Annotated in this window: 52 protein-coding genes and 4 pseudogenes (1 of these 56 running past the window's edge); 1 reads left to right on the top strand and 55 read right to left on the bottom strand. The window is 41.4% G+C overall.

What is annotated here, in order from left to right:
- The 53 genes and pseudogenes from ACFX4X_RS09570 to ACFX4X_RS09310 form a co-directional block, all read right to left on the bottom strand.
- Nucleotides 1-158 (bottom strand): annotated as a pseudogene (locus tag ACFX4X_RS09570) (flagellar motor switch phosphatase FliY); the annotation flags it as partial.
- Nucleotides 148-1146, bottom strand: coding sequence for a flagellar motor switch protein FliM (fliM, locus tag ACFX4X_RS09565; protein ID WP_377383082.1), 999 nt, complete (start codon nt 1144-1146; stop codon nt 148-150). The gene fliM and the pseudogene ACFX4X_RS09570, both read right to left, overlap by 11 nt.
- Before the next feature lie 52 nt (nt 1147-1198).
- A complete protein-coding gene (gene fliL / locus ACFX4X_RS09560; protein ID WP_377383080.1) occupies nt 1199-1627 on the bottom strand; it encodes a flagellar basal body-associated protein FliL in 429 nt (142 codons plus the stop codon).
- A complete protein-coding gene (locus ACFX4X_RS09555) occupies nt 1624-1839 on the bottom strand; it encodes a flagellar FlbD family protein (RefSeq protein WP_284472096.1) in 216 nt (71 codons plus the stop codon). The genes fliL and ACFX4X_RS09555 overlap by 4 nt, the downstream gene beginning before the upstream one ends.
- A gap of 48 nt (nt 1840-1887) precedes the next feature.
- Nucleotides 1888-3153: a flagellar hook protein FlgE gene (locus tag ACFX4X_RS09550; RefSeq protein WP_377383079.1), complete on the bottom strand. Its 1266-nt coding sequence runs from the start codon at nt 3151-3153 to the stop codon at nt 1888-1890.
- Between the two features lie 75 nt (nt 3154-3228).
- Nucleotides 3229-3429 carry a hypothetical protein gene (locus tag ACFX4X_RS09545; protein WP_377383084.1) on the bottom strand — a complete coding sequence of 67 codons (201 nt, stop codon included), beginning with the start codon at nt 3427-3429 and terminating at the stop codon, nt 3229-3231.
- A 194-nt stretch (nt 3430-3623) separates the two neighbouring features.
- Nucleotides 3624-4259, bottom strand: coding sequence for a flagellar hook assembly protein FlgD (gene flgD / locus ACFX4X_RS09540; RefSeq protein WP_284471279.1), 636 nt, complete (start codon nt 4257-4259; stop codon nt 3624-3626).
- An 8-nt stretch (nt 4260-4267) separates the two neighbouring features.
- On the bottom strand, nt 4268-5581 hold the full coding sequence (locus ACFX4X_RS09535) for a flagellar hook-length control protein FliK (RefSeq protein WP_377383078.1): 1314 nt from the start codon (nt 5579-5581) through the stop codon (nt 4268-4270).
- Between the two features lie 28 nt (nt 5582-5609).
- Nucleotides 5610-6227, bottom strand: a complete 618-nt coding sequence (locus tag ACFX4X_RS09530; protein WP_377383076.1) for a MotE family protein — start codon at nt 6225-6227, stop codon at nt 5610-5612.
- A gap of 4 nt (nt 6228-6231) precedes the next feature.
- Entirely contained in the window at nt 6232-6678 is a 447-nt protein-coding gene (gene fliJ / locus ACFX4X_RS09525) for a flagellar export protein FliJ (protein ID WP_377383075.1), read from the bottom strand.
- A gap of 2 nt (nt 6679-6680) precedes the next feature.
- Nucleotides 6681-8000, bottom strand: a pseudogene (gene fliI, locus ACFX4X_RS09520) (flagellar protein export ATPase FliI).
- Complete coding sequence (gene fliH / locus ACFX4X_RS09515) at nt 7990-8769, bottom strand: flagellar assembly protein FliH (protein WP_176431881.1); 780 nt, start codon at nt 8767-8769, stop codon at nt 7990-7992. Before fliH ends, fliI begins: the two are co-directional and overlap by 11 nt.
- Entirely contained in the window at nt 8762-9781 is a 1020-nt protein-coding gene (gene fliG, locus ACFX4X_RS09510) for a flagellar motor switch protein FliG (protein WP_377383073.1), read from the bottom strand. The genes fliH and fliG overlap by 8 nt, the downstream gene beginning before the upstream one ends.
- A gap of 13 nt (nt 9782-9794) precedes the next feature.
- Nucleotides 9795-11390: a flagellar basal-body MS-ring/collar protein FliF gene (gene fliF, locus ACFX4X_RS09505; protein WP_377383071.1), complete on the bottom strand. Its 1596-nt coding sequence runs from the start codon at nt 11388-11390 to the stop codon at nt 9795-9797.
- A 95-nt stretch (nt 11391-11485) separates the two neighbouring features.
- Entirely contained in the window at nt 11486-11794 is a 309-nt protein-coding gene (fliE, locus tag ACFX4X_RS09500) for a flagellar hook-basal body complex protein FliE (protein WP_061462403.1), read from the bottom strand.
- Nucleotides 11795-11817: 23 nt separating this feature from the next.
- The gene (flgC, locus tag ACFX4X_RS09495; protein WP_284471287.1) at nt 11818-12276 is read right to left on the bottom strand and encodes a flagellar basal body rod protein FlgC; all 459 of its coding nucleotides are present in this window, start codon (nt 12274-12276) and stop codon (nt 11818-11820) included.
- Nucleotides 12276-12671 carry a flagellar basal body rod protein FlgB gene (flgB, locus tag ACFX4X_RS09490; protein WP_284471288.1) on the bottom strand — a complete coding sequence of 132 codons (396 nt, stop codon included), beginning with the start codon at nt 12669-12671 and terminating at the stop codon, nt 12276-12278. The genes flgC and flgB overlap by 1 nt, the downstream gene beginning before the upstream one ends.
- A gap of 701 nt (nt 12672-13372) precedes the next feature.
- Nucleotides 13373-14152, bottom strand: a complete 780-nt coding sequence (gene codY / locus ACFX4X_RS09485; RefSeq protein WP_053345318.1) for a GTP-sensing pleiotropic transcriptional regulator CodY — start codon at nt 14150-14152, stop codon at nt 13373-13375.
- A gap of 103 nt (nt 14153-14255) precedes the next feature.
- Complete coding sequence (hslU, locus tag ACFX4X_RS09480; RefSeq protein WP_061462401.1) at nt 14256-15665, bottom strand: ATP-dependent protease ATPase subunit HslU; 1410 nt, start codon at nt 15663-15665, stop codon at nt 14256-14258.
- A 12-nt stretch (nt 15666-15677) separates the two neighbouring features.
- On the bottom strand, nt 15678-16205 hold the full coding sequence (gene hslV, locus ACFX4X_RS09475) for an HslVU peptidase proteolytic subunit (protein WP_054396900.1): 528 nt from the start codon (nt 16203-16205) through the stop codon (nt 15678-15680).
- A 20-nt stretch (nt 16206-16225) separates the two neighbouring features.
- Nucleotides 16226-17128, bottom strand: a complete 903-nt coding sequence (gene xerC / locus ACFX4X_RS09470) for a tyrosine recombinase XerC (protein WP_284471289.1) — start codon at nt 17126-17128, stop codon at nt 16226-16228.
- Between the two features lie 59 nt (nt 17129-17187).
- Nucleotides 17188-18495, bottom strand: a complete 1308-nt coding sequence (gene trmFO / locus ACFX4X_RS09465; protein ID WP_061462399.1) for an FADH(2)-oxidizing methylenetetrahydrofolate--tRNA-(uracil(54)-C(5))-methyltransferase TrmFO — start codon at nt 18493-18495, stop codon at nt 17188-17190.
- A 413-nt stretch (nt 18496-18908) separates the two neighbouring features.
- The gene (gene topA / locus ACFX4X_RS09460; RefSeq protein WP_061462398.1) at nt 18909-20984 is read right to left on the bottom strand and encodes a type I DNA topoisomerase; all 2076 of its coding nucleotides are present in this window, start codon (nt 20982-20984) and stop codon (nt 18909-18911) included.
- A gap of 266 nt (nt 20985-21250) precedes the next feature.
- Complete coding sequence (gene dprA / locus ACFX4X_RS09455; RefSeq protein ID WP_377383067.1) at nt 21251-22117, bottom strand: DNA-processing protein DprA; 867 nt, start codon at nt 22115-22117, stop codon at nt 21251-21253.
- 130 nt (nt 22118-22247) lie between these two features.
- Complete coding sequence (gene sucD, locus ACFX4X_RS09450; RefSeq protein WP_061462396.1) at nt 22248-23150, bottom strand: succinate--CoA ligase subunit alpha; 903 nt, start codon at nt 23148-23150, stop codon at nt 22248-22250.
- An 18-nt stretch (nt 23151-23168) separates the two neighbouring features.
- Nucleotides 23169-24329 carry an ADP-forming succinate--CoA ligase subunit beta gene (sucC, locus tag ACFX4X_RS09445; protein ID WP_061462395.1) on the bottom strand — a complete coding sequence of 387 codons (1161 nt, stop codon included), beginning with the start codon at nt 24327-24329 and terminating at the stop codon, nt 23169-23171.
- A gap of 494 nt (nt 24330-24823) precedes the next feature.
- Complete coding sequence (locus tag ACFX4X_RS09440; RefSeq protein ID WP_318680848.1) at nt 24824-25096, bottom strand: EscU/YscU/HrcU family type III secretion system export apparatus switch protein; 273 nt, start codon at nt 25094-25096, stop codon at nt 24824-24826.
- Nucleotides 25093-27006 (bottom strand): hypothetical protein, encoded by a 1914-nt coding sequence (locus ACFX4X_RS09435; protein WP_377383065.1) that lies wholly within the window; start codon nt 27004-27006, stop codon nt 25093-25095. Before ACFX4X_RS09435 ends, ACFX4X_RS09440 begins: the two co-directional genes overlap by 4 nt.
- A gap of 12 nt (nt 27007-27018) precedes the next feature.
- Nucleotides 27019-27804 carry a ribonuclease HII gene (locus tag ACFX4X_RS09430; protein WP_377383063.1) on the bottom strand — a complete coding sequence of 262 codons (786 nt, stop codon included), beginning with the start codon at nt 27802-27804 and terminating at the stop codon, nt 27019-27021.
- A gap of 188 nt (nt 27805-27992) precedes the next feature.
- The gene (gene ylqF / locus ACFX4X_RS09425; RefSeq protein WP_061462388.1) at nt 27993-28865 is read right to left on the bottom strand and encodes a ribosome biogenesis GTPase YlqF; all 873 of its coding nucleotides are present in this window, start codon (nt 28863-28865) and stop codon (nt 27993-27995) included.
- 17 nt (nt 28866-28882) lie between these two features.
- Nucleotides 28883-29443: a signal peptidase I gene (gene lepB / locus ACFX4X_RS09420; protein ID WP_284471296.1), complete on the bottom strand. Its 561-nt coding sequence runs from the start codon at nt 29441-29443 to the stop codon at nt 28883-28885.
- Between the two features lie 215 nt (nt 29444-29658).
- A complete protein-coding gene (gene rplS / locus ACFX4X_RS09415; protein ID WP_034313702.1) occupies nt 29659-30006 on the bottom strand; it encodes a 50S ribosomal protein L19 in 348 nt (115 codons plus the stop codon).
- A gap of 130 nt (nt 30007-30136) precedes the next feature.
- On the bottom strand, nt 30137-30871 hold the full coding sequence (gene trmD, locus ACFX4X_RS09410; protein WP_061462386.1) for a tRNA (guanosine(37)-N1)-methyltransferase TrmD: 735 nt from the start codon (nt 30869-30871) through the stop codon (nt 30137-30139).
- Complete coding sequence (rimM, locus tag ACFX4X_RS09405; RefSeq protein WP_061462385.1) at nt 30871-31389, bottom strand: ribosome maturation factor RimM; 519 nt, start codon at nt 31387-31389, stop codon at nt 30871-30873. The genes trmD and rimM overlap by 1 nt, the downstream gene beginning before the upstream one ends.
- A 10-nt stretch (nt 31390-31399) precedes the next feature.
- A complete protein-coding gene (locus ACFX4X_RS09400; RefSeq protein WP_061462384.1) occupies nt 31400-31786 on the bottom strand; it encodes a YlqD family protein in 387 nt (128 codons plus the stop codon).
- Between the two features lie 222 nt (nt 31787-32008).
- Nucleotides 32009-32239, bottom strand: coding sequence for a KH domain-containing protein (locus tag ACFX4X_RS09395; protein WP_048684915.1), 231 nt, complete (start codon nt 32237-32239; stop codon nt 32009-32011).
- A gap of 13 nt (nt 32240-32252) precedes the next feature.
- Nucleotides 32253-32525, bottom strand: a complete 273-nt coding sequence (rpsP, locus tag ACFX4X_RS09390; protein ID WP_034313715.1) for a 30S ribosomal protein S16 — start codon at nt 32523-32525, stop codon at nt 32253-32255.
- Nucleotides 32526-32678: 153 nt separating this feature from the next.
- A complete protein-coding gene (gene ffh / locus ACFX4X_RS09385; protein WP_061462383.1) occupies nt 32679-34019 on the bottom strand; it encodes a signal recognition particle protein in 1341 nt (446 codons plus the stop codon).
- Nucleotides 34020-34030: 11 nt separating this feature from the next.
- A complete protein-coding gene (locus ACFX4X_RS09380; protein ID WP_061462382.1) occupies nt 34031-34363 on the bottom strand; it encodes a putative DNA-binding protein in 333 nt (110 codons plus the stop codon).
- A gap of 225 nt (nt 34364-34588) precedes the next feature.
- Nucleotides 34589-35605 carry a signal recognition particle-docking protein FtsY gene (gene ftsY, locus ACFX4X_RS09375; protein WP_089362441.1) on the bottom strand — a complete coding sequence of 339 codons (1017 nt, stop codon included), beginning with the start codon at nt 35603-35605 and terminating at the stop codon, nt 34589-34591.
- A gap of 25 nt (nt 35606-35630) precedes the next feature.
- Nucleotides 35631-39194, bottom strand: coding sequence for a chromosome segregation protein SMC (gene smc / locus ACFX4X_RS09370; protein ID WP_377383059.1), 3564 nt, complete (start codon nt 39192-39194; stop codon nt 35631-35633).
- A 24-nt stretch (nt 39195-39218) separates the two neighbouring features.
- Nucleotides 39219-39959 (bottom strand): ribonuclease III, encoded by a 741-nt coding sequence (rnc, locus tag ACFX4X_RS09365; protein ID WP_284472097.1) that lies wholly within the window; start codon nt 39957-39959, stop codon nt 39219-39221.
- Nucleotides 39960-40224: 265 nt separating this feature from the next.
- Nucleotides 40225-40458 (bottom strand): acyl carrier protein, encoded by a 234-nt coding sequence (locus tag ACFX4X_RS09360; protein WP_034313729.1) that lies wholly within the window; start codon nt 40456-40458, stop codon nt 40225-40227.
- A gap of 57 nt (nt 40459-40515) precedes the next feature.
- Nucleotides 40516-41259 carry a 3-oxoacyl-[acyl-carrier-protein] reductase gene (gene fabG, locus ACFX4X_RS09355; RefSeq protein ID WP_284471299.1) on the bottom strand — a complete coding sequence of 248 codons (744 nt, stop codon included), beginning with the start codon at nt 41257-41259 and terminating at the stop codon, nt 40516-40518.
- Entirely contained in the window at nt 41256-42203 is a 948-nt protein-coding gene (gene fabD, locus ACFX4X_RS09350; protein WP_089362438.1) for an ACP S-malonyltransferase, read from the bottom strand. The genes fabG and fabD overlap by 4 nt, the downstream gene beginning before the upstream one ends.
- 24 nt (nt 42204-42227) lie before the next feature.
- Nucleotides 42228-43217 carry a phosphate acyltransferase PlsX gene (gene plsX, locus ACFX4X_RS09345; RefSeq protein ID WP_061462377.1) on the bottom strand — a complete coding sequence of 330 codons (990 nt, stop codon included), beginning with the start codon at nt 43215-43217 and terminating at the stop codon, nt 42228-42230.
- Nucleotides 43218-43241: 24 nt separating this feature from the next.
- Nucleotides 43242-43799 carry a transcription factor FapR gene (gene fapR, locus ACFX4X_RS09340; protein ID WP_089362437.1) on the bottom strand — a complete coding sequence of 186 codons (558 nt, stop codon included), beginning with the start codon at nt 43797-43799 and terminating at the stop codon, nt 43242-43244.
- A 118-nt stretch (nt 43800-43917) separates the two neighbouring features.
- Nucleotides 43918-45969: an ATP-dependent DNA helicase RecG gene (gene recG, locus ACFX4X_RS09335; protein ID WP_377383056.1), complete on the bottom strand. Its 2052-nt coding sequence runs from the start codon at nt 45967-45969 to the stop codon at nt 43918-43920.
- Nucleotides 45966-46718: pseudogene (sdaAA, locus tag ACFX4X_RS09330) on the bottom strand (L-serine ammonia-lyase, iron-sulfur-dependent, subunit alpha); the annotation flags it as partial. The gene recG and the pseudogene sdaAA, both read right to left, overlap by 4 nt.
- A 1-nt stretch (nt 46719) precedes the next feature.
- Nucleotides 46720-47028: pseudogene (locus ACFX4X_RS09325) on the bottom strand (L-serine ammonia-lyase, iron-sulfur-dependent, subunit alpha); the annotation flags it as partial.
- 37 nt (nt 47029-47065) lie between these two features.
- Nucleotides 47066-47728 carry an L-serine ammonia-lyase, iron-sulfur-dependent subunit beta gene (sdaAB, locus tag ACFX4X_RS09320; protein ID WP_061462373.1) on the bottom strand — a complete coding sequence of 221 codons (663 nt, stop codon included), beginning with the start codon at nt 47726-47728 and terminating at the stop codon, nt 47066-47068.
- A 224-nt stretch (nt 47729-47952) separates the two neighbouring features.
- On the bottom strand, nt 47953-49623 hold the full coding sequence (locus ACFX4X_RS09315) for a DAK2 domain-containing protein (RefSeq protein WP_284471301.1): 1671 nt from the start codon (nt 49621-49623) through the stop codon (nt 47953-47955).
- A gap of 19 nt (nt 49624-49642) precedes the next feature.
- On the bottom strand, nt 49643-50005 hold the full coding sequence (locus ACFX4X_RS09310; RefSeq protein WP_061462371.1) for an Asp23/Gls24 family envelope stress response protein: 363 nt from the start codon (nt 50003-50005) through the stop codon (nt 49643-49645).
- 253 nt (nt 50006-50258) lie between these two features.
- Here ACFX4X_RS09310 and rpmB point away from each other — a divergent pair, with 253 nt between their 5' ends.
- Nucleotides 50259-50447, top strand: a complete 189-nt coding sequence (gene rpmB, locus ACFX4X_RS09305) for a 50S ribosomal protein L28 (protein WP_034313767.1) — start codon at nt 50259-50261, stop codon at nt 50445-50447.
- 205 nt (nt 50448-50652) lie between these two features.
- Here the strand turns inward: rpmB and spoVM are convergent, their stop codons facing one another.
- Together spoVM and ACFX4X_RS09295 are read right to left on the bottom strand one after the other, a co-directional pair.
- Nucleotides 50653-50733, bottom strand: a complete 81-nt coding sequence (gene spoVM, locus ACFX4X_RS09300) for a stage V sporulation protein SpoVM (protein WP_034313769.1) — start codon at nt 50731-50733, stop codon at nt 50653-50655.
- Nucleotides 50734-50856: 123 nt separating this feature from the next.
- Nucleotides 50857-51505: the 3' portion of a thiamine diphosphokinase gene (locus ACFX4X_RS09295; protein WP_089362432.1), read on the bottom strand. Its footprint extends 5 nt past the window's final position; only the last 649 of its 654 coding nucleotides appear in the window; its start codon lies beyond the right edge, outside the window; the stop codon is at nt 50857-50859.

Below are 51505 nucleotides of genomic sequence, written 5' to 3'. Positions count from 1 at the left end.
CTTCCGAAAGAGATATTACCAATTTCCCCGAGGGCGTCGAGTTCCATAATTGATAAATAATCGTCAATCATATGAGACTTCATCTCATCTTCTATATCACTTGTACCTTTTAAAAGGGCATCTATTTCGTCCTGTGAAAGCATTTGATCACTTACCATCTTCGTCTCCCCCTTTCAAAATATCAAGAATCTGGATGGCGTGTTTTTTTCCTACTTTTCCTGGCTGCCCATTGAATTTTGGGACCCCTCCAATTTTAATGGTCAAAGGTTCATCGATTGCCTTATTTAAATCGATGACATCACCAACATCTAGCAGTAAAAAATCCTGGATGGTGATATCCGTAGAACCAAGTTCGGAAATAACGGGAAGGTCTGCATTTCGAATACGCTTTTCCAAAATCATGATTTCCTCTGGAATTTTTTCCTTTTGGGAATTTTCCAACCAATAATGAGCAGATAACTTTGGTATGATTGGTTCTAATACGACGTGAGGAATACAAATATTAATCATTCCACTCGTTTCGCCGATTTGTGTATTCAAGGAAATGACAACAACCGTATCGTTGGGCGAAACCAATTGAAGAAATTGTGGATTCACCTCAAACTCTGTCATCACCGGTTCGATTTCAACAATCGTTCCCCAGGCCTCCTGTAAATTTTCAAAAGCCTTCTCGAATAAATTCGACATGATTTTCGTTTCTATTTCCGTTAAAGTATCTACCTTATTCACGCTTTTGCCCCGCCCGCCCAAAACTCGATCCATCATGGAATAAGCTATATTCGGGTTGACCTCAAGAATGATACGGCCATCCAACGGCGGCACCTCAAACACATTCAGGATGGTAATTTTCGGGATCGATCTAATAAACTCTTCGTATGGTATTTGATCTGCCGAAGCAACGGATATTTGAACATATGTCCTAAGCTGAGCCGAAAAGTATGTGGTCAGCAACCTTGCAAAGTTCTCATGTATCCTGGTCAAACTTCGGATTTGATCCTTTGAAAACCGAAGTGCCCTTTTAAAGTCGTACACTTTCACTCTTTTTTCTATTTCTTCTTTCTTTAAATCATCTGCATCCATTTCACCTGTGGAAATGGCCGATAATAAAGCATCGATTTCATTTTGCGATAATATTTCCCCGGACATTAACACTCACCTCCAAAGCTTCCCCTTCTTATTTAATGAAGCAAGGAAGTTCTTATTGAAGAATCAAGGAGGTTATATAAACCTTTTCAACTTTTCCTTCTTCCATTAATTCATTCATTCTAGTCTTTAGCTCTTCTTGAAGCTTTTCCTTGCCTTTTTTACCGGTTAACACTTCCGCTTTCATTTCGGATAGTTCGGTAATAATGATATTTTTCACTTGAAAACTTCTTTTTTCCAATTCTTCTTTTGCTTTTTTATTTTCTGTTTGGACCATAAATGAGATTTTGATATAATCATTGCCAGCAAGATTCGTTGTAATTTCGGGAATTTCAACTGATGATTTGACAATTTCGTCAATGCTAGGTTTTTCTTCTGCAGATGTGGGGTCAGATAACTTTGTCACAACCACGAATGCTATGACACCAACAAGCGTTATGGCCACGAATATAATCAACATAATTGATAATAGACTTTTTTTCATGATTTTTCCTCCACATCATTACGAAAACCGAGAATATTCACGGTACGATAAAAATGTATAATAGCTTCAACCATTTCCTCTTCTTTCTCAAGCACAACGATTTTCTTACCATTTGTAAAAGTAATGGTCGTATCTGGCAATGACTCGACTGTATCTATGTACAATGCATTGATATGAAAGCATTTTCCATTGAGCCTTGTGACTTTGATAATGATATTTAGGAGCCAGAGCAATAAGCACCTGGCTCCTCCCCCCTTAACCTATCGTTTTAAGTTAACTAATTCTTGTAAAATTTCATCCGATGTCGTTATAATCCGGGAATTCGACTGGAAACCACGTTGCGCAACGATCATTTCAGTAAACTCTTCCGATAAATCCACATTGGACATTTCCAAGGAACCTGATGCAATCCCCCCCCGGCCCTCACCTGCGATATTGATGTTTGCAGTACCTGAGTTGATTGATTCCTGAAAAGTATTACCACCTGTTTTCGTCAAGCCTGATGGATTGGAAAACTTGGCAACGGCCAGTTGGCCTAATGTTGTGATCATACCGTTGGAATAAACGCCATTTATTTCCCCTGATGCACCAATGTTAAAGCTTTCCAGTTTCCCTTCTTTATTACCATTTGGATTGACAAGAGCAGTCGTAGCACCTTTAGATTGAGTAAGTTTCGAGAAATCAAAATCCAATTTGATTTTTTGAACGCTTTCATCAGCTTCCGTATCCGGGTCATTCGCTTTGCCACTTGAAATGTTAATGTTTAGGCCTTCCTGAGTTTTATCAGCTTCCACTATCTGACCATTAGCATCGAAATTCAGAGAAGTGAACGGTTTTGGTTTAGTAGCCGAAGTATCCCCCAAAGCAGCAGGTTCCCCATCAAAAATCTCCCATTTGTTATCAGCTGTTTTTTGGAAAAAGATAGTTGCCGTTTGTTCTTTACCCTTTGCATCCACGATTTTTATTTGCTGACTAAATACGGTACCGTCAATTGCATCAGCAGCTAAATTTTCACCTACTCTTATTTTAGTTGTTGTTACAGCAGGTAAAATTGCATTAACGTTAACAGCCACATCACCGATTGTTTTTGATTGTTTTCCGTTTTCATCAATCTTGTAAGCCTGCACTTTCAAACCATTCGAGTTGACAAGTGTACCGTTATTATCAAGATAAAAGTTTCCAGCACGAGTGTATGATAGTGCATCGCCTTGCTTGACGATGAAACAACCATCACCAGAAATTCCCAAGTCAAGATCACGGCCGGTCGTTTGCAAGCTTGACTGTGTATGGATGGTATCGATTGTAGCAATCGTGGAACCCAACCCAATTTGTTTAGAATTAGTTCCACCTCTATTGGCTGTTGCTGCACTTGCCCCAGATACCGTTTGATTCATGGCATCGCTGAATGTTACACGGCTTTTTTTGAAACCATAAGTATTGACATTGGCTACGTTATTACCGATAACATCCAATTTTGTTTGTAAGTTTTTTAACCCGCTTATTCCCGAATACATTGAACGAAGCATGTAAAAGCTCCCCTTTCATATAGCGACTGCTTCAGTCATTCCACAGTCTAGACTTCCTATTCTAGGTCCAGCCTATTAATCCAAAATTATAGTTCCATTGATGTTCGTAAAAATTTGAGCTGATGCTTCATCCCTGTCCATGACTGTGATGACTTTATTTTTTTTCGTGCTTACTATGAGTGCCGCATTATTTGTAATGATAAGAGATTCGGTCACGCCCATCTTTTTAGCCTCATTAGCTTTATCGGTTATTTGTTTCCAGGTTTGTCGTGGTATTTCTATATTTCTTTAATTTATCCTCATTTGAGCATGTTTACTAATGATCAATTTTTCGTTAGTGGAAACAGCTGATTGAAAATGCTGTTGAAAACCTTGTTGGATCAACTGCCCTTGCCTTAACGGTAATTTTGTTTGAGCCATCATCTGAGCGGAATTTGCCTAAAAATCAAGTTTACTCATATTCCCGCCTATTAAGCTTCAGCGATTTTGATCAATTGCTCTGATGATAGCTTGGTGTTGCTTTCATCATCCACTTCAATTTGCAGCCTGCCATTATTCAAGGATACAGCGATAACGACAGCCGATGACTCTCCATTTTTTTCATCCATCCAGGAAACACGTTTGCCTATTAATTCACTTGCCGTCGTTAAGCTATTTACCGTGGAACTTGTTTGTTTCATTTGTGAAATATTGGCGGGTACAAGCTTTGTGCCATCTTCTAAAATGAAATAAACACCATCACCTTTATATTGGATCGACTTCACGATGCCTGTTCCTTCTTCTACCGCAAGATCACCATCGCCCCCATCCAATTTATGCCAAGTGACTTCCTTACCGACAAAGGAGTTAAAGTTCATGATACTATTTTGTTGACTGATCCCGATTATTTCTTCCATTTGGGCTCCCATATTCATCATCTGTTCTAGAGATGAAAAAGTGGCCATTTGGGCGATGAATTCCGTGTTGTCCATCGGATTTGACGGATCTTGGTTTTGAAGCTGTGTAAGCAACAATTTCAAGAAATCATCCTTTCCTAATGCATCCCCGTTTTTTCTGTTTTCAGTTTGAAATTTTGATAATAATAGTGACGTATCAATGGTCGTCATTTTAACACCTACACTTCCAGATTTAACAGCGCTTCGGCAAGGGATCCCATAAACTCACTATCCGTCTCGTCATTGCTTTCTTCCTTACTCTCTTGTTGTTTATTTTGTTCATCCGCATCTTTCTGGCTGAATTTCTCGGGGTTAAAAGCATTGAAGGCCTGTGATATTTCAATTTTTTCAATTTGAATATTTTGACCGCTAAAGGCTTGTTTTAAGCCATGAATCTGTTTCTCCAGCATATCTTTGGCCTGAGAAGTAGTAGCCATAATCTTGGCTGACAGCATACCATCCTTTTGAATCAACTCGATTCTAAGTGACCCTAGATGTTCAGGATTCAATCTGATCAACAGTTTATTTACACCGTTTTTTCCGCTAAAATTCGCCTTACTCAAAATATTTTCAAATTGTTTAACAAACTCTTCATGACTGACAATTTGCTTACCTATGGAAGCAGTCAAGACGAATTGCTCCAACTTAGTCATGAGAAAAGGCATACCTGAACCTTGATGGTCACCGCTATCCGCATTTTGCAAAGTCACACTGCTGGTTATTGTCCTGTCTTTACTTACCTTGTCACTCCCAGATAATTGCAAGTGTGGGTTTTTCAATGTTTCTATTGTTTTATTTTGCCCTTTTTCCGAAATGTTGGATTGACCATATTCTGATTTTGGTTCTGACTGATTGGACAACATTTTATCCAGTTTCCCCGTTATCCCTTCAAGCAGGTTTTTCATTTGTTTCTGGATGGCCGCTTCATCTTGTGTCATATCCTTACTCTCTGAAAGAAGATCTTGAATCTTAGCCAGTTTCAAAAGATTCACCACACCAGATAGTGGGAGCTCATGCCATTCTTCTTCATTCAATACAGTAACCTTTTTTAGAATTGTATACAGTTCCATGACATTGGCAGATAACAAACTTTGTGGATTCATGCTGAAGTCATCCAATTCTTGTTCTACATCCATTTCCTCTATGCTCGCAAAGAAATCCTTAAGGGCACCCTCATCTTTGCCGGCTACATTTTTTAGTACCTGTAATAGAAGGGTGCTGAATTCTTCATGGTTGTTTACAGAAATATCTTCAACAATACTCTCTTTCCCTTTATCACTTAACCTTTCAAGTTTCAGAAAACCAAGCAAATCCTTTATAAAAGACAATCGTCCTTCAGTGATGTCGCCTATATCCGCTGGAGCGGGAGGTTCTGCCACTAAGGAGGATTGAAGGACTGAACCAAACCCGGAATTGGTTTGCTGATTTTGTTTAATTGGTGCCTTTTGACTTAATGATGCCAAGGGGAGTAAAGAATTAATGGCTGAATTCATATATTATTCACCTCCTTAATCTCTTCTCTTAAGGACTTTGTTCCGTTAGTTTCTTAGTTAACCTTGCAGCATCAGCCGTTGTCATTTGCTCCAATACCTTAGCTAAAGTGGCTGCTTTCATACTTGAGAGAATCTCCACTGCGTCATCATCATTCATTTCAGTAATGATAGGTGCAGACTTCTTAGGAGCCATGGTTTCATAAGTGCGGATTATATTTTTGAACGCCTGTTTACTACCATTCTGACTATCCTTAAGTTGATTCATTTCAGTTTGAAGCTGCTGTTTTTCCGCTCCTGCCTTTAAAATGGCCTTGTCACGTTTATCAATGATGCCCTCAAGCTTGTCTATCTCTTTTTTCTTGTTTTCAATCTCAGTTTCTAATTTTTCGAGCTTCATCGAAACTTTCTCATTTTCCTTGGCTGGATTACCTTTCTCTTCATTCTTATAATCCGATTCAATGAAGGGTATTTTCTCAGACATTCCTTTGGCCTTTTCCACAACATTGACACCTGCAACTGTAAAAACGATCAACGCTACAGTTACCGCAAAGATTAAAGAAATGAAGATGACAAGGAACCATTGGAACTTACTTATCTTGCTTTTTTCCAATTCTTCCAATCCATTAGATTCACTTTTTTTACGCATTCTATCACCTAACGCCTTTGCTTAAGAATTGCCGGATAGAAATTTCATCCATTTGCTTATTCTCGACTTCCTTTAAGACATCAAGGAATTTAAGAAAATCATTTTCTTTCATTTTCTCGTACTTTTTAACCTCAATATTTCTATCCATTAATAAATCCCGTTGAACATTCATCTTGTATCGAGCTTCAATGACTTCCTGTTGACAATGGCTTAAGAGTTTTTCCAAGTTGTCCATAAATAACTGATGATGGCGAATTTCCTGAACGGATAATCCATTTCGCAGCTTTTCCTGTTGAAATTCAAGCAACTCTTCTTTTTTCTTTAAAAGCTTATATAACCTTTCTGCCACTTCTTCAAATTTTTTTAACGCAGTATGATATTTAGCTAGTGCATCTTTTTTTTCTTTTTCCTTGATGTTCAGGATCTTCTCGAATTTATATTGATAAATCATAACTAATCACCTTTCCCCATCAAATCGACAAGGGCGTTAATACTATTATCCTTTGGAGCTTTTTCATGGGTGCCTTGCTTTAAAAATGAAATGATCTCAGGATAGCGTGTAATAGAGTTATCAATTGGTTTGGAAGAGCCCTTCTTATACGCTCCTATATTAATCAAATCTTCTGACTCCATATAGGTTGATAAACTTGCCCGTAATTTTTCTGCGGAACTTTTATGTATGTCCCCAACAATATTGTTCATGACACGGCTTATACTCTTCTAGACATTGAGCGCTGGAAACTGTCCTTTATTGGCTAAGTTACGATCTAGTATGAAGTGACCATCCAATATTCCCCTGACAGCATCAGCAATCGGCTCATTCATATCATCACCGTCGACTAGAACCGTATAAAACGCTGTAATGGTACCCAGCTGATTTGTTCCCGTTCTTTCGAGTAATCTTGGAAGGATGGCAAAAACGGAGGGCGTATAACCTTTGGTCGTCGGCGGTTCCCCGATAGCAAGCCCAATTTCCCTCTGGGCCATTGCGACCCTCGTGACCGAATCCATCATCAGCATCACGTTCAATCCCTTATCACGAAAATATTCAGCGATGGCAGTTGCCGTTAAAGCACCTTTTATCCTCATCAACGCTGGCTGATCAGATGTCGCCACAACAACGATTGATCGTGCCAGCCCTTCTGGTCCAAGATCTTTCTCAATGAATTCACGAACTTCACGTCCACGTTCTCCAACAAGACCGATTACGTTCAAGTCAGCCGTCGTATTCCTTGCTACCATGCCAAGCAATGTACTTTTCCCAACACCGCTCCCAGCAAAGATACCAACACGTTGACCTTTTCCAACTGTTAATAAACTATCAATCGCACGCACTCCTACATCTATCGGCTCATTAATGGGAGGGCGTTTCATCGGATTTGGCGGATCTTGATCCACAGGAACGGTAGCTAGACCCTTTGGGAGCAATGAATCATCAATGGGATGTCCCAATGGATCGACTACCTTGCCAATGAGCCCTCCTCCCACCTTTATCTCAAGGCTCCGTCCGCTTCCTTCCACGATACATCCCGGTGCTATATCACTAACAGCTGTAAATGGCATTAAAATAACCATTTCATCACGGAAACCGACAACTTCGGCTAATATTCGGTTTTTCTTTTTTTGTATACCTGTATAGATATAACAAACGTCGCCAACAGAGCTTTCAGGGCCTTGAGATTCTATCATTAACCCTACGACACGTTTGACCCGTCCATAATGTTTGAATGAATCAACCTCATCAACTAAGGGCAATAGGTCTCTAGTTTTCATCGTTACTCCCCTCCCACAGCAGCTCAGTTAGTTTCACTTTTATTTCCTGCAGCTGACTGTTGACACTGGCATCTATCCTTCCATTTTCTGATTCGATAATACAGCTGTTTTCTTCAATTTCATCATCCGGAAAGATATACAACTCAGTATCTTTTGGAAAGATTGCAATCAACTCTTCCTTATGAGATAGAATCGATTGATATTGGACCGGATGGATATGCAATTGCACTTCACGGTAATCCCTCGCCTCTTTGATGGCTCTCTTGACAATGGATAAAAAAGACTCTTCATCTTTTTCAAGCTGGTGCCCGATAATTTTCTCCGCGACCTTCACGGCAAGATTCAAAATAACGGTTTCAGATGATTCGATATGTTGACGATAATCTTTTTTAGAGGACTCCACCACTTCTTTTGCAAAAGCTATATCCCCTGCAATCTCGTTATAACCCTTTTGGAAGCCATCTTCGACTCCTTGCTGATACCCTTCCTTTTGAGCTTGTTCAATAAACATCACTTTTTCTTGATTCTCCCAATGTTCTCGGTCTTGCTGGATTTCAGCAGCTATCGCTTGGGCTTTTTGTTTAGCATCCAGTAATAACCTTTCGGCTTCCTGTTTAGCATCCCTCTGAAATTGATCAGATTGAAAATGTTGAAGGTTTATCCCCTCATCTGCATTTTCATTTTGAAGAAAGTCAAACGTGCGAACTTTTATCGCTATCTTTTTGCTTTTCTCCTGATGAGCTTGCTGGGATTTTATAATCCTAGACAATGATATCATCCCCTCCGCCGCGGGCAATCACAATGTCCCCAGTTTCTTCCAAATGGCGAATAACAGCAACGATTCTCGATTGTGCTTCTTCTACATCACGCAAACGTACAGGCCCCATATATTCCATTTCTTCCTGGAACATTTCGACCATACGTTTTGACATGTTTCGGAAAACGATTTCCTTCACTTCATCACTTGCCACCTTAAGAGAAAGTTTAAGGTCTTCGTTATCAGATTCCCTGACTACGCGCTGAATCGCTCTGCCATCAAGTGTCACGATATCCTCAAAAACAAACATGCGTTTCTTGATTTCCTCGGCAAGCTCTGGATCTTGAATTTCGAGTTCTTCCAAAATCGTTCGTTCCGTCGAGCGATCCACACCATTCAACACATCTACAACCGCTTCTACTCCACCAGTCTGTGTATAATCTTGGGTCACGGTCGCAGAAAGTTTCCTTTCGAGTATTTGCTCCACTTCATTGATGATTTCTGGCGACGTGCCATCCATCAAAGCAATCCTTCTTGCAATATCGGCCTGCACCTCTTGCGGAAGTTCAGACAATATTTGTCCAGCCTGTGCAGGATCAAGATAGGATAAGATTAATGCAATAGTTTGCGGATGCTCGTTCTGGATGAAATTCAAGATTTGTCCAGGATCCGCTTTTCGTGCAAAATCGAATGGACGAACCTGTAAGGAAGATGTTAACCGGTTAATGATCGCAGTTGCCTGATCAGAGCCAAGTGCCTTTTCAAGTACCTGCTTTGCGTATCCTATCCCGCCCTGAGAGATGTAATCCTGTGCTAAAGCAATATTATGGAATTCTTCCAGAATTTCTTCTTTATCATGGGAGTCCACTTTTCTCACCCCAGAAATTTCAAGGGTCAATCTCTCAATTTCCTCTTCAGAAAGATGCTTATAAACGGATGCAGAAACATCCGGCCCTAAGGAAATAAGGAGGATGGCAGCTTTTTGTTTGCCAGTCAATCTGGCCTTTTTTTTTCTATCGGTCACTTTCTAAAGCCTCCTAGTCTTCTGCTATCCAGCTTCTTAATAATTTTGCAAATTCATCTGGCTTTTCTTTTGCAAGTTTCTCAAGTTGTTTTCTTTTTAAAGATGCTTCCGTTTCCTTCTCTTTGTTTAAATCAGGAAGATCGAATGCAACTTCCTCTTCTTCGACCACGTATTCCTCTTCCAATTCAACTTGCTTTCGGGAACGGAAGAATAAGATTAAGAGAATGATAATGGCAAGTATTAGCACTCCACCGACGATGTATGCCCATATTGGTAACAATGGACTCGTTTCCTCTATTGGCAACGTCATTTTTCCGTTAAACGGTTGAACGGAAATTGCAATTTTATTATTAAGCTCCTCGTCCGTAAGTTCTTCCCCTTCAGCTTTTTTCTCGATTGTCGTTCGTATTATCGTACCAAGGATTTGTGTGATATCATCCACACTCTGTTGAGTTAAAGAATTCGGATCGTCAGCGGTGGGCGGTTCGACCATGACCTGAATACCTAAATCCTTAACTTTATACGGGCTTTCGACTATTTCCTTCTTGATTCGGTTCACTTCACTATTTATCGTTTCATCCACTTTTTCATAATCACCGGAACCGTTTGTGCCTTCAGCATATTGGGTTCCCAATGAATCTGAGGAATCCTCACTTTGCGGAACGCCTCCTGCACCTGCAGCGTCCCCACTATACGATTCATTGATCCTTTGCGCAGAAATCTCGATTCCAGCCATATTTTCTTCATCGACCGGTTCGACTAAATTCTCTTCTCGGTTTTCTTGAGTGAAATCAATGTCTGTCGTGACAGAAACAACAACTTTGTCTCTACCCATTATCGTTCCAAGCATATTTTGTACCTGTCTTTGAATATCGCGTTCTATTTCTTTTTTTATTTGATTTTGAGTAGCAAATGCGGACGCGAAAGATGAATTTTCATTTTCAAGGTCAAAGTACTCAAATTCTTGATTCATAATGACGATATTATCTGTAGGAAGATTCGGTACACTTTTTGAGACCAGATGATAAAGGGAGTTGATTTGACTTTCTTCAAATTTATAACCGGATTTCGTTTTCAATACAATGGATGCGGACGCTTCCCCAGTCGTATCACTGACAAAAACTCCTTTATCAGGAAGAGTGATCATTACGCTGGCATCTTCTACTCCATCAATCTTTTTTATTAAACTGGCCAATTCCGTTTGCATCGAGTCCAGTTTTATGACGTTGAATTCATTTTCAGTCATTCCGATACCAGCACTTTGACTAAAAAAAGAATAGTCGATACTCCCCGAGTCCGGAACTCCTTCAGCTGCCAGTTCCACTTTAAGTGAATCCAGGCTTTCTTCAGGAACCTTTATGGTCGTACCATTTTCAGAAACTTCGTTTTTAATCCCTTTACTGTCCAAATTTTCTTTGATGCTCCCTGTCTCCGATGGAGTTAAATTTGAATATAGGGGCACCAGCGTCGTACGCGTGGTTAAAAGTGAAACAGCCGTAATGATGATGATAATCAATGCTGCTGATCCAATCATCATGATTTTTTGTTTTTTACTGCGGCTCATCCAGTAAGCAGCCACTTTATTTTTAAACTCTATTACTTCATTCATTTAAATCCCCCGGTCAGTCTATGAATTTATGAGTGGGAGATTCGTTTTCCCCCTGATCATTTTTTCTCTATATTAATGAGGTTTAAAAATGAATGCTATATGCTCATTCTCATCATTTCCTGGTAGGCTTCTACAACCTTATTCCGAACCTCTAATGTAGCCTGCATGGTAATGCTGGCTTTTTGTGAAGCTATCATCACCGAATGCAGCTCAACATCATCTCCATTAACCAGTTTGGTCGTAAGGTCATCTGATGCCATTTGTGTTTCGTTAACTTTATTTATTGATTCTTTTAATACGGACGCAAAATTTCGCTGTGATTCGTATGGTGTATTAGTCTTGTTCTGATCTTTTTTCAGCACATTACCTGCATTATTCACTGCCGAAAGAGAAATCCCCTCCATATCAACACTCTCCTTTCAAACTGTTATTTTCCGATTTCCAACGCTTTCATCATCATTCCCTTTGATGCATTTAAAACTGTTACATTTGCTTCATATGAACGTGTTACACTCATTAAATCGACCATTTCCCTAAGTGGGTCGACATTCGGCATTTCAACATAACCATCTTCATTGGAATCAGGGTGTTCCGGATTGTAATCCAGTTCAAAGGGTGTTCTGTCCTTTACTATTCCAGTCACCTTTACTCCATTCCCTATCCCGCTAGTTTTTCCGGATGCTGCGTTTAAGAAGCTTGAAAAACCTTCTTCCTTACTTTGCAGCACTACCGCTTTTCTTGTGTATGGCTTCCATGTTTTCAACTCCGCGTCATATTCCGCCCTGGTCGTATCGGCATTTGCCATATTCGCAGAGATTACATCCATCCTTAACCTTTGACTGGTCAAGCTAGATCCAGCCATGTTCATACTTTGGAAGATTCCCATCACTTACCTCCTCTAATTACATTCTCCAATGATTGAAACTTTCCTGAAAGCCTATCAGAGACTGCATTATAATAAATCTGATTTGCAGCAAGATCCGTCATTTCCTTATCAACGTCCACACTATTTCCGTTATTGTTATATTGGACATTTTTCTGAAATACGTTGGGAGAAGCATGACCCCCTTCTGATTTGAAGGTATAATGTCTTTCATCGGTCCGATATGACTTTAGGGAAGATCCCAGCTCTGCTTTAAATGATTGTGTTTTGTCGACCTCTTTAGCTTTATAGTTAGGCGTATCCGAATTGGCTATGTTCTGTGAAATGACTTTTTGTTTTGTATTAGAATAATTAAGAGCATTTTCTAGTGATTGAAAAGTACTTGAAAATAGTTCCATATCGATCACCTCTTTCAATATTTAGTAAATAGTTGCTTTATCAATAAATTAACCCAATTCATTTATGGTTTAATTTTAAAGAAACATAATAACTAAGTCCATAAAAACACAAAGACTTTAGACCTATTACGGTCGAAAAATGTCACATTTTGCTCAAATCTGACGTTTTTCTTAGTATTATTCAAGGATTAACATTACCTTATATTACATTTTATTAGTGCATTCTACACTTTAACCAAATTTTACTTGTATTATCTTATTTAGCATATCGAAAAACGAACCAATATACCTGATACTTTAGAACTAATTTTAATGATTAATTTCAAGTAATTATTTCCACTCACCTGATTCCACCCTTTAAAATAAAGGATTATTAAAAAACAAATGGTACATGTCCTTTTTTGTTAAAAACACTTTTTTCAAAATGGCGGTCCATTCGACAAATTCCTCTTATCATAAAGAAAGGCCGTCCCGTTCTATTATTACTGTTTGCATATTTCAAAAGTTATAATTATATATTTACCTTTTCATAAAAAACCACGCATATATTCACATTTCCATTTAAGATCTTTATTCCGAATTACCTCTTTTTTCTTCCTTCCTTTCGCTCTCCACCATAGCTTTTCAGTCCTAGACAACTTACCCCAATATACGCACACAAAAAAAGGCAGCCCTATTTAAAGGACTGCCTTTTTTGTTTGTTAATTATTTTTAAGCTTTTCTAATTCAAGTAGGAATTTATCGTTCAATACTTTTATATAAGTACCTTTCATTCCAAGAGAGCGTGATTCAATTACTCCTGCACTCTCTAGCTTTCTAAGCGCATTAACGATTACGGATCGAGTGATGCCTACACGGTCTGCGATTTTTGAAGCTACAAGCAGACCTTCATTACCTTTAAGCTCTTCAAAAATGTGCTCAATAGCTTCCAATTCGCTGTACGATAACGAGGAAATTGCCATTTGAACAACAGCTTTACTACGAGCTTCTTCTTCAATCTCTTCTGACTTTTCACGAAGGATTTCCATACCTACCACTGTCGCGCCATACTCAGCCAAAATTAAATCATCATCATGAAATTTTTCTTGTAATCGAGCAAGAACCAATGTTCCTAAACGTTCTCCCCCACCCATAATCGGTACGATAGTTGTTAATCCCGTTGCGAAAAGCTCTTTGTTTTCAACTGGGAAAGCAGTGTATTCGCTTTCGATATCAAGATTGGAAGATGTTTCGGGAATATTAAATAGGTTTTTTGTGTACACTTCAGGGAATTGTTTATCTTCCAACATTTTGTACATGCGTTCATTTTCGATTTGCTGACTTACCGCTATGCCTAGTAATTTCCCACGGCGGCTGACGACGAATACATTTGCTTCGATAACTTCACTTAAACTTTCAGCCATTTCCTTAAAGTTAACTGCTTTACCTGCTGCTTTTTGGAGCATTGCATTGATTTTTCTTGTTTTTGCTAATAAGTTCATTTGATTTGTTCCTCCTAAAAATACCATGGTTCACAATAACTATGAAGTTGTATTTCCGTAATTTTATTTTCATGCTAGGCAAATTATTGCCATTGTTTCTTAATTAAAGGATAAACTGGCTTAAATCTTTGTTCCGGGCGATAGAACCAAGCTTTCCTTCGACATATTGGGGAGTAATTGTAATCTTCTCCATCGTAATTTCCGGTGCTTCAAAAGATAAGTCTTCAAGCAGCCGTTCTAAAATGGTATGAAGTCTTCTTGCACCAATATTGTCTGTGTTTTGATTCACTTCGAAGGCCACTTCAGCTATCTTACGAACAGCATCGTCAGAAAATTCAATTTCTATACCTTCTGTTTCTAACAAAGCAACATATTGTTTTAACAAGGCATTATCCGGTTCATGAAGAATCCTTACAAAGTCATCTACTGTCAGTTTGTTCAACTCTACACGGATCGGGAATCTACCTTGTAATTCAGGGATAAGGTCGGAGGGCTTAGCCATATGGAAGGCCCCTGCCGCAATGAATAAGACATGATCCGTTTTAACTGAACCGTATTTAGTCACGACTGTCGAGCCTTCGACGATTGGCAGGATATCCCTTTGGACACCTTCCCTTGAAACATCCGCTGATGAACTTCCGGACTGCTTACTGGCAATTTTGTCGATTTCATCAATGAAAATGATCCCATTTTGCTCAGCTCCGTATACTGCATCAGAAGTGACTTCATCCATATCGATCAATTTTGCCGCTTCTTCATTTGTTAAAACGATTCTCGCTTCACTTACTTTCAATTTGCGCTTCTTGCTTTTTTTCGGCATCAGGCTTCCTAAAGCGTCCTGCATGTTCATCCCCATTTGTTCCATTCCCGAACCTTGGAGCATATCAAACATCGAAGCAGCCTGTTCTTCCACTTCAACCGTAATCATTTCACTTTCCAGCTCACCATTAGCCAGCTTTTCGGCGACGATTTTCCTTTTTTCCTGCAAACTTAAATCTTCGGAATTATCTTCCGAATCCTGTTCGTCTTGATTGTTATTGCCTCCAAAAAAGACTTCAAGAGGATTCTTGAAATTACTCTGTTTTTTTGTTGATGGCACTAATAGCTCTATTAAACGGCGATTTGCATTTTCTTCTGCCCGTTCCTTTACGCTCGCCATCTTTTCTTCCTTCACGAGGCGAACGGAAGTCTCCACCAAATCACGAACCATGGACTCCACATCCCGGCCGACATATCCGACTTCCGTAAATTTCGTTGCTTCAACTTTTATAAAAGGAGCACCTACCAATTTAGCCATTCTCCGAGCTATTTCTGTTTTCCCAACGCCTGTCGGTCCAATCATTAATATGTTCTTCGGAACGACTTCATCACGAAGTTGGTCCGAGAGAAGGGAACGTCGGTAGCGATTCCGAAGAGCCACTGCCACTGCCCGTTTTGCTTCACCCTGCCCAACGATATACTGATCCAGTTTTTCAACGATTTGCCTCGGTGTTAAATTAGCTTTTTTTGACATTTGCGCTCCTCCTTACAACTCTTCCACGATTATATTCGTATTCGTAAATACACAAATTTCCGCTGCAATTTGTAAAGATGATTGAGCGATTTCCTTTGCCGATAAATGGTCACTTGAAAACCGCATTAATGCCCTGCCGGCAGCCAGTGCATAATTCCCTCCAGATCCTATGGCGAGAATCCCGTCATCCGGCTCAATTACTTCCCCGGTACCAGAAACGAGCAGTAAATGGTTCTTATCCATCACGACCAGCATGGCTTCCAGCTTTCTCAGTACATTGTCACTTCTCCATTGCTTTGCCATTTCGACGGCAGCACGCTGAAGATTGCCATTATACTCTTCAAGCTTAGCTTCGAACATCTCAAATAAAGTGAATGCATCTGCAACAGAACCTGCAAAACCTGCAAGAACATTACCTTTAAAGATTTTTCTTACTTTCCTTGCTGTATGCTTCATCACTACTGAATTTCCTAAAGTAACCTGCCCATCACCGGACATGGCACATTCACCTTTATGATGCACTGCAAATATCGTTGTCATAAAGTGTCCCCTTTCAACATTTAAGGCCGCGGATGTGTTGCATTATAGACTTTTTTTAATTGGTCTTTTGTAACATGCGTATACACTTGCGTTGATGAAATTTTAGAATGACCAAGCAATTCCTGAACCGTGCGAATGTCCGCCCCATTATTCAATAGGTGTGTAGCAAAGGAATGCCTTAGCATATGGGGATGAAGACTTCCATCTGCGGCTGACTTTTTAATCAATTCATTCAATATATAGCGAACTCCCCTAGGTGTCAGAGGGTCTCCACGAAAATTAACAAATAAATAAACATTCGCTTTGGCGTCAGACGAAGTCATTTCCATCCTGGCTGTACGTATGTATATATCTATCGCTTCTTGAGCATATCTACCAACCGGAACGTAGCGATCTTTTTTTCCTTTTCCATGAACCAGTACTGTACCTAAGGAAAGATCGATATCCTGCAATTTAATCTCACAACATTCACTTACGCGAATGCCTGTCGCATACAGTAATTCCAGTAATGCATTGTTCCTTATTCCTATCGGTGAATCTTTATTTAAAGAAGAAAACAACTGTTTCATTTCCTTCTCATATAGAAAACGTGGCAGTCTTTGATCCTTTTTAGGTAAAGAAACAAGAGAAAAAGGATTATCCTTCACATCACCTTCACGTAATAAAAATTTATAAAAGCTCCGCAAGCAAGAAGTTTTTCTTGCTACAGTGCGCTTAGAAAGTTTTTTCTCATATAAATTCGTTAAAAACAACCGGACATCAAAATATTCAACAGACGTGATATCGATGATACCCTGTTCATTTAGGAACAGGAAAAATTCGTGAATATCACGTTTGTAATTTTCAATGGTGTAATGTGAACTGTTTTTTTCAATTTGTAAATATTCGATGAAGGATGATAATGCCTTTTTTTGATTAATCATGGAAACACCTCGCAAAGGCTAATAAATAGTATCATACTTTAAAACAGCAGGCAAATATTTTACAAATTTTTCACAAAGTTCTGAATTGTGTCCAAAGCGCGTTTAGCATGTGTTTCGTTCCGTTCTTTTTTTGATTTGATTCTCACTTCAAGGTCTGGAAGCAATCCGAAGTTGGCGTTCATCGGCTGAAAGCTCTTTCCATTTGTCGATGTTATATACCTTGCCATGCTGCCCATTGTCGTCTCAGCAGGAAAAATGGCGGGCTCCAACCCTTGGACGATCCTTGCAGCATTGATACCTGCAACCAGTCCTGATGCTGCCGATTCTACATAACCTTCGACGCCAGTCATCTGACCTGCAAAGAATAAATCGTCCCGATTTTTGAATTGGTACGTAGGCTTTAGAACATTAGGTGAGTTTATGAAAGTGTTGCGATGCATAACTCCATAACGGACAATTTCCGCATTTTCCAATCCAGGTATGAGCTGCAATACTTCTTTTTGCGGCCCCCATTTCAAATGTGTCTGAAAACCAACAATGTTGTAGAGTGTTCCTGCCGCATCATCTTGGCGCAATTGAACTACTGCAAAAGGGCGCTTTCCTGTTTTCGGATCTTCTAATCCGACAGGCTTCAATGGACCAAATAACATCGTTTTCTTCCCACGTGATGCCATTACTTCAATCGGCATGCAACCTTCAAAAAAGATTTCTTTTTCAAATTCTTTAAGTGGGACTGTCTCGGCAGCAATCAATGCTTCATAAAAGCGGTCAAACTCCTCTTCCGTCATCGGACAGTTCAAATAAGCTGCTTCCCCTTTATCGTAGCGGGATTTTAAGTATACTTTATCCATGTTGATGCTGTCTTTTTCAAGAATTGGAGCGGCAGCATCATAGAAATACAAGTATTCTTCATCCATGATTTGCTTTAAGCTGTCAGATAGTGACTGACTTGTAAGTGGTCCTGTTGCAATGACGGTAGGGCCTTCCGGAATTTCCGTCACTTCTTCATTAATGACCGTTACATTGGGATGATTTTTGACCTTTTCCGTCACAAGACCGGCAAATTCATGGCGATCGACAGCTAAAGCACCGCCAGCCGGTACAGCACAAGCATCTGCTGCGGACATGATGACCGAATCCAATATACGCATTTCTTCTTTTAAGACACCAACCGCATTTGTTAACGTATTTGCCCGAAGTGAATTGGAACAAACAAGTTCAGCGAATTTATCGGTATGATGTGCTGGCGTTTGTTTTACCGGGCGCATTTCGTATAGATCGACTTTGATTCCTCTTTTAGCTAACTGCCACGCCGCTTCACTTCCAGCAAGCCCAGCACCGATTACACTTACTTTTGTTTCTTTCATTTTTCGAACCTCCATGTATAGATATGATAAGACAGGAGCATTTATCATTAAAATTGCTTTCATAAGTGTTTCATTTTTAACGATATCTATGTATTTATACCCAAAATACCCATTCCTGCTACGAAAATTTCAAGCATATGCCACAAATCCAGCATTTCATCTGTACTAAAAGGGATAATGGACACAAAGAGGAATTATATCTTTAAAAGAATGCACTTGTCCACTGAATTTTACATCACATCACCTAAATAAAAAAGTTTCAAGCTTTATCCATTTTCTTCAAAGAAGTAAATCCACACGTTACCATGATATCATACTTCGCTGAACATAAAGAAACTCGGCAAATGCCGAGTCAATTTAATTTAGAGTTTCTCAAATGTACAAAGGGAAAGTAAACGATTTCACAGACTTTTCTATGCTTGAGGAGTTTCTTTGAAGTCACAATCCATGCACTGGACCTGGACTCCTTTTTTGAGTTTTTTCTCAACAAGTGTACCTTCACATTTTGGACAACTCCGCGGTAGCGGTTTATCCCAAGAAATGAAGTCACATCCAGGGTAGGTATCACACCCGTAAAATAAACGGCGTTTTTTACTTTTCCTTTCAATGATGTTTCCTTCCTTACATTTCGGGCATTTCACACCTATTTCTTTTACGATTGGTTTTGTGTTACGGCAATCGGGGAAATTACTGCATGCCATGAACTTACCATAACGCCCCATCTTAAAGACCATCTCATGTCCGCATTCTACACAATCTTCACCTGCAGGCTCATCTTTGATTTCAATTTTCTCCATTTCGACTTCAGCTTTAGCCAAATGAACAGCAAATTCTTTATAAAATTCATCGATGACCTTAATCCATTCGATGCTTCCTTCTTCGACGCTATCGAATTCCTGTTCCATCTTGGCAGTGAACTCTGCATCAAGAATATCCGGGAAGAATTCACGTATCAATTCAAGAACGATCTCACCAAGCTCTGTGGGGATGAACCGTTTATTATCCAAAGTAACATAACCACGTTTTTGAATCGTATCCAAGGTAGGAGCATATGTGGAAGGACGGCCTATTCCCAGTTCTTCTAGGGTTTTGACAAGACGTGCTTCTGTATATCTGGGTGGAGGCTGTGTGAAATGCTGCTTAGGCTCTACATCTTTTGAAAAGAATTGATCTCCTTTTTTCACATCAGGGAGAGCATTTTCCTTTTCTTCCACTGAGTCATCGGATCCCTCAACATATACCTTCATGAAGCCCGGAAATTTAATTTTTGAACCATTGGCCCTGAAGATGACATCTTCGTTATGCAGGTCGATGCTCATCGTATCCATGACCGCCGAAGACATTTGACTTGAAACGAATCGCTCCCAAATCAACTTATATAGACGGAATTGATCTCTGGATAAGAACTCCTTGACTACACCCGGTTCACGTAATGTGCTCGTTGGTCTTACCGCTTCATGGGCATCTTGGGCATTAGTCTGTTTTTTCTCTTTCCGCTGCTCAACCTGAACATAATCTTTACCATAACTATTTTCAATGAAGGTATGGGCTTCCTGTTTCGCAACATCGGAAATCCGGGTCGAATCGGTTCTCATATACGTGATTAACCCGACTGTCCCTTCCTTTCCAAGCTCGATTCCTTCATAAAGCTGCTGAGCAAGCATCATTGTTTTCTTTGCACGGAAATTCAATTTTCGAGCCGCTTCTTGTTGCAGGGAAGAAGTCGTAAAAGGTGCAGCTGGATTACGCCTTCTTTCCTTTTTAGCCACTGCCCCTATCGTAAATTCGCCGCCATTTAAAGAACCGAGTACTTTTTTGACGTCCTCTTCTGTATTTAATTCTTTCCGCTCACCGCCCAGGCTGAAAAAGGAACCTTCAAACTGTTCTTTTCCTTTTACAAAATCTGCCTTGATTGTCCAATACTCTTCCGGGATAAAATCTTTGATTTCTTTTTCCCGGTCAATGATCATCCGTACAGCAACCGATTGGACCCGTCCCGCACTTAAGCCTTTTTTCACTTTTTTCCACAAAAGCGGGCTGATATTGTATCCGACCAAACGATCCAAGACCCTTCTTGCCTGTTGCGCATCAACCAATTTCATATTTATTGGCCTCGGTGATTTAAATGATTCTTTGATAGCCTCTTTCGTGATTTCGTTGAATACCACGCGGCAATCAGAATTAATGTCAACATCGAGACTGTGAGCCAAATGCCAGGCAATGGCTTCCCCTTCTCTGTCGGGGTCAGCCGCGAGATAGATTTTTTTCGCTTTTTTTGCAGCAGTTTTCAATTCTTTTAAAACCGGGCCTTTGCCGCGGATAGTTATATATTTAGGTTCATATTCATGTTCAACATCGACACCCATTTGGCTTTTAGGCAAATCGCGTACATGCCCCATGGAAGCCTTTACTTTATATTTTTTTCCCAAGTAACGTTCTATTGTTTTCGCCTTTGCGGGCGATTCCACAATCACTAAGTATTCTGACATCCAATAAATCCTCCTCAAAGAGGTAATATAAATCTTCACTATTATTAATCATTCAAAAAACATTTGTCAACACCTCTTTACTTTTCAAAGCATGTCATTTTATTTATTTATAAGTATTTTGACAAGAGGTGCCATTTGCAAAACTTATAACAGTTTTACAATATTTTCAACCTTTTTGTCTAAAATTTCAACAATTCCTTTAAAAAAAACACCTTTTTTTTCTATTTTTCCGTTTAATTCTCCGTCTATCTTCTATATTATATCGTTCAAAATTCTTCCTCAATCTGCTTAGAACTCAAAACAAGTTTGGCACCATCTTGAATCAATTGATTGGTCCCTAATGATTCTGGACTCGTTACATTGCCAGGAAGCGCAAATACCTCCCTGCCATGTTCCAAAGCAGATTGTGCCGTAATAAGGGAACCGCTTTTTTCTTTGGCCTCGACCACGAATATTCCCAGTGATAATCCACTGATGATTCGATTCCTAAGCGGAAACATCCAAGGTTCCGCTCTCTTTTCCGGTGGAGTCTCAGATAAAAGTAACCCTTTATTGATGATTTCCCCTGCAAGGGAAATATTGGATTTTGGGTATATTTGCAAATGACCTCCTCCTAAAACCCCAATCGTATCTCCGCCTTCCCCCAAAGTGATTTTATGTGCCTCTGCATCGATTCCAGCAGCCACCCCACTTATGATCACGAATTTTTTCTTTACAAGTGGTAATAGAATCGTTTTTAAGGCCTCCAGTCCATACGAGGTTGGCTTACGTGTTCCAACAACACCTAGCGTGCTCCTCCTCGTTAGAAGCTTCTTATCGCCTTTTAAATAAAGAACCCATGGGGGATCGAATATTTGCTTCAGCAAAAAAGGATAATCATCATCGAAGATCGTCAAGCAATGAATTTGGCAATCTTCGTATCGTTTAAGTTTATCGATGGTATTGAGTGAATGTAAATCTTTGAGAAAGAGGGTAAGCTTATTTGAAGGGATAGGGAGGATTTTTACCCATTCCTCCTGATTCATAGTGAAAAGGGAAGATAAGGACGGGTCATTTGACATGATAATTTGGATTGTTTTCCATCCTGCTCCGCGGCAATGATGGAGGTGGATTAATTTTTCTGTTTTATTCAATTGGAAGCACCCCTAATCGGATATTTTTAAAGGTAGGTTGATTGTGATGGTCAAAGTAATCGAAATGTGTTTCCCGAGGAATTTGGAGTGAAATAAAGGCCGACCCAAAAAACAGGTCGGCCAACTTAAATCAATGCGTTTTACAAGGTTCGTAGATTTCTTTTTCCTTCAGGACGGAGATCAATGTTTCACCCATTACGGATGGAGTCTCGGCAACTTTAATTCCACATTCGTTCATAACGCGGATTTTCTCGTCAGCTGTACCTTTTCCTCCTGAAATTATGGCACCAGCATGTCCCATACGTTTACCAGCTGGAGCTGTACGGCCACCAATGAAACCTACAACTGGCTTAGTCATATTTTCTTTCACCCAGATTGCCGCTTCTTCTTCTGCCGTGCCGCCGATTTCCCCGATCATGATCACCGCATGTGTTTCCGGATCTTCATTGAATGCTTTCAGTACATCAATGAAGTCCGTTCCGTTAACGGGATCCCCACCGATACCGACAGCCGTAGATTGTCCAATGCCTGCTTGTGATAATTGGTGAACGGCTTCGTACGTTAAAGTTCCAGAACGAGAAACTACACCTACATGGCCTTTTTTGTGGATATATCCTGGCATGATACCAATCTTACATTCTTCCGGGCTAATGACACCCGGGCAGTTCGGTCCGATCAAGCGAGTCTTTTTACCTTCCATGTAACGCTTCACCTTGACCATATCCAGGACAGGAATATGTTCCGTGATACAAATAACAAGATCTAGTTCTGCGTCAACGGCTTCAAGAATCGCATCTGCAGCAAATGGAGCCGGTACGTAGATAACCGATGCATTCGCTCCGGTTTCAGTGACAGCTTCGGAAACTGTATTGAATACAGGTACCCCTTCCGCTTCTGTTCCGCCTTTGCCCGGAGTGACTCCTCCAACGATTTTCGTGCCGTATTCCAACATTTGTTTTGTATGAAATAATGCTGTTGAACCAGTGATTCCCTGAACGATCACTTTCGTATCTTTATTAATATAAACGCTCATTATGTTCCCCCCTGCCTATTATCCTACAAGTGATACTATTTTTTGTGCTCCATCTGCCATTGATTCAGCAGCCGTAATATTTAAACCTGACTCTTTAAGTATCTTTTTACCAAGGTCCACATTCGTACCTTCAAGACGAACAACAAGAGGGACATCCAGGCCAAGCTCTTTAGCAGCAGCTACTACGCCTGTCGCGATGATGTCACATTTCATGATCCCCCCGAAGATATTAACGAAGATGCCTTTAACATTTTGATCGGATAGGATGATTTTGAAAGCCTCTTTTACTTTTTCCTCAGTAGCGCCGCCACCAACGTCAAGGAAGTTAGCCGGATCTCCCATATAATGTTTAATGATGTCCATCGTTGCCATAGCAAGTCCGGCACCATTAACCATACATCCGATATTTCCGTCAAGCGATATGTAACTAAGGCCATGTTTTGATGCTTCAATCTCTTTCGCATCCTCTTCATCCAAATCACGGTACTCCGCGATGTCTTTATGGCGGTAAATCGCATTATCATCGAAATTCAATTTAGCATCCAGTGCCATTACATTGCCATCGCCCGTTACCACTAATGGGTTGATTTCAGCGATTGAGCAATCTTTTTCAACGAAAGCTGTATATAAGTTAACCATCAGTTTGGAAGCTTTATTTATAAGTGAAGCCGGAATATTGATATTGAATGCAATCCTACGTGCCTGGAAGCCAGTCAGGCCGACAACCGGATCGATTACTTCTTTGAAAATTTTCTCTGGTGTCTTTTCAGCCACTTCCTCAATTTCCGTTCCGCCTTCTTCAGAAGCCATCAATACGACACTGTTCGTAGCACGGTCAAGGACCAGCCCGATATAATATTCCTTCGTAATGTCGCAGCCTTCTTCAATAAGTAAACGCTTAACTTCCTTGCCTGCCGGTCCTGTTTGATGGGTCACCAGCGTCTTACCAAGAATCTCTTCTGCATATGTACGTGCTTCATCAAGATTTTTCGCTACCTTAACTCCGCCGGCTTTCCCGCGGCCGCCCGCATGAATTTGAGCTTTGACGACAACAACTTCCGTACCTAATTCCTTCGCTGCTTCCACTGCTTCATCTACAGTAAAGGCAACCCGGCCATTTGGAACGGATACCCCGTATTGTCGCAATATCTCTTTTCCCTGATACTCATGGATATTCATTTCCCATCCTCCTTATCTACTAAAAACCAACTTTTAAATTTAATGCCTGTTTTCTCTACCATATTACAACAAAATTCTCCTTGGTGCATAATATTCTTTCACATAATTTTGTGAATATTATCATAATATACTTTTTTTACTCTTGTATTAAATGGAAAAAAACTGCTTGGCCGTTGTGTTTCTTTCAAGTGAAAATCCATTATTTTTTTTCTATTATTCTATTCTTTTAAAAAGCCTTTTCTCTTATAAGTCCAGTGAAAACACACCCTGCTACACCCTTTTCCACCATATTAATCCAGAAAACACCTCAGGGAAATTACGTTTATCCTTGTTTTGACTCAAAGGAAAAGCAAAAGGACAAAGCCATGGCTTTGTCCTTTTGCTGATAGTTTAGTATGTTTTTAATATAATGAAAATTTATTAACGATTTCCCTAATTTTCTACAAAAACCAACAAGAATCCATTTTGGTGAAATCACTTGCATAATCAGGCCCCTACCGATTCATGTCCTTGTCGACTTTATAAATGAATGCAAATACCTCCGCAACAGCTCCGTACAATTCTTCCGGTATCGTTTGATTTATATCCAATTGACTTAAAAGTGCAGCAAGCGACTCATCCTTTTGGACCGGTATATCCAGCTTCATAGCCCTTTCCAGGATATTTTCAGCCGTTTTACCTTTCCCCTTCGCCAATATGACGGGAGCTTTGGATGTCTTTTGATCATACTTTAAGGCAATCGCTTCTTTTCGCCTATCATTTTTCATATTCGAATATCCACTCCACTATATGAACCAGATTCTGAAAAAGGAACGGATTTCAACCCGTGGCCCCTCTCTTTTCCGCTTCCCATGTTTACAAATGAAACACCTGACAATCTGTAATCCATTTTTTCCAGATTCTCTCTCAGGAGTTCAAGATATTGATTTGCTGTCTCTTCAAGGACTGCTCCATGCCTATTAATGACCGTCACCTTTATGATTCGATTTTGTACCTGCATATCGATGATAATCTCTTTAAGGCGTTCTAACTCTAAATAAAATAGGACGCGGCAGTATTCCGGGTCTATCTTGCCATCTTTTGTTTTCCTTCCGCTCCATTGTAACGTTAGGTCCGTTTGTGTAGAGCCCAGATTGATTGGAAGTGTAAGGAGCAAATTCTGAATCGGCCCATTTTCTTGTGCAAGGATCTGTTGGGCAGTGACCCGATTTAGGATTTGTTCTGCGATCTCCTTAATGGCTGCCGGAGTTTGCTCATTCAGCAATTTAAGCAGCAGCGGTTTAAGTGTATCCAAATCCTTCGAGAACTCCATTTCATCTCTAGTAAGATTAACAAGTGCATGTTCCAGCTGAAGACCAAGGATCTTCGTCCACTCTTTTAGTTGGTGTGCAACAGATGGACCATTAGTAAAATCGATTGTTTGAAACTCAGCTTCAAATACCTGGGCAAGGACCAGCCGCTCATTATTCCTAACGAACTGGGCCTCAGACAGCTGTTTAAGTGACTGAAACAGTAGTTTGGCCGCCTTACCCTTCGACTCAACTACCTGCTCTCTATCCATATTCAAATAGCCTAAAAGGTCATTCACTTCTACATTTCCGCCTAATGCTTTTTTTCCAGCTGTTGCTTCTGCAAAAGCACTCTCAAGCAAATGAAAGGCAAGAGGGGAAAGTTTTTCTGCAGAATTTTTTTTCTGAAACGATTGGATATCAGTTGGCATTTTTGTCGCTTTATGATCAACGCCGTTCAATATCCGATTTATATTAATTTCGATTTCGTCAACTTTTCCAAATGCTCCGCTTTTTGCCTTGGAAAGTACATGCAATCCTTGGTGTAATTTTTCAATCGCTGAGTTCTTAGGAATTCCGGACCTCGCCTCAGCTCCATCAATTAACTTCGCCAGAAAGACAGATTCTGTAATTCCCTTTGGGACAAAACCTGTCTTTTTAAGCAGGGAAAATGCGCCGGATTTCATTTCAGGTGTTGAATCCGAATCCAGCCAAATGGTCACTAGTTTTTGCAAACCGAATTGTTGAAGCTGGCTCTGTTTAGCCACATGCAAGGAGTCCAATACCTCCATAAGCTTGAAAGCCGTCCTCGTTACAACTCCCCCATCCTGCAGTTGCTGCTTGAGGCCGCTGAGCAATTTGTGAAAAGGTTCGCCTTTGGCATGTGAAAATAATGCATCATATACATCTTTTACAAACGGCAATTGCTGAATGAACATTGTTTTTATCAGAGGCAGACCAACTTCTGCATCAGCAGTTTTCAGCCATTGCAAAGCGGACTGAAAAGTTTCCTTGGTTATCGGGAGACGGTTTTTCAGGAGATATTCGGCAAGCTTTGCCGCCGCAGGTTCGGGCGTTATGCCGAGATGAGCGATCAATTGTGCAGCTGTGCCATCTAAGCTGGAACAGTTCAAATTCGGGGAATCTAAAGCTTTTAACACGACCTTCCCCTCATTTGGTGGCTGAATTTGAAACCAATACCTTTCTCCTGCCCGAAGCGGGATATCGAGAGCGGCAATCATTTTTTGATGGCCAATCTGTACCTCGGCCGTTTGGTTAGGAAAAACCTTATTCACTTTCCCGAAAAGGATTTGACCGTTTTTCAAACTCGCAGTTCCTTGTATTTCAATTGGTGAAGATACGGGTTGACCGCTTGTTGTCGATTGCATCACTCATCCTCCCTAGTCCTTCGTACGTGCAGCGATTTCCTTAACTGGTGCAAAACTTCTTCTATGCCAAGGTGTAAGCCCGTGCTTATCGAGCGCTTCTAAATGTTGACTTGTCCCATATCCCATGTGCTTTCCGAAACCATATTCCGGATATTCTTCACCATATTCCTTCATCATCCTGTCACGAGTCACTTTCGCTATAATGGAGGCCGCAGAGATGGTAATGCTTCTTGCATCCCCCTTTATGAGTGAAAGCTGCGGAATCGGCACATCCAGTTCCATCGCATCAATCAACAAATGATCAGGAAGTTCTGACAGATCGTTCACTGCGGCCACCATTGCCTTTTTCGTAGCTTGATATATATTGATTTCATCAATTACTTCGCTATGTACAACACCCACACCTATGGAAAGTGCTTCCTTAAAAATCATCTCATAAAACAGTTCCCTTTTTGACTCTGGAATCTTTTTAGAATCATTCAGTCCTGGCAAATAAAAAGATTCCGGCAAGATGACAGCACTTGTCACAACTGGTCCTGCCAACGGTCCTCTTCCTACTTCATCGATACCTGCAAGAATGGAAAACCCTTGTTTGCGCAATTGCCGTTCAAACTCCGTCATTTCCGTGAAAGCATCCTTTACCTGTAGCTCTTTTTCATAGGCTCTTTGCCATTTGCTCACTAAGTCAGTTACTCCCTTTCGGCTGTCTTCCCGGCATTCTTGTAAAAATAAATCTTCTGGCTCTCTTATAGTCTTTAACTTTGAGGAGATTTCCTTAATGCTCATTGCAGTTTTCATCATTTATCACCCATCATATTAATTATCGGCAGTCTTGCTCCTTTTCTACAGTTCAAACAAAAATACGGAGCGGAAAAGAGACATCAAAAGTTAAAAACCTTTTCGACATCCAACTCCAGCTCCGTATCAACCCTTTTCACTGACCTTCTTCAAAAATCAGGTCAGTGTCTTGCAATCTCTACTTAATGTTATTCGGGGATATTATCCTCTTCATAATCCTTAGGGACCTCAAACGTAAGAGGGCCCATCTTTTCTGAACGGATTTCACGTACGACCAACTCTGCGGTTTTGTCATAATCAATGAAGCCACCAGAAGCTAAACAGCCCCTGAACTTTCCGACGGCATCGAATAGTTCAAGCGTTTCCTGAGGAATTGCACTCAGGTTATAACGGGATTTCAATCTATCCGGATATTCCTTTTCCAAAAAGCGCAGACCGTATAAAGAGACCTCGTGCAAGTTTAAGATCGTATCCTTGATCGCTCCCGTCAATGCAAGCTTCAAGCCCACTTCCTGATCCTCGAATTTAGGCCAGAGGATCCCCGGCGTGTCCAACAGTTCCAATTCCTTACCAACTTTTATCCATTGCTGCGCCTTCGTGACACCAGGTGTATTCCCTGTTTTGGCAATGTTCTTTTTGGCAAGTCGATTGATTAAAGTTGATTTCCCTACATTCGGAATCCCGACTATCATGGCGCGGATGGCTCTTGGCTTTATTCCTCTTGATTCCATCCTGTCATACTTATCTTTTAAAAGTTTTTTAGAAGCAGCTGTAATCTGGTTTAAACCGTTTCCTGCCTGCGAGTTAATGGCAATCGCCGTTTTCCCCTGTGATTTATAATATTCAAGCCACATATTCGTTTTCACCGGATCGGCCATATCAGCTTTATTCAAAAGGATAACCCTCGGTTTATGCTGTATGATTTCATCGATCATCGGATTTCGTGAAGATGCCGGAATCCGGGCATCCACAAGTTCAAAGATGATGTCGATCAGTTTTAATTTCTCTGTTACTTCCCGTCTTGCTTTGGCCATATGGCCAGGGAACCACTGTATTGTCAATGGAATCCACCTTCCTACTATTCCGCCAATCGAAAGTCTTCAATCGGCCAATAAACTAATTTAGTTTTTCCTAACACTTTATCGTAAGGAACGACGCCAACGCTAATATAGCGGCTATCCTTACTAACACGACGATTATCCCCTAAGACAAATAGATGGTCTTCAGGCACCGTTCCTTGTTCTATGACATCACTTAATGTAAAAGGTTCCGTCAAAGCCCCGCCATCTATCAATTGTTTTTTATATTCATCCAAGTATGGCTCATCATAAGCTTTTCCATTCACGTACAGAGTATCATCTTTATATTCCACTTTTTCCCCTGGCAATCCGATGACCCGCTTTATGTAATCTTTGCCTTCTGGAGCTTCAAAAACGATAATGTCGAATCTTTTCGGTTCACCAATCGAATAGGAGATTTTATTAACGAGCATGCGGTCCGTATTCTTTAATGTCGGCATCATGGAATTACCGTCCACAACAATTGGAGCCAGAAGGAAATAACGAATCAGTGTCGCAGCTATAACCGCGATTATGACCGCCTTTGTCCATTCCCACAATTCATTTTTCTTTTTCGCCATCCTTACCCACCCTTTTAGAAAGCATATCAACAATTATTTTAACATGTTGCGGACGCTATAGCGAGCGGGATTCTATATAGTTTTCACCGTATATGTGCATTAATGGTTTCTTGCAGTGCAAAAAGGGAGCCTGAAAAACAAGCTCCCTTTTTGATACTGTTTGGTTATTCACCTTATGTGGATCATGGTAAACCCGCATGAAGATATTCGAAGAATTAACGACGAATTTCTTTAATACGTGCTTTTTTACCACGAAGTTCGCGTAGGTAATAAAGTTTCGCACGACGTACTTTACCGTGACGGATAACTTCTAGTTTCGCAATTTTTGGTGTGTGAACAGGGAAAGCACGTTCTACTCCAACGCCGTAAGAGATCTTACGCACTGTGAAAGTTTCACTAACTCCGCCGCCACGACGTTTGATTACAACGCCTTCAAACAACTGGATACGTTCGCGAGTTCCTTCAATAACCTTTACGTGTACACGTACTGTGTCACCAGGTCTGAATGATGGAAGATCTGAGCGAAGTTGTTCTTTTGTGATTTCGTTAATAAGATTTTGCATCGATTTCAACTCCTCCTGGACGCTCTTGCAAATACTTATTGTTTGCAGCGGAACATCGTTATAAGACTGAGCATTTTGCCCAAGTCACAAGGTATATCCTATCATACTATAAACGTCGATGCAATAGGCATCAGTCTTCTTTTTTAATCTCGGACAATAATTTTTTTTCAAGTTCCGATAGTTCATAACTATCGAGCAAATCAGGACGCCGCATCCACGTTCTGCGCAGAGATTCCTTCATCCGCCATTCATCGATTTTTTTATGATTTCCGGATATTAGCGGATCGGGAACTTTCATCCCCCGAAAATCTGCAGGTCTAGTATAATGGGGATGCTCTAACAAACCAGAAGAATAGGAATCAAGAATCGGGGAGTCAACATTTCCTAGAACGCCGGGAAGCAAGCGAACTACGCTGTCAATAATGACCATTGCGCCCAATTCCCCGCCTGTAAGAACAAAGTCACCAATCGATATTTCATCCGTGACGACATGCTCCCGGATGCGCTCATCGTATCCTTCATAATGTCCGCATATGAAAATGAGATGTTCTTCATTTGCATACTCTTCAGCTTTTTTCTGCGTGTAACGCTCTCCCTGAGGACAAAGCAGGACTACCCTTGGGGTTAGCTCAGCTTGGCCTTTTAGAGCTTCTACAGCATCAAAAATCGGTTGTGCCTTCAATACCATTCCGGCACCTCCGCCATACGGATAATCGTCTACCGTCGAGTGCTTATTATCTGCATAGTCTCGAAAATTGGTCACCTTATAGCTGACAGCCTGCTTTTCCGCAGCCTTTTTTAAGATGGACGAGCCAAATACCCCTTCGAACATTTCTGGAAAAAGCGAAAGCACATCGATTTTCATCAGTCTAAAAGTCCTTCCATCGGTGTAATGATGACCTTTTTAGCGGAAATATCTACTTCTTTTACAATTTGTTCAATATACGGGATCAGAATATCCTTACTGCCAGCTTTCTTAATGACCCAAACATCATTGGCACCAGGCGTAAGAACCTCAATGATTTCCCCAACTTCCAAACCTTCATCCGTAAATACAGAACAGCCGATGATTTCATGGAAGTAGAACTCACCTTCGTCCAATTTACCAAGCTGTGCTTCCTTCACTTTTAGTACCCCGTTTCTAAAAGCCTCGACCTGTCCGACGTTATAATAGTTCTCGAACGTCAATAGGTTAAAGTTTTTATGGGTACGGTGTGACCTGATGATAAGCGGCAAAGGCTTTTTATCAGTGTCCCTAAACAAATGCAGTGTATTTCCCACTTTGAATCGTTTTTCCGGAAAGTCTGTTGAAGAAATGACACGCACTTCTCCTAAAAGACCATGTGTGTTGACAATTTTACCTACATTAAACCATTTTTCCATTCTTTCACCTCTAACGAATTTCCGAGACGATTCCATCTTTAATGACAATAGTCTTCGTTGCCATAATATCGTCCCAATCTGCCCCAATTTCCACATCAATGATACTTTGAACTTCCCGTTCCTTCAATTCGCTTCCGGTGGGAAGGATCTCCAACTGCTCCATTTGAAATTCAAGCAGTTTAATTTTTTCTTGCCTCTGGTTTATTTCTTTTTCGAAATGAGCACGGAGACTAGCAGGCTGGAGATTTCTTGTTTTTTCAAGCTTTTTCAGTTCAAAGCGAAGCTGTTCACTCTCTTTTTGAAGCTGAAGGCGTTTTGACTTGTACTTCTCGAGGAGCTGATTCTTGCTGGATTCCGTTAATACTTGGTTAACGATTACATTTTGGAGAATTTTCATTCCAGCACCTCCTATTATCTATGATTTCTTATTTCCTTCAAAAAATATGTATGATAGGGTAATCTTTTTGAAAAGGGGGTCATTCTCTTAAGTATAACGTAAATCGATAAAAGATGCGTCTTAAAAAGGCGTAAAGTTTAAACTCCGGTTCAGATCCAAATAGGATCAAAGTCGGAATTTCACTTTCTTGAAGTACAAAAAAAGGAGGGGTATTAGCCCTCCTTATTCGGAAATCTCCAAATAGATTTTCTTCTGCTGTGAAGATCCTGCTGCATATACCACAGTCCGAATCGCCTTAGCAACACGCCCTTGTTTACCGATGACCTTGCCCATGTCCTCTTTATGAACGGAGAGGATATAAACAATCCGGTCGGACTCTTCCTTGGAGGTCACGATGACCTCCTCCGGATAATCCACAAGTGCTGAAACAATCGTTTCAATTAGTGCTTTCATCAACTACCGTCGATTACTTGCTGTTTTTTGCAACATGGAATTTTTCCATGATGCCTTGTGTTGAGAATAAGTTACGAACTGTATCAGATGGTTTAGCTCCATCTTGTAACCATTTAAGAGCAAGCTCTTCGTTGATTTCAACTTTAGCTGGTTGAGTCACCGGGTTATAAGTTCCTACCACTTCAATGTAACGTCCGTCACGTGGTGAACGAGAATCTGCAACTACAATACGATAGAAAGGAGATTTTTTAGCTCCCATACGTTTTAAGCGAATTTTTACTGCCATTTTAAATAAGCACCTCCGAATAGTTTCACACAAGATAGTATAATATCAAATGTCTTGTATGTTTGTAAAGGTTTTTTTCTTAACAGGTGAAAAAAGTGTTGAAACACATGGCTTTAACCCGTATTTCTCCTTAGTTTCAACCTAAAATAAACCTTACATGAACGGGAATTTGAATCCCTTTTTCTTCCCTTTTTGCATGTTCGTAACCTGTTTCATCATCTTTTTCATTTCTTCGAATTGCTTCAATAGGCGGTTCACTTCTTGAATCGATCTGCCGCTTCCTTTGGCAATCCGTTTCTTACGGGATGCATTCATGGTTTCTGGATGTTCCTTTTCCTGCGTCGTCATTGAACGGATGATAGCTTCGACATGACCGATCTGTTTCTCATCGATCTGAAGGTTATCCATCCCTTTCATTTTGTTCGCACCAGGAATCATTTTCAGAATATCATCAAGCGGACCCATATTCCGCACCTGACCAAGCTGATCAAGGAAATCATCAAAGGTAAAAGTGGCTGTACGCATCTTTTTCTCTAATTCTTTCGCTTTTTCTTCATCTACATTGGCCTGTGCTTTTTCGATAAGGGTCAATACATCACCCATGCCGAGGATCCTTGACGCCATCCGTTCTGGATGGAATGCTTCAAGTGCATCCAATTTTTCTCCCATACCGACGAATTTTATCGGCGTGTTGGTGACTGAACGAATCGAAAGTGCCGCACCACCACGTGTATCCCCATCAAGTTTCGTAAGTACGACTCCAGTCAGGCCTAACTGTTCATTAAAGCTTTGGGCCACATTGACCGCATCCTGACCTGTCATCGCATCGACAACCAGGAAGATTTCATCGGGTTTTGTCAATTCTTTGATATCCTTCAGTTCACCCATCAAGTTTTCATCAACATGAAGGCGGCCTGCGGTATCAATCAACACATAATCATGATGTTCTTCCTTAGCCTTTTCAATCGCCTGTTTGGCAATTTCAACAGGGCTGACCTGGTCCCCAAGGGAGAAAACAGGCATGCTTAATTGTTTGCCAAGTGTTTCAAGCTGCTTAATCGCCGCCGGACGGTAAATATCAGCCGCAACGAGCAATGGCTTGCGGTTGTATTTTTTTCTAAGAAGATTGGCAAGCTTTCCGGTGGTCGTCGTTTTACCAGCACCTTGAAGCCCTACCATCATAATGACGGTCGGTGGTTTCGAGGCAACGGCAATCTTGCTTTGTTCGCCGCCCATCAGCTCCGTCAATTCTTCCTTAACTACTTTAATTACCTGTTGACCGGGGGTTAAGCTTTTCAGCACTTCCTGACCTACCGAACGTTCACTAACACGTTTTACAAAATCCTTCACGACTTTAAAGTTAACATCCGCTTCAAGCAGGGCCAATCGAACTTCACGCATCATTTCTTTAACGTCCGCTTCGTTGACCTTACCTTTTCCACGGATCTTTTGCATCGTGCTCTGCAGTCGGTCGGCCAATCCTTCAAATGCCATATTGCCGCCTCCTAATCCAACTTCTCAAGCGTTGTGATTGCGTCTAGCAGCTTCTCTTTTGAAAAGGAATCCTTTTCTATGAGTCCCTTCATATTCGCAATCCACTGGTTACGCTCTTGAAATTTTTGAAATAACAATAGCTTCGCTTCATATTCCTCAAGCATCGCTTCTGTTCTTTTTATATTATCATAGACTGCCTGCCTACTTACTTCGTATTCATCGGCAATCTCGCCAAGAGAGTAATCATCCAGATAGTAGAGGGACATGTAGCTCTGCTGCTTCTCTGTTAACAACGATTGGTAAAAGTCATACAAATAATTAATCCGCGTTGTCTTTTCAAGCATCTTAGCAAGCCTCCCTGCTGTTAAGTGAAAACCCTTTACAAGTTTATATTGTAAAGCCTTGTTTATTTGATGTCAAGTCAAACTCCTTACCACTTGTTTGCAAAGCATTATTTTTTTCGTTTTCTTGCTTCTAGAAGTTCACAGTGAACCCTGTAACAATGTTGGTGCCTCATTAAAAAATGGCAAAAATCCGGAAGAGAAAAATCTCTTCCGGACATTTTTTGCTTAAACCTCTTCTTTATCGATGATATCAGCAAACAGGCCATAAACATATTTCTCTGCATCGAATTCCTGCAGATCGTCCATTTTTTCACCAAGCCCGACAAATTTAACGGGAATGGCCAGTTCATTGCGAATTGCCAAAACAATTCCACCTTTTGCCGTGCCATCAAGCTTTGTTAAAACAATACCGGAAACATTGGTCGCTTCCTTGAATGTCTTGGCCTGAATAAGTGCATTTTGTCCAGTTGTTGCATCAAGGGCAAGCAACACTTCATGTGGTGCACCAGGTATTTCACGTTCAATTACACGTTTCACCTTTTCCAATTCCTTCATTAAATTCACTTTATTTTGTAAACGTCCAGCTGTATCACAAATCAGAATATCCGCTTTACGAGCCTTGGCGGCCTGAATGGCATCGAACATGACCGCAGCAGGGTCAGAGCCTTCTCCTTGCTTGATTACACTGACACCAACACGTTCTCCCCATACCTCGAGCTGTTCAATTGCACCTGCACGGAACGTATCCCCGGCTGCCAATACGACAGACTTGCCTTCTGCCTTGAATTTATGAGCAAGTTTACCGATTGTCGTCGTTTTACCTACCCCATTAACCCCTACGAACAAAATGACCGTCAAACCTTCTTCTTGTATATTCAGGCTCGGAGTCCCTTCTTCATCACCTTGGTAGATTTCGACAAGCTTTTCGGAAATGACGGATTGCACTTCCCTTGTATCAGAGATATTGCGAAGCTTGACTTCCATTTTTAATTGATCAATTAGTTCCATCACAGTATCAAAGCCTACATCAGCCTGTATCAGGATTTCTTCAAGTTCTTCAAAAAAGTCCTCATCCACTTTCCGATAACGGGCAACAAGTTCATTAACCCTTCCAGTAAAGGAATTCCTTGTCTTTGTCAAACCTTGCTTGAATTTTTCCCCTATGGATACTTCTGCTTCAACTTCTTTTTCTTTATCTTCCTGGTTCGTAAATTTCTCTTTTAGCTTTTTGAAAAAACTCATTGTCCCACTTCCTCTAATAATGAATTTAAACTTCAATAAAGTTTTCTGATTCTTCCATCCGGACGGAAACAAGTTTGGAAACGCCTGACTCCTGCATCGTAATGCCATATAGTACATCAGCCTCTTCCATCGTGCCTTTACGGTGAGTAATCACGATAAACTGCGTTTCCCTGCTGAACTTCCTTAAAAATTGGCTGAACCGGACGACATTCGCCTCATCAAGGGCTGCCTCGACTTCATCAAGAATACAGAAAGGCACCGGCCGCACTTTCAGAATGGAGAATAAAAGGGCTATGGCTGTCAGTGCCCGTTCTCCTCCGGATAAGAGGCTCAAATTTTGCAGTTTTTTCCCAGGCGGCTGTGCAATGATATCTACCCCTGTATTTAGTAAATCATCCGGATTCGTCAGTTTAAGCTCAGCTCTTCCTCCGCCAAATAATGCTTTGAAGACTTGTTCGAATTCTTCACGGATCGAATAAAAGGTATCTGCAAAGCGCCGCTTCATTTCATCATCCATTTCATCGATGACTTGGAATAATGTATCTTTCGCCTGTTGAAGGTCTTCCTTTTGACTAAGGAGGAATTCATAGCGTTCAGCTACACGTGCATATTCATCAATCGCACCTAAATTTACCGTCCCTAATTCCTCTATTGCAAGCTTGATGAGCTTCACTTTTTTTTGGGCTTCTTCTGCAGGCATCATCAATGGATACTGTTCTTTTGCACCTTCAAAGGAAAGCGTATATTCTTCTCTCAAGTGGTCGAGACGATTTTCCAATTCCACATCCAGACGGGTTAATTTTACTTCTTCGTCCTTCATCACTTCAACAATGCCTCTATAAAGTCGGTTTTCTTCTTTCAAGGCCAGTTCAAGTGTTTCAACTTGTGTTAGAAGCTCGTTTTTTTCCTGTTTTTTTATAGTGATTCCTTCAATTGCCCCATTTTTATCGAGCAATTTCTGCTGTGCCATATCTTCCAGGGATTCTTCCCCGCTTGAACTGTCTGTCATTTCATTGGTCAGGAGCCCCAAATCATCTTTGTTTTCGTCAAGCCTGCTTGTTTCCTTTGAAAGATCCGAATCAATGCGTTCCATCTTCTCTTTTTGGTTTTGTAGCTGCCCACGCTTAGAGGCCAGTGTTACCCTCAGTTCATTCGTTTCTTCGGCAAGGTTCTCTTTTGAGGATTGTTGGGATTGCTTTTGTTCCGTCATGTCGGAAATCAGCCGGTCAAGCCCTTCAATTTCCATTTTACATGATTCCAAAAGCTCTTCCAGCTCTTCAAGTCTTGCCGTTTTTTGCTGTTGTTCTTCTAAATATGAATTTTTATCCAAATCATAAAGATGCAGCCGTTCATTCACATTTCTTTCCTGTAGCTCCACTTCACGAAGTTCGCCCTTCAGGGTTTGTTCTTGCAATCGAAGGCTCTCCCCTGTTTTTCTGGTTTGTTCAAGCGTTTGCTCTTGAACACCCACATCCACTTTGAGCTGTTTGACCTGCTTTTCTAGCTGATTCGTTTTCGCTTCCATGGCGGCTAGTTTTTGATGGAGCTCTTCCAATTCCGTTTTCCTTGAAAGCAGGGAGGTCGTTTTTTGCTTCAACGCGCCACCAGTCATTGAACCACCTGGATTGACGATATCACCTTCTAAGGTTACGAAGCGGAAACGGTGCTGCATCATTTTCGCCAAGTCATTTGCACCCTTTAGATCTGTCGTGATTATGACAGTCCCTAACAGGTTTTCCGCAATTGCTGCATGCCTGTCATCATATTGGATCAATGAGGAGCCCGTCCCCACAAAAGCTGAGTGGCTCTTTAGCATCGATAATTGGCTTACTGAAATCTCTCTTGCCTTAATGACTGATAAAGGCAAGAACGTCGCACGTCCATACTTATGTTTCTTCAAGAAGGAAATGGCTTCTCTTGCATGCTCTTCGCGTTCAACGACCACATGCTGCATCGCTCCGCCCAGAGCCGTTTCGATGGCCGTTTCATATTCCTTTGGAACCTTTATCAATTCCGCAACTGCCCCTTCTATGCCTCGAAGGGTTTCTTTCGCTTTTAAAACTTCTTTAACTCCCTGAAAAAAGCCTGCATAATCCTCTTCCATTTCTTCAAGAAGTTCCTTACGTGATTTTGCCTGTTGAAGGAATTGATAGGCCTTATAAAGAGTGGTTTCTTGTTTTTGATACGTATCCTTTGCCGCATTCAATTTGTTCTGCTGATTCCGGAAATAAGAGACATGCTCTTCAAGCTGCTTGGTCACATTTTCCATTAGCTTTGAATATTCCAATTTTTTAGCAGTGATACCCATTCGCTCGGTTAAGAACTTTTCATTTTCCATATCAAGTTTAGCATTTTTATGTTCCTGCTGTGTTAGCTGCTGAAGCAGGTACTGTTTTTCATTTTTAGCCGATGCCTGCTTGTTCAACCACTCAATATAGTCACTCTTTTTCACTTCAATCATCGCTTCGATATCACTATTGAATAGGCCTAAGCTTTTTTGTTTTTCATTTAAGGTTTCCTGTATCCCTTTCACTTCCGAGTTCAGGGCATTCAGGAGTTCCGTTTCTCGTTCCTTTTGCAGGGACAAGAGCTCGACAGCAGCCTCACCTTCCACAATCGCTTTTTCAAGCTGTGACTTGTTTTGGGCGGCATTTTTTTTCCGTTCTTTCAAAACTTCTTTACGGCCTTCAAGCTTTTCAAGTTCTTCACTGGCATTCAGGAGAATTTCCTGAAGTTCATTGATCGATGCCTCAAGAGTCGCAAGACTATCCCGAAGCTTTTTGAGATGCGCTTCCCTGTCATGAAGCTGCCCTGCCATTTGCTGTTCCATTTCATTATGTTTTTCGAGTTCCTGGGATAGATTTTCCCATTTTTCATAAAGTTCTTCTATTTCAAAGACGGTTAAAGCTACTTCTATTTGCTCAAGCTCTTCTTTCTTCTCCAAAAATTCCTTGGCGAGGGAAGATTGAATTTTCAGCGGTTCCACTTGCCCCTCCAATTCATGGAGGATATCATGGACACGGTTTAAGTTATCCTGCGTTTCCGTCAGCTTCGATTCCGCTTTTCGTTTTCTTGTTTTATATTTCAGGACACCTGCTGCCTCTTCAAAGATCACTCGTCTTTCTTCTGCCTTACTGCTTAGGATTTCTTCCACTTTCCCTTGGCTGATTATGGAAAATGCTTCACGCCCAAGACCAGAATCCATGAAAAGATCTATGATGTCCTTCAGTCGGCAACCTTGATTATTAATGAAAAATTCACTTTCTCCCGATCGGTATACCCGTCTAGTCACACTGACTTCATGAAAATCAATCGGCAGGGAATTCGTCTCGTTATCAAGGGTCAATGAAACTTCTGCAAAATTCAACGCTTTCCTCGTGTCACTTCCCGAAAAGATGATATCTTCCATTTTTGCTCCACGCAGCGATTTCGCAGACTGCTCTCCAAGTACCCATCGGACTGCATCGGTCACATTACTTTTGCCGCTTCCGTTTGGTCCAACCACTGCCGTGACTCCAGGTACAAAATCAATCGAAATTTTCTCTGCGAAAGATTTAAATCCTACAACGTCCAAGCGTTTGAGGAACATGACCTTTCCTCCTCTACTGTTCAACTATCTTGTTGATTTTTTTTCTTTTAAAACGATCAATGCATGCTCGGCAGCATGCTGCTCCGCTTCTTTTTTTGACTTTCCTATACCAGAGCCCAGTTCTTCTCCATTCAGAGAAACGGTCGAAACAAACTCCCGGTTATGGGCTGGTCCTTTTTCCTGCAAGATTTTATATTGCAGGACACCGATACCATCACGCTGAATCAGCTCTTGAAGCTGGCTCTTATAATCCATCACATGAGAAAAAGCACCCTCGTCTATCTTCGGAAATACAACATGCTTCAAAAACTGCACAACTGGCTCTAATCCTTGGTCAAGGTACAAAGCCCCAATATAGGCTTCGAATACATCCGCAAGCATGGCAGGGCGTTCTCGTCCACCTGTCATTTCTTCCCCTTTTCCGAGTAAAACATATTCCCCGAAAGAAAGGCTATTGGCAAAAGCGACAAGTGAAGGCTCGCACACTATGGCTGCCCTTAATTTGGTAAGTTCACCTTCGCTCATCATCGGATATTTTTGATATAAGTATTTAGAGATGGTCAGTTCAAGCACAGCGTCTCCCAAGAATTCAAGCCTTTCATTATCTTCATAAGGCTTACGGCGATGCTCATTCACATAAGATGAATGTGTAAAAGCTTGTTTCAATAAATTTTCATCCTGAAAATGAAAACCCAGACTTTCCTGCAACTGTTTAAATTTATTATCCTTGATTGATGGTTTACGATTATTTCCGTTCCTACGCATCACACAAAACCCTCCACAACGGTTCAAAAAGCATATTTTTCCAATATATTAAAAAGAAACCTGGCAGGAATTCCTGTCAAGCTTTCCTATGTACATCATACATTATAATCCGCTTAAAGAAAACTAACGGCAAAAGACCACCGCAATGCAGGCGGGGCTACCTGGGGCATGCTCATTCCCTTATATCTGCCGCTGCATCAAACCTTCTTTAAGAATAAGAGAAAGCCCCGTTAAAAAACGGAGCTTTTAGTCAAACGACAATACATTACATAGTGCTTTGTATGTAATTCACAGCATCACCTACTGTGGCGATTTTTTCAGCGTCATCGTCCGAAATTTCCATATCAAACTCGTCTTCGAATTCCATGACTAGTTCAACTACATCTAGGGAATCGGCACCAAGATCTTCTTTGAAAGAAGCTTCAAGTTTAACCTCTGATTCTTCTACGTTCAAACGATCTACAACGATTTTCGTTACTCTTTCTAATACATCTGCCAATGTGTTCACCTCCCCTCAAAACATTATAAATTAATTTCGGAAAAAATCAAAGAAAACTTACATGACCATGCCGCCATCTACATGAAGAGTTTGTCCAGTCATATATTTGCTTGCCTCAGAAGCGAGGAAAGACGCCACTGCAGCGATATCTTTTGGGTCACCGAACCTTGCAAGCGGAATTTGGTCCAACATGGCTTTTTGGACATCTTCAGGCAATTCCCCAGTCATATCCGTCGAGATGAAACCAGGAGCAATCGCATTTACCGTTATCCCTCTTGAAGCAAGTTCCTTTGCCGTAGTTTTGGTCAGTCCGATCACACCAGCCTTGGCCGCAACATAATTTGCCTGACCTGCATTTCCGCTGACGCCGACGATCGATGCCATATTGATGATCCTGCCGCTACGCTGCTTCATCATTTGTCTTGTGACCGCTTTTGTGCAAAGGAAAACTCCTTTAAGATTCGTATTGATCACTGAATCCCATTCCTCTTCTTTCATTCGCATCAATAGGTTATCTCGTGTGATACCGGCATTATTAACCAAAATATCCACTCTGCCAAACTGTTCGATGACCTCTTTGATCATGCTTGTCACCGAGTCACTATTTGCAACATCGCACTGGATGGCAAATGCTTTACGGCCCAATGCCTTGATTTCTTCCACCACTTCATTCGCTTTCGTTTCACTGCCAGAATAGTTGATGGCAACGTCTGCTCCTTGACGGGCAAGTTCTAATGCAACTTCCCTGCCAATACCTCTTGACGCCCCTGTTACAAGTGCTTTTTTACCTTCGAGGATCATGCTTTTGCCCCCTTCAATGTTTCAATTGTTTTAGTTAGTGTTTCTATATCGGAGACCGAGTGAATTTGAACGGAACGATCGATCTTCTTTATTAATCCACCCAATACTTTCCCTGGGCCTACCTCGATGAACGTATCCACTCCCAATTCAAGTAGGGTTTTCACACTGTCCTCCCAGAGGACCGGTGAATACAGCTGTTCGATTAATTTTTCTTTTATTTCAGCAGGTGCAGTAATGGGCTTAGCCGTTACGTTTGAAATGACAGGAATTTGTGCCTGTTTGAAGCTTACTTCATCAAGGACACCCTGTAACTTTTCTGCCGCTGGTTTCATCAATTCCGAATGGAACGGTCCACTCACTTCAAGAGGAAGAGCCCGTTTAGCCCCATTCTCCTTGGCTTTTGCACTTGCAAGTTTAACCCCTTCTGAAGTTCCAGAAATGACGATTTGGCCTGGACAATTAATATTGGCTAATTGAACGGATTCCCCTGTTGCTGTTATTTCAGAAGTCACTTCAGATAGAGCTTCACGGTCCATTCCCAGTATCGCAGCCATTGAACCTTGACCATTCGGTACCGCAGCTTCCATGAATTCACCGCGCTTACGCACAGTATAAACGGCATCTTCAAAAGAAATTGCACCTGATGCCACTAAAGCCGTATATTCACCTAAACTATGCCCTGCTGTATAATCAGGTTTGATTCCCGCTTCTTCTAACTCCTTGACAAAGGCATAGCTCGTGGTCAATAAAGCTGGCTGTGCATTATAGGTTACCGTTAATTCTTGTTGTGTGCCATTAAAGATCAGTTCGGAAAGTTGAAAATCAAGTTTTTCATCGGCTTTTCGAAAAATATGCTGAGCACGCTCGTTTTCCTGAAATAAGCCATGACCCATTCCTATTGACTGTGAACCTTGTCCTGGAAAGACAAAAGCAATTTTACCCATCTGTTACTCCCCTGCCTCTTTGATTTATTTTTGTTTTTCTATTGTCTTTGCAATGGTCGATATGACGTCATTCCCCACCATATCGCGAGTCTGGCGTATCGCATTATAGACCGCGTTCGCATCTGAAGAACCATGCGCCTTTATGACAGGGGCCTTCAAACCGAATAGGCCAGCACCGCCATACTCCGAATAATCCATTTTAATTTTAATGCCCTTTAGTTCCGGTTTGACCATTGCTGCAGCCATCTTACTCTTGAAGTTGCTCATCAAGGCCGTTTTCACCATTTTAAATACACCCATAGCCGTACCTTCAAGTGTCTTCAACACCATATTTCCCGTGAAGCCGTCCGTAACGACAACATCTGCCGGTCCATTTAGAAGGTCCCTGGCCTCTACATTACCTATAAAGGATATCTCCGATGATTGCTGTAGCAATGTAAAAGCCTGCTTAGTCAGTTCATTCCCCTTTTTTTCTTCTGTTCCGATATTCAGGAGTCCGACCCGCGGCTTTTCAATTCCCCGCACTTTTTGAGCATAAACAGATCCCATTATGGCGAATTGCAGCAGATGCTCCGGCTTCGCATCAGAGTTCGCACCTACATCCAGAAATACGAAACCTTTACCATCGATTGTCGGAAGGGTTGGAGCCAATGCGGGACGTTCAATGCCTTCTATCCTTCCAACAACAAACAAGCCTGCAGCCATTAGCGCACCAGTATTGCCGGAAGAAATGCATGCATCTGCTTCTCCATCAGCCACTTGTTGTGCAGCTAGTACCATCGAGGCACTTTTCTTGCGGCGAACCGCACGAACCGGTTCATCGGTACTTAATATTTTTTCATCAGTATGTACAACCTTTATTCGGCCATGTTTCGTTAAGTATTGATTTATCTCCGCTTCATTGCCCACCAAGGTAATTTCCACATCGGAAAAAGCCTCAACAGCTTTCATCGCTCCTAAAACCTGTGCCTTGGGAGCATTATCGCCACCCATTGCATCTATCGTTATCTTCATTTTCTTTCATCCTTTACTAGAAAGTTAAGAGCGATACATTTCGAACTCGCCTTTAAAAACCAGTTCATTACCAACGTAGCTTCTGACTTCCACCACGGAACGATCGTTGGTGTGGTCCACGTTTTTAACCTTCGCTTTAGCTACCACTCTTTCATTTTCCTTTACAGAACGAGTAAATAAAATGGATGCTTTTGCAGTTAATGCCAGTTCGTCATTAATGACCGCTACAGCCAATGAATTCGCTTGGGCAAAAAGATGATGTCCCCTTGCAATTCCATTCCGCTTAAAGACATGCTCTTTATTTATATCCAAAATCGAAATAGCATTGTCATCTAAATTAAGATCAATTACTTCCCCGATGATTTCATCCAAAGGCAAAGCCCTAATTTCGTCACTGAATTTCTTCTCAGCCACGCTTTTAATACGTTCACGCAGTTCCGGTATCGATAATTCAAGACGATCAAGCCTAATAGTCTGGACGCTCACCGAATATTTTTCAGCCAGCTCCTCATCCGTTACAAAAGGATTCTGTTTAATCGTTTCGATTAATAATTGCTGGCGTTCCTTCTTACTTCTTCGCATCTGAAGGTCACCATCCGTAGTATTATGACTAGGTACTAATAGTAGTATATATATTTTAAAAACAGATTGCAAGATATTGAAGAAATTCTCGCAATCTGCTAATGGATTTTCATTCAGATCAGTCCAGCTTTTCTCCCGTAAATACGCCCGTACCCTCTAAATAGTTCCGTAGCGGTGCATACTCCGGGGAATGCCAAAAGCTTTGTGAGGCTATCAATTTTGAAGCATCCATCCTTGCCACTTCCAAGGTCCTGTAATCATGGACCATGTCGGCTACTTTGAACTCAGGAAGGCCGCTTTGTTTTTTACCGAAGAAATCACCAGGGCCCCGAAGTTCCAAATCTTTCTCGGAAAGAGCAAAACCATCGTTTGTCTCGGTCATGATTTTCATCCGTTCTTTGCCGACTTCCGTTTTCGGGTCAGCCAGGAGGATGCAAAAGGACTGATCACTCCCCCTTCCGACTCTCCCCCGTAACTGATGCAACTGTGAAAGCCCAAAGCGCTCCGCATCATAAATGACCATTACCGTTGCATTAGGAACATTCACCCCAACTTCAACAACCGTTGTGGAGACAAGGATTTGTGCTTCATTGGCACTAAACTGCTGCATCACTTCGTCTTTTTCATCCGTAGGCAGACGTCCATGCATGAGCCCCACTTTATACATGTTCGTAAAGTATTGTGTAAGCATTGCATGAACATCAAGAACATTTTGTAATGAATCAAGTTTCTCCGACTCCTCAATCAAAGGACAGATGACGTAAGCCTGTCTCCCTCGCCTTAGTTCCTTTTCGACGAAAGTTAAAATCCGATCGAGCATTTGGTGTTTCGCCCAATAGGTTTCTATCGCTTTACGCCCTGCCGGCATTTCGTCTATCGTTGAGACGTCCATTTCCCCAAACACTGTAATTGCCAGCGTTCGGGGAATCGGTGTTGCCGTCATGAATAGAACATCTGGATTTGCACCTTTTTCACGAAGGATCCGGCGCTGCTCCACTCCGAAACGATGTTGTTCATCCGTTATGACAAGACCAAGGTTCCGAAAATTCACTTCATCCTGTATCAATGCATGTGTTCCTATCAAAAGATCAAGCTCCCCGGACTCTAGCAATTGCAATAGTTCCTTGCGCTTTTTGCCTTTTACCGAACCAGTCAACAATGCGACCTTTACTCCACTTGGTTCCAACATGGCCCTAAGGGATTGTGTATGTTGCTCAGCCAAGATTTCTGTCGGGACCATAAGTGCACCTTGAAAACCTGCTGTAATCGTCGCCTTCAAGCATATGGCGGCAACCACCGTTTTTCCTGAACCGACATCCCCTTGAAGTAGGCGATTCATCCGATAGGGAGATTTCATGTCGTTCAATATTTCTTCGACGACCCTTTGCTGAGCGTTCGTCAATGGAAAGGGGAGAGTCTCAACGAAGGCCGCCACTTGCCCCACATCAAACTCCTGACCAATCCCTTTTGACTGTTCTCGCTGCACTTTACGAAGCGCCTGCATTTTAAGTTGAAACAATAAAAATTCTTCATATACAAAACGGCGTCGAGCCTTTTTTACATCATTAGCCGAAAGAGGGAAATGCATGGTACGAAGAGCATCGTTACGCGGCATCAGTTTGTATGTCGCCAACAATTGCGGGGGCAGATTTTCTTCTATCATTGCTCCGTACTGAGAAAATGCATTGGAGATAAAGCGGCGTAGCCCTTTAACAGTAATGCTGCCCTTTACTGAATACACAGGTTCGAACTCTTTCTCCCTGCTATGATCACCAACGTGGCATTCCGAGCCTGTAATGGTTTGGCGATGACGATCCCATTTCCCAGTTACAGTAACAGTTTCGCCTATTGCAAGCTTGGGCTTCAGATATGGCTGATTAAAAAAAATGACATTTATTAAATATCTCCCAGTCAATAATTTAATCGTAAGTCTGGATTTTTTCTTCCCAAAGTATCCTAACGTGGGCACCGTATGAACCTTTCCTTCTACAGTAACCCTCTCATCATGCTCGACCGTTTCTAAATCCCTCAATCGATAATCTTCATAGCGATATGGAAGGTGCTCAAGGAGATCCGCGACGGTATGGATCTCCATTTCCTCCAAAGCTGCCGCTGTTTCGCCCCCAATGCCTTTTACTGCTGTTATGGGTTCCTGTAAAGTGGAGTTCACTTCTTATTCAGCGGCAAGCCAAAGATTTTCGCTTCCAACTCCCGTCCAGTCGGTGTAGCCGCTAATCCTCCTTGTGCAGTTTCTCTAAGAGCCGATGGCATCGTTTGCCCAATTTTGTACATCGCATCAATCACTTCATCACACGGTATGCGGCTTGTGATACCCGCTAGCGCCATATCTGCGGCAACCATAGCATTGGCTGCCCCCATGGCATTCCGCTTCACACAAGGCACTTCCACAAGCCCAGCAACAGGATCACATACAAGACCTAGCATGTTCTTTAAGGTTATTGCCATCGCTTCTGCACTTTGTGCCGGTGTCCCTCCTGCCATTTCAACAATTGCTGCCGCTGCCATGCCCGAAGCAGAACCGACCTCCGCCTGACAGCCCCCTGCGGCTCCAGAAATCGAAGCATTATTCGCTACAATAAAACCAAATGCCCCTGCTGTAAAAAGGAACTCAATTTTCTGCTCCCGATTCGGTTTTAATTTATTTTGCAAAGCAAACAGGGTTCCAGGCACAACACCCGCAGATCCGGCAGTGGGCGTCGCACAAATCGTTCCCATCGCTGCGTTCACTTCGTTTGTTGCCACGGCTTTGCTGACCGCATCCAACAGCATCTCACCGGATAAGGAATTTCCGGATTTAATGTAATTCTGAAGAAGGACTGCATCCCCGCCCGTCAGCCCGGAAACGGATCGTACACCTTGGAGTCCCTTTTCAACTGCCTGTTCCATTACATCCAGATTGATTNACTTCGTTTGTTGCCACGGCTTTGCTGACCGCATCCAACAGCATCTCACCGGATAAGGAATTTCCGGATTTAATGTAATTCTGAAGAAGGACTGCATCCCCGCCCGTCAGCCCGGAAACGGATCGTACACCTTGGAGTCCCTTTTCAACTGCCTGTTCCATTACATCCAGATTGACTCCCATCTGGTGGATGATTTGTTCACGGCTTTTTCCCGTTACTTCTATTTCTTGTTCTATCATCAGTGTAGATATTTTTTTCTGCTTTGAATCAGCCAATTCTACTAATTCCGCTACATTTCGAAACATGATACCTTCTCCTTCCTAAGTGGAAACGATTGCCCTATCAATCAACAATCCTCGCTACTTGAGTGATATTGGGGAGCGCTGTTATTTCGTTGATGACCTGATCCTCCAAGTTATGATCCACTTCAATGGTCATCAAGGCCATCTTCCCTTTCTCTTTACGGGAGACTTCCATCTGTCCAATATTGATTTGATGCTTGGCTAAAATGTTTGAAACATTGGCAATGGCACCAAATCGATCATCATGAACGACGAGTATGGCAGGATTGTGGCCGGATAGCCTCAATTTAAACCCATTCAGTTCGACAATTTCAATTTTCCCCCCGCCAATCGATATACCGACAAGTTCCAGTTCGCCATCATCATCCCCCACCGTTATTTTTGCTGTATTGGGGTGTTCCGGCACGGCTTCTTCTTCACGAAAAGTGATTTTCATTTTCTTTTTCCGGGCTATTTCCAGCGATTCTTTGATTCTCTCATCAAATGTATCAAAATCAAGTAAGCCTCCTACAATGGCTACATCCGTTCCATGGCCTTTATAGGTTTTAGCAAACGATCCGTAAAAAGAAATATGGGCCCATTTAGGTTCCCGGTCGAATAAATGCCTGGCAACCCTACCGATTCTTGCAGCCCCTGCTGTATGGGAACTAGAGGGACCAATCATAACAGGACCAATTATATCGAACACACTTCTATATTTCATGAATCGCTCCTCCTTTTTTAGAACTGAACCCAAGGGAAACACTGGGAGTTAGTTTAATAATAACGCCAAATTTATTGTAATTCCATTCATGCTGTTCGTAATCCTTCATTTCACAAAAATAAAACTGCATAGCCTAATGACTTATGCAGTTTATTGCCTTTTATTTTTTTCAGGTCCTTCAAACAAAGAGTCGATGAAGTCTCACTTATCTTATGATACTCTTTTTATTCAATTGAAAAAATGAAAGAATATAAAGGTTGTTTCCCATTATGGACTTCAACTTCAACGTCTTCGAAATTCTCATTACAAAACGCAACAAGACCTTCGACATCTTCTGCCGTTGCATCCTCTCCATATAAAATGGTAAGGATTTCGGAATCTTCGTCAATCATATCGGAGAGAAGGTCTTTTGCCGCTTGAGTCATGTCTTTATCCTTGACTTTGATGGTTCCTTCAGCGATTCCCATGAAGTCACCGGTCTCAATTGCAAGGCCGTCAATGCTGGTATCCCTCACAGCATAAGTAATCTGGCCCGTTTTCACATGCGAAAGAGCTTCAATCATCGCTTTTTTATTCTCTTCAGCATCTAGTGAAGGGTTGAAAGCCAACAATGCTGCCATTCCCTGTGGTACCGTTTTCGTTGGTATAACAGTCACATGATCACCAAGTACATCTGCAGCTTGATTGGCCGCCATGATGATATTTTTATTGTTAGGCAAGATGATGACATGATCTGCATATGCCTCTTCAACCGCTTTAACAATATCTTCTGTGCTAGGATTCATCGTTTGCCCGCCTTCGATGACGGACTTAGCGCCGATGCTTTTGAATAACTCGCTTATGCCAGCACCCATAGCTACGGACACTACACCGTACTTCTCTTTGGTTGACGGTTTCGTTTGAAGTGATGTATTCGATTCACCTACTATCGCAGTATGCTGTTCACGCATATTATCGATTTTCAGTTTGATTAAACTACCGTATTGCTGTCCATAATTCAGGCACGTGCCAGGCTGTTCAGAGTGAATATGTACTTTGACAACTTCATCATCAGAGATGACTAATAGGGAATCTCCGAATTCACTTAAATCATTTCGGAATTTTTCTTCATCAAACGATTTATTGGCAAGTTTTTCACTTTCCAATCGGACCATGAATTCCGTGCAGTAACCATACAAGATATCTTCCGTATTCATATGCCCTTGTACGTTCATATGGTGTTCGGCATTGATCATGTCATCCATGCTTGGGCCATTAGCAGAACGGACTGGAAGGGCCTCACCTTTCAGCACAGCAAGGAAGCCTTCATATACAAACACTAACCCTTGCCCGCCGCTGTCTACGACTCCCACTTCTTTTAGGACCGGAAGAAGATCCGGTGTACGTTTTAATGAAGCATTGGCCTCCGTAACGATTTCTTCCATTACCTGAATAAGGTCTTGGTGGTTTGCTGCTGATGAAACCGCTTGCTTTGCTGCATCTTTTGCAACCGTTAAGATGGTTCCTTCAACAGGTTTCATTACTGCCTTATAAGCTGTCTGAACCCCAGCTTCAAAAGCTTGGGCGAATTCTTCACTATTGATTTCCGATTTATGTTCAATCGCTTTAGCAAAACCGCGAAAAAGTTGAGAAAGGATAACACCTGAATTCCCGCGAGCGCCCATTAACAGTCCTCTTGAAAGAGATGTACCCACTTTCCCAATATGTTCCTGGACGTTATTTTGCACTTCCTTCGCTCCGGAAGTCATCGATAAATTCATATTCGTCCCAGTATCTCCATCTGGAACAGGGAAAACATTCAACGCATCAACCATTTGGGCGTTAGCCGCTAAATGGTTGGAACCTTGAATGATCATTTCGGCAAAGCGCTTTCCGTTTAAACTTGTAATTGACACAAAACTTTCCTCCTATTACTTAAGGGTTCGTCACACGAACACCCTGTACAAAAATGTTAACGGAATCAACAGCCAATCCTACAGTTTTGTTCAAAGTGTATTTTACCTTTGATTGCACATTATGAGCAACTTCCGAGATTTTCGTTCCATAACTTACGATAATAAACATATCGATATGAACTTCTTCCTCTTCTTGACGGACTATTACACCCTTAGTAAAGTTTTCTTTTCTTAAAATTTCGGCAATGCCGTCTTTAAATTGTTTTTTGGAAGCCATTCCTATAATTCCGTAGCAATCCACAGCTGCGCCGCCTGCTACAGTAGCGATAACATCATTAGAGATATCAATTTGTCCATATTTCGTTTGTAATTCGATAGACATTTTCTTTTCCCTCCCAAAAAATCAAGTCAACTATAGACATTTTACTATAATGTCAATGGTTTTAAAAGTAAATGTCGTACGGCACTTTATATAATTCAATTTTAAAGTATGTATGTCAAGGTATTTTTCTTGAAAGTAATTAACTGAAGTATTGCATTCTAACGGTAGGTATGATAAATTATTAAAGTATTTTACAAAGACTTAAGACGACTGCGAAAAACTTAAGCTTGTTGTAGTTAGGAGGGAATTTAACATGGCACGTAAATGTGTAATCACTGGAAGAAGAACTCGTTCTGGTAACAGCCGCTCTCACGCAATGAACGCTAGCAAGCGTACATGGGGCGCTAACCTTCAAAAAGTACGTATTTTAGTTGACGGTAAACCTAAACGTGTATACGTTTCTGCAAGAGCTCTTAAATCGGGCAAAGTAGAACGCGTATAATGTTACGGCATCCTCTTAGGATGCCTTTTTACTTGTATTGGCCGGCATTTTAATGGGGATGGTTTTATTTTCGATGATCAGGTCTAGTCTGCATCAAGAAAAGAAGTCATCACCCATTAATAGATGGCCAACCCCTTTCATCATCCCCCAGAAATCCCGAAGAATAACACCTCCCTGAATTTGAGAGGTGTCATGGAGATAAGTATCAGCCTTTTTTAAACGCTCCGAGCATAGCCCTTACCAAACTGCCCAGAACTTTTGGCAATTTAATCGTATAAAATTTCATCATGCCCCTCCTCTTTGCATCCCACATTAAAAGATGAAGTGGAATTTTTCTATTACAACATAAGCTTTTAAGCGGATATAGGATGATTGAAAATTATATCCGAATCTGCTCTAAGCATGAATTTTAATCACTGCTTCTTATCACCATTAATATGCCTTTCTCAAATGAAACATTCCCAGATTCGGAAATTAGTTCATTGCTGATGCAAAGCGTCGAACCCATTTCCAGGCTTGCATCACTCAGTGGGTATTTGAAGCCTGATAGTGTAATGCCGCTGACTTCCGCCGTTACTGGGAGCAATGACATGTATTTCTTATCTTTCAAAGCAGCGACCTCATATGAGCCCGCTGTTTTCACTGTGAATATATTTTGCTGATCGACTATGTATATATCAATGTCTTCATGAAAAGGGAGGACACTTTCTTTTTGGAGCAGCTGGATATTACCAAGAAAATGATCCATTCTTCCCCCTGTAGCGCCCAGAATGTGAATTTCACTTGGTTTTTGCCCTAGAGCCCATTTAAATGCAATTTCTAAATCCGTTTCATCCTTTTCTGAAGAATATAGATTGATTTGTTCCAGTGTTTGCTCAATCTTCTTATATTCATCTTCCGAAACTGAATCAAAATCCCCAAAACCGTACTTAGGTTCGATACCTTTTTCAAGCAAGGCCCAGACTCCCCTGTCAACCCCGACCCAAAGATCAGTCATCTCCTTATACCACGTCAGATCCGGCCAAAAACATTCCGGACCTCCAGCCATTATACTAATA

Origin of the sequence: Peribacillus sp. YIM B13481, assembly GCF_042787985.1 — a bacterium.
GTDB lineage: Bacteria > Bacillota > Bacilli > Bacillales > DSM-1321 > Peribacillus > Peribacillus simplex_A.
Note: the sequence above shows the minus strand (reverse complement) of the source record. Positions and strands in the feature narration are given on the sequence as shown.

What these genes read in the sequence shown, in the direction of transcription:
- ACFX4X_RS09435 (WP_377383065.1), bottom strand. Translation starts at nt 27,006, where the DNA reads ATGCAATCGACAACAAGCGGTCAACCCGTATCTTCACCAATTGAAATA.
- fabG (WP_284471299.1), bottom strand. Translation starts at nt 41,259, where the DNA reads ATGATCCTCGAAGGTAAAAAAGCACTTGTAACAGGGGCGTCAAGAGGT.
- rnc (WP_284472097.1), bottom strand. Translation starts at nt 39,959, where the DNA reads ATGCGTAGGAACGGAAATAATCGTAAACCATCAATCAAGGATAATAAA.
- xerC (WP_284471289.1), bottom strand. Translation starts at nt 17,128, where the DNA reads ATGATTAATCAAAAAAAGGCATTATCATCCTTCATCGAATATTTACAA.
- ACFX4X_RS09550 (WP_377383079.1), bottom strand. Translation starts at nt 3,153, where the DNA reads ATGCTTCGTTCAATGTATTCGGGAATAAGCGGGTTAAAAAACTTACAA.
- ACFX4X_RS09530 (WP_377383076.1), bottom strand. Translation starts at nt 6,227, where the DNA reads ATGCGTAAAAAAAGTGAATCTAATGGATTGGAAGAATTGGAAAAAAGC.
- trmD (WP_061462386.1), bottom strand. Translation starts at nt 30,871, where the DNA reads ATGAAAATCGATGTGCTTTCGCTTTTTCCAGAAATGTTCGAAGGGGTA.
- lepB (WP_284471296.1), bottom strand. Translation starts at nt 29,443, where the DNA reads ATGGCGAAAAAGAAAAATGAATTGTGGGAATGGACAAAGGCGGTCATA.
- ACFX4X_RS09400 (WP_061462384.1), bottom strand. Translation starts at nt 31,786, where the DNA reads ATGAAAATTCTCCAAAATGTAATCGTTAACCAAGTATTAACGGAATCC.
- trmFO (WP_061462399.1), bottom strand. Translation starts at nt 18,495, where the DNA reads ATGAAAGAAACAAAAGTAAGTGTAATCGGTGCTGGGCTTGCTGGAAGT.
- plsX (WP_061462377.1), bottom strand. Translation starts at nt 43,217, where the DNA reads ATGAAGATAACGATAGATGCAATGGGTGGCGATAATGCTCCCAAGGCA.
- ffh (WP_061462383.1), bottom strand. Translation starts at nt 34,019, where the DNA reads ATGGCATTTGAAGGATTGGCCGACCGACTGCAGAGCACGATGCAAAAG.
- smc (WP_377383059.1), bottom strand. Translation starts at nt 39,194, where the DNA reads ATGTTCCTCAAACGCTTGGACGTTGTAGGATTTAAATCTTTCGCAGAG.
- topA (WP_061462398.1), bottom strand. Translation starts at nt 20,984, where the DNA reads ATGTCAGAATACTTAGTGATTGTGGAATCGCCCGCAAAGGCGAAAACA.
- fabD (WP_089362438.1), bottom strand. Translation starts at nt 42,203, where the DNA reads ATGGGTAAAATTGCTTTTGTCTTTCCAGGACAAGGTTCACAGTCAATA.
- flgD (WP_284471279.1), bottom strand. Translation starts at nt 4,259, where the DNA reads ATGACGACCATTGATACGTCACTATTATTATCAAAATTTCAAACTGAA.
- fliF (WP_377383071.1), bottom strand. Translation starts at nt 11,390, where the DNA reads ATGAATGAAGTAATAGAGTTTAAAAATAAAGTGGCTGCTTACTGGATG.
- fliJ (WP_377383075.1), bottom strand. Translation starts at nt 6,678, where the DNA reads ATGATTTATCAATATAAATTCGAGAAGATCCTGAACATCAAGGAAAAA.
- ACFX4X_RS09440 (WP_318680848.1), bottom strand. Translation starts at nt 25,096, where the DNA reads ATGAAAAATGATAGGCGAAAAGAAGCGATTGCCTTAAAGTATGATCAA.
- sucD (WP_061462396.1), bottom strand. Translation starts at nt 23,150, where the DNA reads ATGAGCGTTTATATTAATAAAGATACGAAAGTGATCGTTCAGGGAATC.
- ACFX4X_RS09380 (WP_061462382.1), bottom strand. Translation starts at nt 34,363, where the DNA reads ATGCTTGAAAAGACAACGCGGATTAATTATTTGTATGACTTTTACCAA.
- hslV (WP_054396900.1), bottom strand. Translation starts at nt 16,205, where the DNA reads ATGACAACGATATTTGCAGTGCATCATAAAGGTGAATGTGCCATGTCC.
- ACFX4X_RS09430 (WP_377383063.1), bottom strand. Translation starts at nt 27,804, where the DNA reads ATGAAAACTGCAATGAGCATTAAGGAAATCTCCTCAAAGTTAAAGACT.
- rpsP (WP_034313715.1), bottom strand. Translation starts at nt 32,525, where the DNA reads ATGGCAGTAAAAATTCGCTTAAAACGTATGGGAGCTAAAAAATCTCCT.
- codY (WP_053345318.1), bottom strand. Translation starts at nt 14,152, where the DNA reads ATGAACTTATTAGCAAAAACAAGAAAAATCAATGCAATGCTCCAAAAA.
- fapR (WP_089362437.1), bottom strand. Translation starts at nt 43,799, where the DNA reads ATGCGAAGAAGTAAGAAGGAACGCCAGCAATTATTAATCGAAACGATT.
- fliL (WP_377383080.1), bottom strand. Translation starts at nt 1,627, where the DNA reads ATGAAAAAAAGTCTATTATCAATTATGTTGATTATATTCGTGGCCATA.
- fliM (WP_377383082.1), bottom strand. Translation starts at nt 1,146, where the DNA reads ATGTCCGGGGAAATATTATCGCAAAATGAAATCGATGCTTTATTATCG.
- sucC (WP_061462395.1), bottom strand. Translation starts at nt 24,329, where the DNA reads ATGAATATCCATGAGTATCAGGGAAAAGAGATATTGCGACAATACGGG.
- sdaAB (WP_061462373.1), bottom strand. Translation starts at nt 47,728, where the DNA reads ATGAAATATAGAAGTGTGTTCGATATAATTGGTCCTGTTATGATTGGT.
- ACFX4X_RS09310 (WP_061462371.1), bottom strand. Translation starts at nt 50,005, where the DNA reads ATGTCTATCGAATTACAAACGAAATATGGACAAATTGATATCTCTAAT.
- ACFX4X_RS09395 (WP_048684915.1), bottom strand. Translation starts at nt 32,239, where the DNA reads ATGAAAGCACTAATTGAAACGATTGTTTCAGCACTTGTGGATTATCCG.
- spoVM (WP_034313769.1), bottom strand. Translation starts at nt 50,733, where the DNA reads ATGAAATTTTATACGATTAAATTGCCAAAAGTTCTGGGCAGTTTGGTA.
- flgC (WP_284471287.1), bottom strand. Translation starts at nt 12,276, where the DNA reads ATGGGAATCTTCCAAAGTATGAACATGGCTGGATCTAGCTTGACCAGT.
- hslU (WP_061462401.1), bottom strand. Translation starts at nt 15,665, where the DNA reads ATGTCAAAAAAAGCTAATTTAACACCGAGGCAAATCGTTGAAAAACTG.
- fliE (WP_061462403.1), bottom strand. Translation starts at nt 11,794, where the DNA reads ATGGAGGGGATTTCTCTTTCGGCAGTGAATAATGCAGGTAATGTGCTG.
- rimM (WP_061462385.1), bottom strand. Translation starts at nt 31,389, where the DNA reads ATGGAAAAATGGTTTAATGTAGGTAAAATTGTCAACACACATGGTCTT.
- ACFX4X_RS09535 (WP_377383078.1), bottom strand. Translation starts at nt 5,581, where the DNA reads ATGAATTCAGCCATTAATTCTTTACTCCCCTTGGCATCATTAAGTCAA.
- flgB (WP_284471288.1), bottom strand. Translation starts at nt 12,671, where the DNA reads ATGGAACTATTTTCAAGTACTTTTCAATCACTAGAAAATGCTCTTAAT.
- rpmB (WP_034313767.1), top strand. Translation starts at nt 50,259, where the DNA reads ATGGCACGTAAATGTGTAATCACTGGAAGAAGAACTCGTTCTGGTAAC.
- rplS (WP_034313702.1), bottom strand. Translation starts at nt 30,006, where the DNA reads ATGCAAAATCTTATTAACGAAATCACAAAAGAACAACTTCGCTCAGAT.
- ftsY (WP_089362441.1), bottom strand. Translation starts at nt 35,605, where the DNA reads ATGAGTTTTTTCAAAAAGCTAAAAGAGAAATTTACGAACCAGGAAGAT.